Source organism: Streptomyces sp. NPDC000075 (assembly GCF_040301925.1).
Lineage (GTDB): Bacteria > Actinomycetota > Actinomycetes > Streptomycetales > Streptomycetaceae > Streptomyces > Streptomyces polychromogenes.
The window spans coordinates 57,232-113,404 of sequence record NZ_JBEPFL010000024.1 but is presented as its reverse complement, the minus strand read 5'-3'; the positions used below and the strand labels follow the sequence as shown (position 1 = coordinate 113,404).

General features: G+C 72.5%; 56 protein-coding genes, 1 pseudogene and 1 riboswitch (1 of these 58 cut by a window edge). Of the genes and pseudogenes, 35 read left to right on the top strand and 22 right to left on the bottom strand.

Annotation, left to right across the window (positions count from 1 at the left end; all coding sequences use genetic code 11):
* Window positions 1-544 carry the end of an aminotransferase class V-fold PLP-dependent enzyme gene (locus ABT403_RS25760; RefSeq protein WP_344153801.1) on the top strand. The gene continues 848 nt to the left of window position 1, outside the view, so the window shows 544 of its 1,392 coding nt (coding positions 849-1,392); its start codon lies beyond the left edge, outside the window; it ends in the stop codon at window positions 542-544.
* 111 nt (window positions 545-655) lie between these two features.
* Here the strand turns inward: ABT403_RS25760 and ABT403_RS25755 are convergent, their stop codons facing one another.
* Window positions 656-937 (bottom strand): Lrp/AsnC family transcriptional regulator, encoded by a 282-nt coding sequence (locus ABT403_RS25755; RefSeq protein WP_344153804.1) that lies wholly within the window; start codon window positions 935-937, stop codon window positions 656-658.
* The gene (locus ABT403_RS25750; protein ID WP_344153807.1) at window positions 934-1,656 is read right to left on the bottom strand and encodes a rhomboid family intramembrane serine protease; all 723 of its coding nucleotides are present in this window, start codon (window positions 1,654-1,656) and stop codon (window positions 934-936) included. Before ABT403_RS25750 ends, ABT403_RS25755 begins: the two co-directional genes overlap by 4 nt.
* A 125-nt stretch (window positions 1,657-1,781) precedes the next feature.
* Between ABT403_RS25750 and ABT403_RS25745 the strand changes: the two genes are divergently transcribed.
* The 7 genes from ABT403_RS25745 (at window position 1,782) to ABT403_RS25715 (ending at window position 10,116) form a co-directional block, all read left to right on the top strand.
* The gene (locus ABT403_RS25745; RefSeq protein ID WP_042813634.1) at window positions 1,782-2,024 is read left to right on the top strand and encodes a hypothetical protein; all 243 of its coding nucleotides are present in this window, start codon (window positions 1,782-1,784) and stop codon (window positions 2,022-2,024) included.
* Window positions 2,025-2,063: 39 nt separating this feature from the next.
* Entirely contained in the window at window positions 2,064-3,428 is a 1,365-nt protein-coding gene (locus tag ABT403_RS25740) for an NYN domain-containing protein (protein WP_344154822.1), read from the top strand.
* Between the two features lie 287 nt (window positions 3,429-3,715).
* The gene (locus ABT403_RS25735; RefSeq protein ID WP_344153813.1) at window positions 3,716-4,762 is read left to right on the top strand and encodes a C40 family peptidase; all 1,047 of its coding nucleotides are present in this window, start codon (window positions 3,716-3,718) and stop codon (window positions 4,760-4,762) included.
* A 238-nt stretch (window positions 4,763-5,000) separates the two neighbouring features.
* Window positions 5,001-6,056: a C40 family peptidase gene (locus ABT403_RS25730; protein ID WP_344153816.1), complete on the top strand. Its 1,056-nt coding sequence runs from the start codon at window positions 5,001-5,003 to the stop codon at window positions 6,054-6,056.
* A gap of 25 nt (window positions 6,057-6,081) precedes the next feature.
* The gene (locus ABT403_RS25725; protein WP_344153819.1) at window positions 6,082-7,200 is read left to right on the top strand and encodes a hypothetical protein; all 1,119 of its coding nucleotides are present in this window, start codon (window positions 6,082-6,084) and stop codon (window positions 7,198-7,200) included.
* A 21-nt stretch (window positions 7,201-7,221) separates the two neighbouring features.
* Window positions 7,222-8,364: a glycosyltransferase family 4 protein gene (locus tag ABT403_RS25720; protein WP_344153822.1), complete on the top strand. Its 1,143-nt coding sequence runs from the start codon at window positions 7,222-7,224 to the stop codon at window positions 8,362-8,364.
* Window positions 8,365-8,499: 135 nt separating this feature from the next.
* Window positions 8,500-10,116 carry a GMC oxidoreductase gene (locus tag ABT403_RS25715; RefSeq protein ID WP_344153825.1) on the top strand — a complete coding sequence of 539 codons (1,617 nt, stop codon included), beginning with the start codon at window positions 8,500-8,502 and terminating at the stop codon, window positions 10,114-10,116.
* Between the two features lie 19 nt (window positions 10,117-10,135).
* Here the strand turns inward: ABT403_RS25715 and ABT403_RS25710 are convergent, their stop codons facing one another.
* Window positions 10,136-11,932 (bottom strand): AMP-dependent synthetase/ligase, encoded by a 1,797-nt coding sequence (locus ABT403_RS25710; protein ID WP_344153828.1) that lies wholly within the window; start codon window positions 11,930-11,932, stop codon window positions 10,136-10,138.
* A gap of 253 nt (window positions 11,933-12,185) precedes the next feature.
* On the opposite strand from ABT403_RS25710, the gene ABT403_RS25705 reads away from it, so the two are divergent.
* From ABT403_RS25705 to ABT403_RS25670, 8 genes and pseudogenes are all read left to right on the top strand, one after another.
* A complete protein-coding gene (locus ABT403_RS25705) occupies window positions 12,186-12,968 on the top strand; it encodes a metallophosphoesterase family protein (protein WP_344153831.1) in 783 nt (260 codons plus the stop codon).
* 119 nt (window positions 12,969-13,087) lie between these two features.
* Window positions 13,088-13,531, top strand: a complete 444-nt coding sequence (locus ABT403_RS25700; protein ID WP_344153834.1) for an SRPBCC family protein — start codon at window positions 13,088-13,090, stop codon at window positions 13,529-13,531.
* Window positions 13,532-13,789: 258 nt separating this feature from the next.
* Window positions 13,790-14,938, top strand: coding sequence for an ArsA family ATPase (locus tag ABT403_RS25695; protein WP_344153837.1), 1,149 nt, complete (start codon window positions 13,790-13,792; stop codon window positions 14,936-14,938).
* 79 nt (window positions 14,939-15,017) lie between these two features.
* Window positions 15,018-15,527, top strand: coding sequence for a DUF5304 family protein (locus tag ABT403_RS25690; protein WP_344153840.1), 510 nt, complete (start codon window positions 15,018-15,020; stop codon window positions 15,525-15,527).
* A 62-nt stretch (window positions 15,528-15,589) separates the two neighbouring features.
* Entirely contained in the window at window positions 15,590-16,531 is a 942-nt protein-coding gene (locus ABT403_RS25685) for an ROK family glucokinase (protein WP_344153843.1), read from the top strand.
* Between the two features lie 99 nt (window positions 16,532-16,630).
* The gene (locus ABT403_RS25680) at window positions 16,631-17,437 is read left to right on the top strand and encodes an endonuclease/exonuclease/phosphatase family protein (RefSeq protein WP_344153845.1); all 807 of its coding nucleotides are present in this window, start codon (window positions 16,631-16,633) and stop codon (window positions 17,435-17,437) included.
* Window positions 17,438-18,042: 605 nt separating this feature from the next.
* A pseudogene (locus ABT403_RS25675) lies at window positions 18,043-18,246 on the top strand (tetratricopeptide repeat protein); the annotation flags it as partial.
* A gap of 1 nt (window position 18,247) precedes the next feature.
* On the top strand, window positions 18,248-18,775 hold the full coding sequence (locus ABT403_RS25670; protein ID WP_344153848.1) for an NUDIX domain-containing protein: 528 nt from the start codon (window positions 18,248-18,250) through the stop codon (window positions 18,773-18,775).
* Window positions 18,776-18,812: 37 nt separating this feature from the next.
* On the opposite strand, the gene ABT403_RS25665 is transcribed toward ABT403_RS25670, so the two are convergent.
* Together ABT403_RS25665 and ABT403_RS25660 are read right to left on the bottom strand one after the other, a co-directional pair.
* Window positions 18,813-19,070, bottom strand: coding sequence for a hypothetical protein (locus ABT403_RS25665; protein ID WP_344153851.1), 258 nt, complete (start codon window positions 19,068-19,070; stop codon window positions 18,813-18,815).
* Window positions 19,063-19,224 (bottom strand): hypothetical protein, encoded by a 162-nt coding sequence (locus ABT403_RS25660; RefSeq protein WP_344153854.1) that lies wholly within the window; start codon window positions 19,222-19,224, stop codon window positions 19,063-19,065. Before ABT403_RS25660 ends, ABT403_RS25665 begins: the two co-directional genes overlap by 8 nt.
* 159 nt (window positions 19,225-19,383) lie before the next feature.
* On the opposite strand from ABT403_RS25660, the gene ABT403_RS25655 reads away from it, so the two are divergent.
* From ABT403_RS25655 to ABT403_RS25645, 3 genes are all read left to right on the top strand, one after another.
* Window positions 19,384-19,704 (top strand): putative quinol monooxygenase, encoded by a 321-nt coding sequence (locus tag ABT403_RS25655; RefSeq protein WP_344153857.1) that lies wholly within the window; start codon window positions 19,384-19,386, stop codon window positions 19,702-19,704.
* Entirely contained in the window at window positions 19,701-20,939 is a 1,239-nt protein-coding gene (locus ABT403_RS25650) for a helix-turn-helix domain-containing protein (RefSeq protein ID WP_344153860.1), read from the top strand. Before ABT403_RS25655 ends, ABT403_RS25650 begins: the two co-directional genes overlap by 4 nt.
* A 331-nt stretch (window positions 20,940-21,270) precedes the next feature.
* Complete coding sequence (locus ABT403_RS25645; protein WP_344153863.1) at window positions 21,271-21,759, top strand: hypothetical protein; 489 nt, start codon at window positions 21,271-21,273, stop codon at window positions 21,757-21,759.
* Here ABT403_RS25645 and ABT403_RS25640 read toward each other — a convergent pair.
* The 3 genes from ABT403_RS25640 to ABT403_RS25630 form a co-directional block, all read right to left on the bottom strand.
* Window positions 21,733-22,542 carry an IS5 family transposase gene (locus tag ABT403_RS25640; protein ID WP_344153865.1) on the bottom strand — a complete coding sequence of 270 codons (810 nt, stop codon included), beginning with the start codon at window positions 22,540-22,542 and terminating at the stop codon, window positions 21,733-21,735. The genes ABT403_RS25645 and ABT403_RS25640 overlap by 27 nt on opposite strands.
* 763 nt (window positions 22,543-23,305) lie before the next feature.
* Entirely contained in the window at window positions 23,306-23,869 is a 564-nt protein-coding gene (locus ABT403_RS25635; protein ID WP_344153868.1) for a hypothetical protein, read from the bottom strand.
* Window positions 23,862-24,641, bottom strand: coding sequence for an alpha/beta hydrolase (locus tag ABT403_RS25630; RefSeq protein WP_344153871.1), 780 nt, complete (start codon window positions 24,639-24,641; stop codon window positions 23,862-23,864). The genes ABT403_RS25635 and ABT403_RS25630 overlap by 8 nt, the downstream gene beginning before the upstream one ends.
* A 210-nt stretch (window positions 24,642-24,851) precedes the next feature.
* Here ABT403_RS25630 and ABT403_RS25625 point away from each other — a divergent pair, with 210 nt between their 5' ends.
* From ABT403_RS25625 to ABT403_RS25605, 5 genes are all read left to right on the top strand, one after another.
* Complete coding sequence (locus ABT403_RS25625) at window positions 24,852-25,619, top strand: lysophospholipid acyltransferase family protein (RefSeq protein WP_344154825.1); 768 nt, start codon at window positions 24,852-24,854, stop codon at window positions 25,617-25,619.
* A 45-nt stretch (window positions 25,620-25,664) separates the two neighbouring features.
* Window positions 25,665-26,879 carry a MacS family sensor histidine kinase gene (macS, locus tag ABT403_RS25620; protein WP_344153874.1) on the top strand — a complete coding sequence of 405 codons (1,215 nt, stop codon included), beginning with the start codon at window positions 25,665-25,667 and terminating at the stop codon, window positions 26,877-26,879.
* Between the two features lie 74 nt (window positions 26,880-26,953).
* Window positions 26,954-27,598: a response regulator gene (locus tag ABT403_RS25615; RefSeq protein ID WP_344154828.1), complete on the top strand. Its 645-nt coding sequence runs from the start codon at window positions 26,954-26,956 to the stop codon at window positions 27,596-27,598.
* Window positions 27,599-27,806: 208 nt separating this feature from the next.
* Entirely contained in the window at window positions 27,807-28,838 is a 1,032-nt protein-coding gene (locus ABT403_RS25610) for a 6-phosphofructokinase (protein WP_344154831.1), read from the top strand.
* A gap of 136 nt (window positions 28,839-28,974) precedes the next feature.
* Entirely contained in the window at window positions 28,975-29,979 is a 1,005-nt protein-coding gene (locus tag ABT403_RS25605) for a 2-hydroxyacid dehydrogenase (RefSeq protein WP_344154834.1), read from the top strand.
* 76 nt (window positions 29,980-30,055) lie between these two features.
* Here ABT403_RS25605 and ABT403_RS25600 read toward each other — a convergent pair whose 3' ends face one another.
* Entirely contained in the window at window positions 30,056-31,957 is a 1,902-nt protein-coding gene (locus tag ABT403_RS25600) for an anthranilate synthase family protein (RefSeq protein WP_344153877.1), read from the bottom strand.
* Between the two features lie 330 nt (window positions 31,958-32,287).
* On the opposite strand from ABT403_RS25600, the gene ABT403_RS25595 reads away from it, so the two are divergent.
* Both ABT403_RS25595 and ABT403_RS25590 read left to right on the top strand, forming a co-directional pair.
* A complete protein-coding gene (locus ABT403_RS25595) occupies window positions 32,288-33,652 on the top strand; it encodes a class II 3-deoxy-7-phosphoheptulonate synthase (protein WP_389617500.1) in 1,365 nt (454 codons plus the stop codon).
* 147 nt (window positions 33,653-33,799) lie between these two features.
* The gene (locus ABT403_RS25590; protein WP_344153883.1) at window positions 33,800-34,054 is read left to right on the top strand and encodes a (2Fe-2S)-binding protein; all 255 of its coding nucleotides are present in this window, start codon (window positions 33,800-33,802) and stop codon (window positions 34,052-34,054) included.
* Between the two features lie 16 nt (window positions 34,055-34,070).
* On the opposite strand, the gene bfr is transcribed toward ABT403_RS25590, so the two are convergent.
* Complete coding sequence (gene bfr, locus ABT403_RS25585; protein WP_037926968.1) at window positions 34,071-34,547, bottom strand: bacterioferritin; 477 nt, start codon at window positions 34,545-34,547, stop codon at window positions 34,071-34,073.
* 172 nt (window positions 34,548-34,719) lie between these two features.
* Here bfr and ABT403_RS25580 point away from each other — a divergent pair, with 172 nt between their 5' ends.
* Entirely contained in the window at window positions 34,720-35,352 is a 633-nt protein-coding gene (locus tag ABT403_RS25580) for a sulfite oxidase-like oxidoreductase (protein ID WP_344153895.1), read from the top strand.
* Between the two features lie 7 nt (window positions 35,353-35,359).
* On the opposite strand, the gene ABT403_RS25575 is transcribed toward ABT403_RS25580, so the two are convergent.
* The 7 genes from ABT403_RS25575 to thiO form a co-directional block, all read right to left on the bottom strand.
* Complete coding sequence (locus tag ABT403_RS25575) at window positions 35,360-35,911, bottom strand: DUF4396 domain-containing protein (protein ID WP_344153898.1); 552 nt, start codon at window positions 35,909-35,911, stop codon at window positions 35,360-35,362.
* Between the two features lie 103 nt (window positions 35,912-36,014).
* Window positions 36,015-36,875 (bottom strand): deoxyribonuclease IV, encoded by an 861-nt coding sequence (locus tag ABT403_RS25570; RefSeq protein ID WP_344153901.1) that lies wholly within the window; start codon window positions 36,873-36,875, stop codon window positions 36,015-36,017.
* A gap of 6 nt (window positions 36,876-36,881) precedes the next feature.
* Window positions 36,882-38,798: a Stk1 family PASTA domain-containing Ser/Thr kinase gene (pknB, locus tag ABT403_RS25565; RefSeq protein WP_344153904.1), complete on the bottom strand. Its 1,917-nt coding sequence runs from the start codon at window positions 38,796-38,798 to the stop codon at window positions 36,882-36,884.
* Between the two features lie 739 nt (window positions 38,799-39,537).
* The gene (locus tag ABT403_RS25560) at window positions 39,538-40,116 is read right to left on the bottom strand and encodes an HD domain-containing protein (RefSeq protein WP_344153907.1); all 579 of its coding nucleotides are present in this window, start codon (window positions 40,114-40,116) and stop codon (window positions 39,538-39,540) included.
* Between the two features lie 1,078 nt (window positions 40,117-41,194).
* Complete coding sequence (locus ABT403_RS25555) at window positions 41,195-41,989, bottom strand: thiazole synthase (RefSeq protein WP_344153910.1); 795 nt, start codon at window positions 41,987-41,989, stop codon at window positions 41,195-41,197.
* Window positions 41,990-41,994: 5 nt separating this feature from the next.
* Window positions 41,995-42,195: a sulfur carrier protein ThiS gene (thiS, locus tag ABT403_RS25550; RefSeq protein WP_344153913.1), complete on the bottom strand. Its 201-nt coding sequence runs from the start codon at window positions 42,193-42,195 to the stop codon at window positions 41,995-41,997.
* The gene (gene thiO / locus ABT403_RS25545) at window positions 42,192-43,388 is read right to left on the bottom strand and encodes a glycine oxidase ThiO (protein WP_344153916.1); all 1,197 of its coding nucleotides are present in this window, start codon (window positions 43,386-43,388) and stop codon (window positions 42,192-42,194) included. The genes thiS and thiO overlap by 4 nt, the downstream gene beginning before the upstream one ends.
* Window positions 43,386-43,498: riboswitch (TPP riboswitch) on the bottom strand. It overlaps the preceding gene by 3 nt.
* 102 nt (window positions 43,499-43,600) lie before the next feature.
* On the opposite strand from thiO, the gene ABT403_RS25540 reads away from it, so the two are divergent.
* From ABT403_RS25540 to ABT403_RS25520, 5 genes are all read left to right on the top strand, one after another.
* The gene (locus ABT403_RS25540) at window positions 43,601-44,821 is read left to right on the top strand and encodes an NAD(P)/FAD-dependent oxidoreductase (RefSeq protein ID WP_425580129.1); all 1,221 of its coding nucleotides are present in this window, start codon (window positions 43,601-43,603) and stop codon (window positions 44,819-44,821) included.
* A 139-nt stretch (window positions 44,822-44,960) separates the two neighbouring features.
* Entirely contained in the window at window positions 44,961-45,326 is a 366-nt protein-coding gene (locus ABT403_RS25535) for an Rv2175c family DNA-binding protein (protein ID WP_042803199.1), read from the top strand.
* Between the two features lie 75 nt (window positions 45,327-45,401).
* Complete coding sequence (thiE, locus tag ABT403_RS25530) at window positions 45,402-46,040, top strand: thiamine phosphate synthase (RefSeq protein ID WP_344153922.1); 639 nt, start codon at window positions 45,402-45,404, stop codon at window positions 46,038-46,040.
* A gap of 139 nt (window positions 46,041-46,179) precedes the next feature.
* Window positions 46,180-47,094, top strand: a complete 915-nt coding sequence (gene metF, locus ABT403_RS25525) for a methylenetetrahydrofolate reductase [NAD(P)H] (RefSeq protein WP_344153925.1) — start codon at window positions 46,180-46,182, stop codon at window positions 47,092-47,094.
* 52 nt (window positions 47,095-47,146) lie between these two features.
* A complete protein-coding gene (locus ABT403_RS25520) occupies window positions 47,147-48,031 on the top strand; it encodes a hypothetical protein (RefSeq protein ID WP_344153928.1) in 885 nt (294 codons plus the stop codon).
* Window positions 48,032-48,104: 73 nt separating this feature from the next.
* Here ABT403_RS25520 and ABT403_RS25515 read toward each other — a convergent pair whose 3' ends face one another.
* From ABT403_RS25515 to ABT403_RS25495, 5 genes are all read right to left on the bottom strand, one after another.
* On the bottom strand, window positions 48,105-49,538 hold the full coding sequence (locus ABT403_RS25515; protein ID WP_344153931.1) for a phytoene desaturase family protein: 1,434 nt from the start codon (window positions 49,536-49,538) through the stop codon (window positions 48,105-48,107).
* Window positions 49,539-49,589: 51 nt separating this feature from the next.
* Complete coding sequence (locus ABT403_RS25510; RefSeq protein ID WP_344153934.1) at window positions 49,590-50,204, bottom strand: DUF4126 domain-containing protein; 615 nt, start codon at window positions 50,202-50,204, stop codon at window positions 49,590-49,592.
* A 124-nt stretch (window positions 50,205-50,328) separates the two neighbouring features.
* On the bottom strand, window positions 50,329-50,730 hold the full coding sequence (locus ABT403_RS25505; protein WP_344153937.1) for an SCO2097 family morphological protein: 402 nt from the start codon (window positions 50,728-50,730) through the stop codon (window positions 50,329-50,331).
* A 288-nt stretch (window positions 50,731-51,018) separates the two neighbouring features.
* Complete coding sequence (locus ABT403_RS25500) at window positions 51,019-51,777, bottom strand: methyltransferase (protein WP_344153940.1); 759 nt, start codon at window positions 51,775-51,777, stop codon at window positions 51,019-51,021.
* A 76-nt stretch (window positions 51,778-51,853) separates the two neighbouring features.
* The gene (locus tag ABT403_RS25495) at window positions 51,854-52,336 is read right to left on the bottom strand and encodes an SAV_6107 family HEPN domain-containing protein (protein ID WP_344153943.1); all 483 of its coding nucleotides are present in this window, start codon (window positions 52,334-52,336) and stop codon (window positions 51,854-51,856) included.
* 196 nt (window positions 52,337-52,532) lie between these two features.
* Between ABT403_RS25495 and ABT403_RS25490 the strand changes: the two genes are divergently transcribed.
* Genes ABT403_RS25490 through ABT403_RS25480 form a run of 3 tightly spaced genes read left to right on the top strand, consistent with a single transcriptional unit; the run spans window position 52,533 to window position 56,054 of the window.
* Window positions 52,533-53,348, top strand: a complete 816-nt coding sequence (locus tag ABT403_RS25490; protein ID WP_344153945.1) for an ATP-binding cassette domain-containing protein — start codon at window positions 52,533-52,535, stop codon at window positions 53,346-53,348.
* Window positions 53,320-55,398, top strand: coding sequence for a YhgE/Pip family protein (locus tag ABT403_RS25485; protein WP_344153950.1), 2,079 nt, complete (start codon window positions 53,320-53,322; stop codon window positions 55,396-55,398). The genes ABT403_RS25490 and ABT403_RS25485 overlap by 29 nt, the downstream gene beginning before the upstream one ends.
* A 29-nt stretch (window positions 55,399-55,427) precedes the next feature.
* On the top strand, window positions 55,428-56,054 hold the full coding sequence (locus tag ABT403_RS25480; RefSeq protein WP_344153953.1) for a TetR/AcrR family transcriptional regulator: 627 nt from the start codon (window positions 55,428-55,430) through the stop codon (window positions 56,052-56,054).
* Window positions 56,055-56,173 lie beyond the last annotated feature (119 nt).

Here is a 56,173-nt window from a genome sequence, read left to right as displayed (position 1 = left end):
GTGGCACACCACGGCCGCCCGCCACGAGGCCGGCTCCCCGAACGTCATCGGCGTCTACTCCATCGCCTCCGCCTGCCGGGCGCTGAACGAGGCCGGGTTCGAGAGCCTCGTCGCCCGCGAGCGGCACCTCATCGCGAAGGTCCGCGAGGGCCTGGCGGAGGTCCCGGCGGTGCGGGTGCTGTCCCTGTTCGGCGACGACGCCCCGCGCGTCGGCGTCATCTCGTTCGTGGTCGACGGCTGGAACAGCTCGCACTTCGCTGCGGCGCTGTCGGCGGAGTACGGGATCGGGGTGCGTGACGGCCTGTTCTGCGCCCACCCGCTGGTCCGCACCCTGCTCGGCAGCGAGCCGCAGGCCCAGGGCGAGTGCGGGGCGCCCGAGGCGGCGCCGGGGGAGCGGTCGCTGAACGCGATCCGCGTCAGCTTCGGGGCGGGGACCCCGGACGAGCACGTGGAGCGCTTCGTGCGGGCCGTCAGGGAACTCGTCGCGGACGGCGCGAAGTGGCAGTACCGCACGGAGGACGGCCGCTGCGTCCCGGCGGTCTGATCTCTCCCCGCCCCGCCCTTTCTCCGTTTCTCCCCCAGCTACCGCTGGGAGGTGCCCCCACCTCAATCGCCGGCGGGGCTGATGTCAGCCCCGCCGGCGATCGAGGCGCACCTACGCGTCCAGGCCGATGGCGAAGGCGGCTTCCAGGTCGTGCTGGGAGTAGGTGCGGAACGCGACGTGGGTGTCCGTGGCCTCGACGCCCGGGATCTTGCTGATCCGGCCGGGGATGACGTCCGCCAGGTTCTCGTGACGGGCGACGCGGACCAGCGCGATCAGGTCGTACGTACCGGTGACGGAGTAGACCTCGCTGACGCTGTCCAGCTGGGCGATGGACTCGGCGATCTCGGGGATCCGGTCCACGCTGGTCTTGATGAGCACGATCGCGGTGATCACGGTTGGCTGTCTCCCTCGCCGGCAGTCACTGGTCGCCTCACTCTAGTCGTACGGCGATATCGCGCCCACGCGTAGCAGAAGCCCAGGGAGAACCCCACGACGTGGGCGAGATACGCCACTCCCGGCCCGCTCGCCGCCCGGTGCGCGGCCAGCCACTGGAGCCCGAACCAGAACATCAGCACGATCCACGCCGGGAACCGCAGCGGCAGGAACAGCAGGAACGGGAACAGGCTCGTCACCCGCGCCCGCGGGAACAGGCACAGGAACGCGCCGAGCGCCGCCGAGATCGCGCCGGACGCCCCGACCAGGGTCTGGTCCGAGGAGGCGTGGGCCGCCGCGTAGACCGCCAGGGCCACGTAGCCGGTGCAGAGGTAGAAGACGAGGAACGCCGGCCGCCCCATCCGCTCCTCCGTCATGGCGCCGAAGACGTAGAGGAAGAGCATGTTCCCGAGCAGGTGCAGCCAGCTGCCGTGGACGAAGAGCGCCGTGAGCGGGGTCAGCAGCGGGCGCGCGGCCCCCGAGAAGAGTTCGTCGGGGACCACTCCCCAGTGCCGGAAGTAGGCCGTGCCCGTCGCCAGCAGCCGCTCGCCCGTCCCGTAGGAGGGGTTCAGGCCGGAGGCCGGGCTCGTCAGGAACGCCGCGCAGCAGCCGGCGATCAGCGCGTACGTGACCACGGGGCCCCGGGCGGCCGCCCGCACGGCCCGCCACTTTACGATCATGCGACAGAGCATGACGCAGGCGGAGCCCCCTGAGGGTGGTGCCAGGCCGTAGGGTTACGTGCTGCGGTCCGCCGACCGCCGCGTAAGGCTTTAATTGAACGAGCGACGAAGGAGAGAGCGGCCTGATGACGACGGTTCCCCTGCCGACCGACACCACCCGGTGGCGCTGCACCCTGTGCGGCAACCTCACGAGGTTCGATGTCACCCGATCGTCGAAGGTCGTGGAGTACGTCCACCTCGACCTCGCCGGGGAGCCCAAGGTCGAGGAGCGCGAGGTGGTCAGTGAGACCATCGAGTCGGTCCGCTGCCGCTGGTGCAACGCGGTGGACCAGATCGAGCTCGTCGACAGGCCGGGCACCGACTCCTGACGGAGCCGGGCCCACAGTAGATCACGGTAGGGGTGACGGATTGTGGAGCCAGCAAGCGGCGCCGGGCCGGCCGACGCTGCCCGCGACGCCGCGGAGGTCCTCGACCGCCCGCTGCCGGAAGGCGTGCGGCGCCGGGTCGTCGCGCTCGTCTCGGACGCCTTCGGCGGCCTGACGGTCGCCGACCTCCCCGCGCAGCTGCGCCAGTACGCCCGGTTCACCCCGACCCGGCGCGCCAAGTTCGCGGGCAACGCGATGGCCTCGGCGGTGGAGAGCGACGGGGTCTTCCGCAGCCGGGTCGCGGAGAAGGTGCGCGAGGCACAGCCGGAACTGGCCGGGGCGCTGGAGTCCGGCGCCCCGCCGGCCGCCGCGGACCCGCTGGACGTGGCGGCCGCCGCGTACGTGCTGCGTCCGGCCGGCTGGGTCAAGCTGGTGGCCGCCGCGGGCGAGGAGGCGCAGCGCGCGGACGCCGAGCGGGTCGGTGACGAGAACCGGCGCGAGCTGGAACGGCTGCGCGAGGAACTGGCGCAGCTGCGCGACGCCCAGCGCAGCGGAGGCGAGCAGGTGCGGGCCGAGCTGGACGCCGTCCGCAAGGAAGCGGAATCGCTTCAGCGCAAGCTGCGCAGCGCTCTGAGCGACGTCAAGCGGGGCGAGGCGGCCCTGCGCAAGCTCACCGGCGAGGTCGACGGGATCCGCGGTGAGGCGGCCGCGCAGGTGGCCGCCGCCGAGAGCGAGTCGCGGCGGCTGAAGTCCCGGCTGGCGGAGGCGGAGTCCGCGCTGGAGACCGCGCGCCGGGCCACCCGCGAGGGGCGCAGCGTCGAGGACATGCGGCTGCGGCTGCTGCTGGACACCGTGCTCGACGCGGCGGCGGGGCTGCGCCGCGAGCTGGCGCTGCCGCCGGTGTCGACGCGGCCGGCGGACACGGTGGAGGCCGTGGAGCCGGGCCGGATGACCCCGAAGGACATCGCGGCGCGCGCGCTGTCGGAGACCGACCCGGCGCTGCTGGACCAGCTGTTGGCGCTGCCGCAGGCGCATCTGGTGGTCGACGGCTACAACGTGACGAAGACCGGCTATCCGACGATGCCGCTGGAGAAGCAGCGGCTGCGGCTGCTGGGCGGGCTGTCGATGCTGGCCGCGCAGACCGGTGCCGAGATGACGTGCGTCTTCGACGGGGCGGAACTGGCGGCGCCGGTGCTGCTCGCCCCGCCGCGCGGGGTGCGGGTGCTGTTCTCCAAGGCCGGGGTGACGGCGGACGAGCTGATCCGCCAGCTGGTGCGCGCCGAGCCGCCGGGCCGTCCGGTGGTCGTGGTCTCCACCGACCGCGAGGTGGCCGACGGGGTGGCGAAGGCGGGGGCCCGGCCGGTGGCCTCGGCACTGCTGCTCAAGCGGCTCGCGCGCGTTTCGTAGCACTGTGCGGGGCTTGCGCCTGATGTAACGGCTGTACGGGATGCCCGAATTGATGGTGCGTGTGGGAGACGCACCGTCAAGGCGGCGGCACGCAGCGTGGGCCCCGGGTAAAGAAGCCGGAAGGGCGGCGGATTTTTACGTTCCGGGATTTGAACTGATCACAGACGGGTCACTAGGGTCGGCTCAAACCTCCGTTCGGCAGGTCACTCATTCGAGTGTGCGCGGAGGCGCCGCCGGGCATGCCCGTGTCCGTTCCCGGCGGCTCCAGGATGAAGGAGCTCGCTTTCGTGGCGTCCCACCGTCGACCCAAGCCGCCGACCCGCACCCGCGTCAGCGTCCTCACCGCCATCGCCACCGCGGCCGTCGCCCTCTCCGCCCAGTCCGCCTCGGCCGCACCGGACAAGCCGAACAAGGACGAGGTCAAGACCAAGGTCGACGCCCTCTACGAGGAGTCCGAGCAGGCCACCGAGCAGTACAACGGGGCCAAGGACCGCCAGGACAAGCTGGAGAAGGAGATCGGCTACCTCCAGGACCAGGTGGCCCGCGGCCAGGCCGACCTCAACGACCTGCGCAACACGCTCGGTTCGATGGCCACCGCCCAGTACCGCGGCGGCGGCATCGACCCGTCCGTGGCCCTGCTGCTCTCCGGAGACCCGCAGAACTACCTCGAGAGCTCCGCCACGCTCCAGCAGTTGAGCGGCCGCCAGGTCGAGGCGATATCCAAGATCCAGGCCAAGCAGCGGGAACTCGCCCAGCAGCGCGCGGACGCCACCGGCAAGCTCGCCGACCTCGACGCCGTCCGCAAGGAGCTCGCCGAGAAGAAGGCCACCGCCCAGAGCAAGCTCGCCGACGCCCAGGCCCTCCTCAACTCGCTGACCGCCGAAGAACGCGGCCAGCTCAAGAGCGACGCGGCCAAGGACGGCGAGGCCTCCGCCAAGGCCGCGGGCGGCGGCACGGGCGCCAAGCCGGGCGCCGCGAAGGGCTCGGGACGGGCCGGCGCCGCCCTCGCCGCCGCCATCACCCAGGAGGGCGACGCCTACCACATGGGCGACACCGGCCCCAACTCCTGGGACTGCTCCGGCTTGACGCAGTGGGCCTACGCCCAGGCCGGCGTCAGCATCAGCCGCACCACCTACACCCAGGTCAACGACGGCACGCGCATCGGCCGCAGCGAGCTCCAGCCCGGCGACCTCGTCTTCTTCTACAGCGACCTGCACCACGTCGGGCTCTACGCGGGCAACGGCCAGGTCTTCCACGCCTCCAACCCCACCGGCGGCGTCCGCTACGAGGCCATGAGCAACATGCCCTTCCAGTTCGGCGTCCGCGTCGGCTGACCCTCCCGCCCCCGCGGGGACGCGCCGTACACCGCCCATCCGGGCGAATTGCGCGGACCCGCCCTGACCCCGCGCCCCGCCCATGACCTGCGTCAGAGGCGGGGCGCCGGCGTACCGGCCCGCCGGCGGTCGTTGGCCGCCGCGTCGCCGCGCGGTTACTGTCTGCCAGCGCGGAACCCGGCACACGGCCGTCCACGGGGGCGGACCCGGGCCCCGCAGCGGAAGGGAGCGGTGCCACGTGGGGTCCCATCGCCGGCCGGCAAGCGGCGGTCCAGAGCGGAACGCCAAGGTCACCGTCCTCACCGCCGCCGCGGCCACCGCCGCCGTGGCCATGACGGGCGCACCCGCCCTCGCCGCCCCGGCCCTGCCGCAGGAACCCGCCACGAGCTCCCGCGCCCAGGTCGACCGGCTCTTCGAGGAGGCCGAGCAGGCCACCGAGAAGTTCAACAAGGCCGGCGAGAAGGCCGACGCGCTGCGCGCCGAGATCAGCCGCGCCCAGGACGCCGTCGCCCGCGCCCAGGACCGCGTCAACACCATGCGCGGCGTCCTCGGCACCTTCGCCGGCGCCCAGTACCGCTCCGGCGGCCTCGACCCCACCGTCGAGCTGATGCTCTCCGAGGACCCCGGCGCCTACCTCGACAAGGCCGCCGTCCTCGACCGGCTGAGCGGCCGCCAGGCCAAGCAGCTCGCCGAACTGCGCGAGGAACAGCGCCGGATCGGCCAGCAGCGCCAGGACGCCTCCCGCAAGCTCGCCGAACTGGAGGCGCTGCGCACCGAGGTGGCCACCCAGAAGCGGGCCGTCACCTCGAAGCTCGCCGAGGCCCGCCGGCTCCTCAACGACATGCCCTCCGGCGAACGCGCCGACTTCGAACGGGCCTCGCGCTCCGGCGGCCGCGGCGACGTCCTCCCGGACCTCCCCGACCTGCCCGCCGGCGGCGGCCACGCCTCCGGCCGGGGCATGGCCGCCGTGATGGCCGCCCGGGCGGCGCTCGGCAAACCGTACGTGTGGGGCTCCACCGGCCCCTCCGGCTTCGACTGCTCCGGGCTGATGGTGTGGTCCTACCGCCAGGCCGGGGTCTCCCTGCCCCGCACCTCCCAGGCACAGCGCCACGCCGGCCGGCAGGTGCCGCTCTCGCAGGCCCAGCCCGGCGACCTGGTCACGTACCGCTCGGACGCCAGCCACGTCGGCATGTACGTCGGCAACGGCCAGGTGATCCACGCCCCCTACCCCGGCGCCCGGGTCCGCTACGACCCCGTCGGGATGATGCCGGTGTCCTCGGTCACCCGGCCCTGACACCCGCCGTGCGTACGATCGGCGGATGGATCCCGTCCGCCGTGCCCTCCTGCGCCTGCTCGTGCCGGCCCTGTGCGCGCCCGTGGCGGGATGCTCGGCGCCCGCCCCGCCCGTCGACGCGCAGGTGCGGCAGGCCGTCGCCGACTGGGCGGCGGCCCCGCCCGGGCGGCTCTCCGGGATCCCGCTGGAGGGCTGGTCCTACGAGGTCACCTCGGTCCGCAGCCAGGGCGCACGCGCCGTCGCGCACGCCGACCTGCGCTACCGGCTCGCCGGCTACGACACCGCCCCCGCCGGGTCGGCCCGCGAGCTGACGCTGGCCCGCAGCGGGGACGGTACGACCTGGCGGGTCACCGCCGACCGGCCCGCGGAAGGGGCCCCGCCGCAGCTGTGGGACCAGCCGGACCCCGTCGCCGTCGTCCGGGGGGCGCACTCCCTCGTCCTCGGCGTCCGCCAGAGCCCCCAGACCCTCGCGGAGATCGCCGCCGAGGCCGACCGGGCCGTCCCCGCCGCGAGCGCCGCCTGGCCGGGGCCCTGGCCGCGCCGGGTGGTGGTGCTGGTCCCCGCCACCCTGGACGCGATGGCCGCGCTGCTGGGCCGCCCGGCCGCCACCTACCGGGGCATGGGGGCCGTCACCACGGGAGCCACCGGCGGCGGCCCCGCACCGGCCGACCGGGTGGTTGTCAACCCGGAGGGGTACGCACAGCTGTCGCAGGCCGGCCGGCAGATCGTCCTCACCCACGAGACCACCCACGTCGCCACCCGGACCGCCACCACCGCCCGGACCCCGCAGTGGCTCTCCGAGGGCTTCGCGGACTGGGCGGCGTACCGGAACGGCCCCCTGGGCCCGGCGGAGGCCGCCCCCACCCTCGCCCGGGCCGTCCGCCTCGGCGACCTCCCGCCCGCCCTCCCGCAGGACGCGGCCTTCGCCTTCGGCGGCGACCAGGACGCCATGGCCCGCGCCTACGAGGGCGCCTGGCTCGCCTGCCGGCTCATCGCCGCGCGCTGGGGGGACGCGGCCCTGGTCCGGCTCTACGAACTCGCCGGCCGCGAACCCCTGCCCACCGCCGTCGACCGGGCCCTGGGCACGGACCTGGCCGCCCTGACGAAGGCCTGGCAGGAGGCGCTGCGCGAAGACCTCGGCTAGCGGTCCGGTACGTTGGCGGGGATGCACAAGACGCTGATCGTGACCAACGACTTCCCGCCGCGCCCGGGCGGCATCCAGGCCTTCCTGCACAACATGGCGCTGCGGCTGGACCCCGAGCGGGTCGTCGTCTACGCCTCCACCTGGAAGCACGGCGCGGAAGGCCGCGAGGCCACCGCCGCCTTCGACGCCGAGCAGCCCTTCACCGTGGTCCGCGACCGCACCACGATGCTGCTGCCGACACCCCGCGTGACCCGGCGGGCGGTCTCCCTGCTGCGCGAACACGGCTGCGAGTCGGTGTGGTTCGGGGCGGCCGCCCCGCTCGGCCTGATGGGCCCGGCGCTGCGCCGGGCGGGCGCGCGGCGGCTGGTCGCGACCACCCACGGGCACGAGGCAGGCTGGGCGCAGCTGCCGGCCGCCCGGCAGCTGCTGCGGCGGATCGGCGAGGGCACGGACACCCTCACCTACCTCGGCGAGTACACGCGCTCGCGGATCGCCTCGGCGGTGACGGACCGGGCGGCGGCGCGGATGGTCCAGCTTCCGCCGGGCGTCGACGAGAAGACCTTCCACCCCGGCTCCGGCGGAGCCGAGGTCCGGGCCCGGCTCGGGCTCAGCGACCGGCCGGTGGTGGTCTGCGTCTCGCGGCTGGTGCCGCGCAAGGGACAGGACACGCTGATCGAGGCGCTGCCGGCGATCCTGGCGCGGGTGCCGGACGCGGCGCTGCTGATCGTGGGCGGCGGCCCGTACGAGGCGGACCTGCGGGCGCTGGCGGCCGCGAAGGGGGTCGCGGACGCGGTGGTCTTCACGGGCGCCGTCCCGTGGGCGGAGCTGCCGGCCCACTACGGGGCGGGCGACGTGTTCGCGATGCCGTGCCGGACCCGGCGGGGCGGGCTGGACGTGGAGGGCCTCGGCATCGTCTACCTGGAGGCCTCGGCGACCGGCCTGCCGGTGGTCGCGGGCGACTCGGGCGGGGCGCCGGACGCCGTGCTCGACGGTGAGACGGGGTGGGTGGTGCGCGGCGGCGACCCGGCCGCCGCCGCGGACCGCATCGTCCCGCTCCTCCAGGACCCGGCCCTGCGGGCGCGCATGGGCGAGGCGGGCCGGGCGTGGGTCGAGGAGAAGTGGCGCTGGGACCTCCTGGCGGAGCGGCTGCGCGACCTGCTGTAGCCCCGGCGGTAGCCGGGGGAGGAAGGGCGGGTAGGGGACCTAGCCCCCCGCCGCCGAAGCCACGGCTGACTGTCACTCAGAAACAAGGCACCCCGCCTTATGGCCGCTTCAGCGGAATCCGCTCATCATGCGCCCATGAACCCCAACCTGACGCGCCGTCAACTCGGCCTCGCCGCCCTCCGCACCGCCGCGGCCCTCGGCCTCACCCGCATCGGCCTCACCACCGCCACCGCCGCCGAGGCCCCGCCCGCCGCCCGCTACGCGCCCGCCATCGTCGTCGGATCCGGCTACGGGTCCGCCGTCGCCGCGCTCAGACTCGGGCAGGCCGGCGTCCGTACCGTCGTCCTGGAGATGGGCCGGCTCTGGGACACCCCCGGCCCCGACGGCAAGGTCTTCCCCTCCACCTCCGCCCCCGACCAGCGGTCCATGTGGTTCCGCACCCGCACCGAGGCCCCCCTCGCCACCTTCCTCTGGCTCGACGTCGTCAACCGCGACATCAGCCCCTACCCCGGCGTCCTCGACCGCGTGAACTACGGGGACATGTCCGTCTACGTCGGCCGCGGCGTCGGCGGCGGCTCCCTCGTCAACGGCGGCATGGCCCCCACACCCCGCCGCTCCTACTTCTCCGAGGTACTGCCCCAGGTCGACGCCGACGAGATGTACGGCACCTACTACCCCCGCGCCCGCGCCATGCTCGGCGTCAACAGCATCGACCCCGACTGGTTCGAGTCCACCGAGTGGTACCGCTTCGCCCGGATCTCCCGCAAGCACGCCCAGAACACCGGCCTGAAGACCACCTTCGTGCCCAACGTCTACGACTTCGGGTACATGCGGCGCGAAGCCGCCGGCACCGCCACCAGGTCAGCCCTCGCCGGCGAGGTCATCTACGGCAACAACCACGGCAAGAAGAGCGTCGACAAGACCTACCTCGCCGCCGCCCTCGGCACCGGCAACGTCACCATCGAGACCATGCAGCGCGTGGTCGCCGTACGCCAGGACCCCGCCGGAGGCTACGTCCTGACCGTGCGGACCAGCGACGTCACCGGCAAGGTCACCCAGGTCCGCGAACTCGGCTGCGACCGGCTCTTCCTCGGCGCCGGCAGCCTCGGCACCACCGAGATCCTGCTGCGCGCCCGCGAGACCGGCGCCCTGCCCGCGCTGAGCGACCGGGTCGGGCGGAACTGGGGCACCAACGGCAACATCATGACCGCCCGTGCCAACCACCTGTGGGACACGGTCGGCGCCAACCAGGCCACCATGCCCGCCCTGGGCATCGACGACTGGGACAACGCGGCCAACCCGGTCTTCGCGGAGATCGCCCCGCTCCCCATGGGCATCGAGCACTGGATCTCGATGTACCTGGCCATCACGAAGAACCCGGAGCGCGGCCACTTCACCTACGACGCCGCCACCGACTCGGCGCGGCTCCAGTGGACCCGGGACCAGAACGCCCCGTCGGTCGCGGCGGCCAAGAACCTCTTCGACCGCGTCAACCTCAGGAACTTCACCATGTACCGCTACGACCTGTTCGGCGAGAACAAGGCCTTCGCGGACACCTTCACCTACCACCCGCTCGGCGGCTGCGTCCTCGGCGAGGCCACGGACGGCTACGGCCGGGTCAAGGGGTACCGCGGGCTCTACGTCACCGACGGCTCGCTCGTCCCCGGCTCGCTCGGCGTGAACCCGTTCGTGACGATCACGGCCCTCGCCGAGCGGAACATGGAGCGGATCCTCGCCGAGGACCCGCGCTAAGAGCTCACGAGCTAAGAGCTCACGAGCGGTACAGGGCCTCGATCTCGTCCGCGAAGTCCTTCGCCACCACGTTGCGCTTGAGCTTCAGCGACGGCGTGATGTGGCCCGACTCCTCCGTGAACTGGGAGGGGAGGATGCGGAACTTCCGCACCGACTCCGCCTTGGAGACCGCCGCGTTGCCGTCGTCCACGGCCTTCTGGACGGCGGCCATCAGGTCCGCGTCCTCGCGCAGGTCCGCCGCCGTGGACCCGGCCGGCTTGCCGTTCTCCGCTGCCCACCGGCCGAGGAACTCCTCGTCGATGGTGACCAGCGCCGCCACGAACGGCTTGCCGTCGCCGACCACCATGCACTCGGCGACCAGCGCGTGGGCCCGGATCCGGTCCTCGATCACGGCGGGGGCGACGTTCTTGCCGCCCGCCGTGACGATGAGCTCCTTCTTGCGGCCGGTGATCTTCAGGTAGCCGTCCTCGTCGAGGGTGCCGACGTCACCGGTGTGGAACCAGCCGTCGGACATCGCCTCGGCGGTGGCCGCCTCGTTCTTCCAGTACTCCTTGAAGACGTGCTCACCGTGCACCAGCACCTCGCCGTCGTCGGCGATGCGCAGCACGGAGCCCGGCAGCGGCTGCCCGACCGTGCCGATCTTCTGCTTGTCCCAGGGCAGGAACGCCGTGGCCGCGCAGGTCTCCGTCAGGCCGTAGCCCTCCAGGACCGTGAAGCCGATGCCGCGGAAGAAGTGGCCGAGCCGCTCGCCCAGCGGGGCGCCGCCGGAGATCGCGTACTCGCCGCGGCCGCCGAGGACGGCGTGCAGCTTGCTGTAGACCAGCTTGGAGAAGATCTTGTGCTTGAGCTTCAGGCCGAAGGACGGGCCCGAGGGCAGGTCCAGTGCCCGGCTGTACGCGATCGCGGTCTCGGCGGCGGCGTCGAAGATCCGGCCCTTGCCGTCGGCCTGCGCCTTCGCGCGCGCCGAGTTGTAGACCTTCTCGAAGACGCGCGGCACGCCCAGGATCAGCGTGGGCCGGAAGGACTGGAGCTCGTCGGTGAGGTTCTTGATGTCCGGTACGCAGCCCAGCCGGATCGGCGCCAGGACCGCCGCCACCTCCACCAGGCGGCCGAAGACGTGCGCGGCCGGGAGGAACAGCAGCACCGAGCACTCGCCGGTGCGGAAGAGCGGCTTCAGCCGCTCCACGACGTTGCCGCACTCGGCGAAGAAGTTGCGGTGGGTCAGCACGCAGCCCTTGGGGCGGCCGGTGGTGCCCGAGGTGTAGACGATGGTGGCCGGGTCGTCCGCGTTCGCGAGCGAGCTGCGGGCGTCCACGTCCGCGTCCGGGACCTGCGCGCCGGCGGTCTTGAGGGCGCCGAAGGCGTCCTGCTCGATCTCCCAGACCTCGCGCAGCTCCGGCAGCCGGTCGCGCAGGGCCTCCACGCTCGCGCTGTGCCCCGGGCTCTCGACGATGGCCGCGACGGCGCCGGAGTCCCCGAGGATCCACTGGATCTGCTCCGGGGAGCTGGTCTCGTACACGGGCACGGTGACCGCGCCCGCGCTCCAGATCGCGAAGTCGAACAGGACCCACTCGTAGCGGGTGCGGGAGATCAGCGCGACCCGGTCGCCGGGCTGGATGCCCGCCGCGATCAGGCCCTTGGCGGCGGCCCGGACCTCGGCGAGGAACTCGGTGGCGGTCACGTCCTGCCAGCGGCCGTCGACCTTGCGGCTCATGACGGCGGTGTCTGGGTGCTGGGCGGCGTTGCGGCGGATGAGATCCGTCAGGTTCCCGTCCGACGGGACCTCGTACAGGGCCGGAAGGCTGAACTCGCGCAAGACTGCTGCTCCTCTGGGCGCCATCGCCACCGTGTGGACCGACCGGACGTTACCCACCGGTAGTGGGTTCCGGATAGAGGTAACCGGCCAGATGTTCCGTGCGTCACATTCTGGACTTCGCCGTGCATCGCAACCGCCGTCACAGCGCTGCCGACAGTAGTCGACCGGCTCCAGGACTCGGAAGTAACCGCAGGTCCGGCCGCCTGCGAGCCCCGCTCTACCCGCCGGGCACCGGCACCCCTAGGGTTGCGGCATGGGTACCGGCAAGAGGCGTACACGGGTCCACGTCGTCAGCGACGTCCACGGCAACACCGAGGCGCTCGCCCGCGCCGGCGACGGCGCCGACGCCCTCGTCTGCCTCGGTGACCTGGTCCTCTTCCTCGACTACGCCGACCACTCGCGCGGCATCTTCCCCGACCTGTTCGGCGTGGAGAACGCCCACCGCATCGTCGAACTGCGCACCGCGCGCCGCTTCGCCGAAGCGCGCGAATTCGGCCGCCGGCTGTGGGACGGCCTCGACAGGGAACGGATGATCGAGCAGGCGGTGCGACGCCAGTACGCGCAGATGTTCGCCGCCTTCCCCCGCCCTACGTACGCCACCTACGGCAACGTCGACATCCCCGGCCTCTGGCAGGAGTACGCCGGCCCCGGCACCACCGTCCTCGACGGGCAGCGGGTGGAGCTCGGCGGCCGCGTCTTCGGCTTCGTCGGCGGCGGACTGCCCTCGCCCATGCGCACCCCCTACGAGGTGGACGAGGACGAGTACGCGGCCAAGGTGGAGGCCCTCGGCGAGGTCGACGTGCTCTGCTCGCACATCCCGCCGGAGGTGCCCGAGCTCTGCTACGACACGGTCGCCCGCCGCTTCGAACGCGGCAGCACCGCCCTGCTCGCCGCGATCCGCCGCACCCGGCCCCGGTACGCCCTCTTCGGACACGTCCACCAGCCCCTGGCCCGGCGGATGCGGATCGCGTCCACCGAGTGCGTGAACGTCGGCCACTTCGCGGCGACGGGACGGCCGTGGGCCCTGGAGTGGTGACCACGCCCCCCGGCGCCGGGGCCCCGCAGTATCGGCGCCCATACGCGCGGTAGCCTTCACGCGGCGGCCGGAGGCCCCCGCACCCTTGCCGAACACTCTCCCCCGGAGGAGCGACCGCGATGGCGGAACACACCAGCTCGAGCATCACGATCGAGGCCTCGCCGGCCGCGGTCATGGCCGTCATCGCCGACTTCGCCCGCTACCCCGAGTGGACGGGCGAGGTGAAGGAGGCCGAGGTGCTGTCCACCGACGCCGAGGGCCGCGCCGAGAAGGTCCGGCTGCTGCTGGACGCCGGTGCGATCAAGGACGACCACACGCTGGCCTACAGCTGGAAGGGCCAGGACGAGGTCAGCTGGACCCTCCACAAGTCCCAGATGCTGCGCCAGCTGGACGGCTCCTACCGGCTCGCCCCGCTGGCCGGCGGGGCGCACACGGAGGTCACCTACCAGCTGACCGTCGACGTCAAGATCCCGATGCTCGGCATGATCAAGCGCAAGGCCGAGAAGGTCATCATCGACCGCGCCCTGGCGGGCCTGAAGAAGCGGGTCGAATCGGCCGCCTGAGCCACGCCCGGGCGGGGCGCCCTGGGGGCTCCGCCCCCAGACCCCCGCGCCTCAAACGCCGGCGGGGCTGATTTCAGCCCGCGCGGCGATTGAGCGCACCGGGCGCGGAGCGCACGGAACGGGTCCGGGCGGAGCCCGGGGAACGGTGGAAGGGCGGGTAGGGGACCAGCCCCGCGCAGCGGGACCCCCGGACCGGGGGCTGGGCCACCGCGGGCGTAGCGTTCGGGCAGGACGATCTACGACCCGGAGCACCGCACCATGCCGCACACCCTGCTGATCACCGGCCCCGGAGGGTCCGGCCGGACCACCGTCGCCGCCGCCACCGCGCTCGCCGCGGCCCGCGCCGGGCAGCGTGTGCTCCTGCTCTGCGGTGACGGCGACCCCTGGGCCGGCGCCCCCACCCCCGACGGCCTCCGCCTCGCCCGCATCGACTCCGGCGAGGAGTTCCGCACCGAACTCGCCGCCCTCCAGGAACGCGGCGCGACCCTCCTCGGCATGCTCGGCGGCACCCCCCTCGGCGCCGAGGAACTCACCGAGCTCCCCGGCGCCGAACAGTTCGCCCTCCTGCGCGGCCTGCGCCGCGCCGCCACCGCACCCGCCACCGACCTCGTCGTCGTGGACATGCCCCCGCTGCACCAGGCCCTGACGACCCTCGCCCTCCCCGCCCAGCTGCGCCGCTACCTCGCCCGCCTGCTGCCCGCGGAACGCCAGGCCGCCCGCGCCCTGCGCCCCGTACTGGCCCAGCTCGCCGGGGTCCCCATGCCCGCCCGCTGGCTCTACGAGACCGCCGCCCGCTGGGACGAGGAGCTCGCCGCCGTCCAGGCCGTCGTCGAGGCCCCCACCACCCGGGTCCGCCTCGTCGCCGAACCCGGACCCGCCGCCGACGCCGCCCTGCGCTCCGGGACGCTCGGCCTCGCCCTGTACCAGCTGCCCGTCCACGACCTGGTCGCCAACCGCCTCGTCCCCCGGGACTCCGCCGACCCCTGGCTCGCCGGGCTCGCCGCCCAGCAGGCCGAGTACCTCACGCGCTGGGGCCGGGAACGGCCCGTCGTCCCGCTCGGGCACCTCGGCCGCGACCCCGAGGACCCCGGCGAGCTCGCCGCCACCGAAGGCATGGCACCGAGCCCCGCCCCCGCCCCCGGGGACCGCCCCGGCTGGGCCGTCGAGGACCGGCTCGCCGAGGACGGGGTGCTGGTCTGGGCGGTCCCGCTGCCCCGCGCCCGCAAGAGCGAGCTCGACCTCATCCGGCGCGGCGACGAGCTGCTCCTCGCGGTGGGCCCCTACCGCAGGACCGTTTCCCTCCCCTCCGCCCTGCGCCGCTGCACCGTCTCCGGCGCCGCCCTCACCGACGGAGTGCTCCGCGTCCGCTTCACCCCCGACCCGCAGCTGTGGCCCCGCGCGCGCTGAGACGCGTACGCGGCGGCGTACCCCCGTTCGGGTAACGTCGGAGGTAGCCCCTACCGCAGCCGCCTCAGGAGAGTCCGCCATGAGCGAGGCCACCGACCGCCCCACCGACGACGACGCCTGGGCGAAGGCCTGCGCCGAGGACCTCGCCGCCGAACAGGAGCGCCGCCGGGCCGAAGAGGAGCGCCGGGCCGAACGGGAGCGCCGGGCCGAACGGGAGCAGGGCACCGCGGCGGACGCCGCCACCGGAACCGCCGCCGAGGAGCTGTTCAAGCTCTTCGGGGCCGTCGCCGACAAGGTCTCCGCCCTCAACAACCCGGAGCTCGCCGCAGCCGCCCAGGGCGCCGTACGCCAGTTCGTCAACCAGGCCAAGACCGCCGCCAAGCCCGTCATCGAACGCAACCCGGAGGTCTTCGGCCACCTCGCGGCCGCCGGATCCGAGCTGCTCGCCGCCTACCGCTCGGCCGTCGAAGGCCACGAACGCCGCTGGGTCCGCGAGGAGCCCCCGGCCCCCCGCAAGCACTCCGAGGGCGACGACGACCACGGCGACGGCCCCGACGAGGGCCCGGCCCAGCGGATCGATCTCGACTGATCCTCCGCCCGGCTCGGGTACGGTTGGCCGTGGCGGGGCTTGACCGGAAAACCGAGGGACTAATGGGACTCACCATCGGCGTCGACATCGGCGGCACGAAGATCGCGGCCGGCGTGGTCGACGAAGAGGGCACCATCCTTGAGACGTACAAGGTGCCCACCCCGCCGACCGCGGACGGCGTGACGGAGGCGATCTGCGCCGCCGTCTCCGAGGTCAGCAGCAACCACACCATCGAAGCCGTCGGCATCGGCGCCGCCGGCTACGTGGACGACAAGCGCGCGACCGTCCTCTTCGCACCGAACATCAACTGGCGCCACGAGCCCCTCAAGGACAAGGTCGAGCAGCGCATTGGCCTGCCCGTCGTCGTCGAGAACGACGCCAACTGCGCCGCCTGGGGCGAATACCGCTTCGGCGCCGGCCAGGGCCACGAGGACGTCATCTGCATCACCCTCGGCACCGGCCTGGGCGGCGGCATCATCATCGGCAACAAGCTGCGCCGCGGGCGCTTCGGCGTCGCCGCCGAGTTCGGGCACATCCGCGTCGTCCCCGACGGCCTGCTGTGCGGCTGCGGCAGCCAGGGCTGCTGGGAGCAGTACGCCTCCGGCCGCGCGCTCGTCCGCTACGCCAAGCAGCGCGCCAACGCCACCCCCGAGAACGCGGCGGTCCTCCTCTCGCTCGGCGACGGGACCCCCGACGGCATCGAGGGCAAGCACATCAGCGAGGCCGCGCGGGCCGGCGACCTGGTCGCCGTCGACGCCTTCCGCGAACTGGCCCGCTGGGCCGGCGCGGGCCTGGCCGACCTGGCCTCCCTCTTCGACCCGTCGGCGTTCATCGTCGGCGGCGGCGTCTCCGACGAGGGCGACCTCGTCCTCGACCCGATCCGCAAGTCCTTCAAGCGCTGGCTGGTCGGCGGCGCCTGGCGGCCGCACGCCCAGGTACTGGCCGCCCAGCTCGGCGGCAAGGCCGGGCTCGTCGGCGCCGCCGACCTGGCCCGCCAGGGCTGACCCGGCCCGGCCCGCCGGGCCGACCCGCCCTCGGGCACGGCTCGAGCCGCCCGCCGCGCCCTCTGTGGGAGCGGCGGGCGGCTGCGTATCTTGCGGTGCATGGTGCCTGACACGTTGCCCCAGCCCCAGCCCCAGCCGCAGCCCCAGCCGCTTTCCGACGCCCACGCGGTGCCCGGCGCACTGCCCGGGTCCACCACCGAGCCGGACGGCTCCGCCGTGATCCGGGTCCTCAGCTACAACATCCGCTCGCTGCGCGACGACGAGGAGGCCCTGGCCCGGGTGATCCGGGCCTGCGCCCCGGACCTGGTCTTCGTCCAGGAGGCCCCCAGGTTCTTCCGCTGGCGCAAGCACGCGGCCCGGCTGGCCGCCAAGAGCGACCTGGTCGTCCTGGGCGGGGGAGCGACGGCGGCCGGACCGCTGCTGCTGTGCTCGCTACGGGCCTTCGTGGAACGGACCGAGGACGTCCTGCTCCCCCTCACCCCCGGCCTGCACCGGCGCGGCTTCGCGACGGCGGTCGTCCGCTTCGGGGCGGCGCGGCTGGGGGTCGTCAGCGCGCACCTGTCGCTGGACCCGACCGAGCGCGCCGCCCAGGCCGGCCTCCTCCTGGAGCGGGTCGAGGCCCTGGACACCCCGTACGCGATCGCCGCCGCCGACGTCAACGAAAGCCCGGGCGGCCCGGCCTTCACCCGCCTGTCGGACGCCCTCCAGGACTGCTGGACGGCCGCCCCCTGGGGCGGCGCCCACACCTTCCCGTCGGCAGCCCCGTCCCGCCGCATCGACGCGGTGTTCGCCTCCCGGGGCGTGGAGGTCCTCGCCTGCGGAGTCCCGACGGGCCTCCCGGCACCCGACCTCCGCACGGCCACGGACCACCTCCCGGTCCTGGCAGCGGTCCGCCTGAGGGCGTAGCCACGCCTCGCGGCGCGGGCCCGCTTTTGCCCCCGCGAGGAGCCGGGGGCGGGCCGGTGACTGCCCACCCGCCTCCCCGGGTGCGGGGCGGTGGGTGGGGGCGGGGTCCCGGTGGGCGGTGACGGTAGAGCGGACCGGAGCCGGGGGAGGGCGGCACTTGGGCCGGGCGTTCTCAGGGAGGGTTGGGGGTTTCCCGTCAGTCTCATCGTCCTTCCGCGTCGGGCCGCCCTGTCAAGGGCGCTCCTTCGTCGCGTCGCTTCGCGATGTCGCTGCGCTCCACCCTTGACAGACCGTCCCGCCGCGAAATGCCGAAGACTGCCGGGAACCCCCCAAAGGAACGGGACGGACGTTCCTTGGACATGCGGCGGAATCAGCGATGAGCCGAGCAGACCGGGACACGGCAGACCAGGCATCCGGCCCCCGACCGGCAAAGCCGGAGCCGGGGGCCACCCCACGCGTCAGATCGCTACGCGCTTCGCCCGTCTCGGCGTCCGGCGACCGTCCGGGGCCGATACCCGCACGAAATGCCAACCACGCAGGCATCCCGGGCCACCCCACGCGTCAGATCGCTACGCGCTTCTCACCTTCCGGCGGCCGTCCGCCGCCTGGGCGACAGCCTCGCCGCCCAGGCCCGCGCCGACGAGGCCGTCGCCGCCTGGACCCAGGCCCTGGTCCTCATGGGGGGTATGACCTCCGACCGCACCCGAAAAGCGATCACCTCGATCCGCTCCACCCTCGCCATCTACCAACGCCGCCTCGTCCCCGGCGCCGCCGATCTTGCCCGCCGAGCGCGGGAAGCCCTCGCCTAACATGCCCAACAACCCGCCTGACGAAGGGAACACCGTGGCTCAGCAGACCGACGACCGCTCCCAAGCCCTCAAGCCGGCGCTCGCATCGATGACCCTGCTGGTCGCGGCCGTCATCGTCCACGACAAGGCCACCAACCGCGTCGTCCTCCTCCAGCGCAGCGACAAAGCCAAGTTCGCCCAGGGAATGTGGGACCTCCCGGTAGGCAAGAGCGAACCGGGCGAGCCCATCACCGAAACCGCAGTCCGAGAGCTCTACGAGGAGACGGGCCTCACCGTGAAGCCCGAGTCCCTCAAGGTCGCCCACATCATCCACGGAGCCTGGGGCGTCGAAGCCCCCAACGGCTTCCTCACCGTCGTCTTCGCCGCCAACGAATGGACCGGCGAACCCGAAAACCGCGAACCCCGCAAGCACTCCCAGGTCCGCTGGATCGACGCCGACGCCATCCCCGACGCCTTCGTGAACACCACATCAAGCGCTCTTCGCCAGTACTTGAACGCCGGTCCGGAGGTCTCGCTGAACGGGTGGTGAACCGCCGAGGTTGGATGCGGCATAGAGCGTCAGAGTGCTACGCGCTGCCCAGGGTTCGGCGTTTGGCGGTCGTCTGGGGCTGGTCGTAGGCGGGGACGATGTTTTCGACGGCGGTGGTGAACTCTCGGCCGGATGCGCCCCGGATGTAGGCGAGTTCTCTCCAACACTCGTAGGTGTGGCAGTCGGAGACGTTCTCGTTGACCACGGCCATCAGCACCCCCTCGGCGCCGGAGGCGATATCGCGGACACGGCGACGCAGGAGGCGGTGGGGGACGTACTCGTACTGCTCACTCATCGCGGGCCTCCTCGCAGCTGTCGAGGAAGCGCTCCCAACCGGCCTGCGCGCGGTCGAGAAGGTCAGAGCTGGGTTCGATGGTGGCCGCCACGCGATGTGCCGCCTCGCTTTGGTGCCTGATATCGGGGCGTGGATCGATGTGGGACTGACGCATGAACGCGTCTCCTTTGCGCAGCCGGGTATGCCACCCGGTCACCTTGGGTAGCAGGGCGACTACGAGGTTACTCGCAGAGTTTCTGCGAGTCCAGGAATTCTGCTACTCGCAGGAATGCTGCGTATTTGCGAGACTGTCCGCGACTCGAAAGGAGCACATGTGAGCGAGGGATTCGGTCTGGTGGTGCGCTTCGCGCTGCACGACCTGGAAGCCGCGAGGGCGTTCGACGAGCTGTGTGCGACCACCCTGGAAGGCATCAAGAGAAGCGAGCCGGGGACGCTGACCTACGTGGTGCACGTGCCGGTGGGCGAGCCGCTGGTCCGTGTGTTCTATGAGCTGTACGCGGACCGCGCCGCGTTCGATGCTCACGAGGCGCAACCGCACACCAAGTACTTCCTCGCTGAGCGGGAGCAGTACCTTGCCGGTGTCGAGGTCACGTTCCTCGATGCGGTCAGCGGAAAGGTGGCAACAGGCCTGTGAGTTTCGAGGAGCGGCGCGCCTTCGGCGCACGAGTGGCCGATCTGCGCAAGCAGAAGGGCATGACGCAGGGGGATCTCGCGGCGGCCATCGGGCGTACCGCGAGCTGGCTGTCCCAGGTCGAACGGGGCATTCAACCGGTGAACCGCCTGGACGTGCTGCGGCTTCTCGCCGATGGCCTCGGCGTGTCGCTCCAGGTCCTCCAGCCCGACGCTCCGCCTCCGGCGGAGCCCGGAGCGATGGCAGAGCTGGAGACGAACAACCTTGACCAGGCTCGTCTGGTCCTCTCCGGTCACGCCGCACTCGATGCGCTCCTCAACCCGAGCACGACCTTCCGGCCCGGCGCGCTCCCGGGCCTGCGCGCGGCCGTGGACAGGATCTGGGAGCTCGCGCACCGCTCCCAGTTCGCCGAACTGAGCGCGGCCATCGGCCCGCTGGTCCCCAGGCTGGAACTCGCCTGCCGTACGTCAGCGCCGGAGCAGCGGCCAGACCTACACGCTCTGCTGGCCAAGACGTATCAAGCCCTCGCGGCGGCCTTCGTCCGCCAGAACGAAGCCGATGCCGCATGGGTCGCGGCGGACCGGTCGATCCGCGAGGCGGAACTGGCAGGGGATCCGCTCGCTGTGTTCGCCGGGACTTACCGGCTGTGCCACGCCTTCGTGCGCCTCAAGCATCTTGACCAGGCCGAGCACGCCGCCGCCACGGCGGTCAGCATCCTCCAGCGGCACATCGAGACCAACGAGCCCACATCCGAGCACCTTTCCGTCCTCGGATCCCTTCATCTGATGCTGGCACTCGTACACGCCCGCGCGGGCGAAAGATCGTCCGCACGCCGGCAGATCGATGAGGCCCGGAGCATCGGCCGACGACTGGGCGAGGACCGCAACGACTTCAACCTCGAATTCGGTCCTACGAACGTGGAGATCCACGCCATTTCCACTGCCGTCGACCTCGGTGACGCAGGTGAGGCTCTCGATATCGCCAAGGGCCTCCGGGCCGACGGCTTGTCATCCGAGCGGCAAGCGCGCCTGCTGATGGACGTTGGCCGGGCACACATCCAGCGCCGCCAGTACGCGGACGCTCTGGACTGCCTCCTACGGGCCGAAGCCCTCGCACCCGAGATGATCCACACACACGCGGCATCCCGAGTGGCCGTGAAAGACCTGGTCCTTGTGGCAGGCCGGTCGGCCTCAGACGAACTCCGAGCCCTGGCCGAACGCACTGACAGCCTCGCCTGAACGATCATCCATCCAGGTGCTGGCCGCGGACCTCCGGCTGGTCGCTGCCGCTACGTTCCGCGCATCAGACGCGGGTACCAGCCCATGACGGCGGACGGTCGCCGAGTAACGAGGAGCGCGTAGCGATCTGTCGCGCCCGCTTACCCCGGATGCTTCCCTGATTGGCATTTCGTGCAGGTAGCGGCCCCAGGCGGGCTGCGGACGCTGAGAACTCGTTGTCTTATCGAACGGGGTTGTTGAGTTTCTGCTGGTGGGAGTGGGGTTCGCTCTGGCGAGGCAGGCATGCACCGTTGGTGTTGGCTGTTGATCGCGGGGGTGTGGGAGGGCGTCGGTGCTGGGTTTGCTGGAGGCGAGGGAGTCGGCTGCGCGGGAGGTGATCGAGCGGCTGAGGGAGGAGGCTGACCGGGTCCTGGCCGAACTCGGGGAGGCGGAAGCGGGTCTGGAACGGCTGGTCATCGCGCGTGAGACGGTGGCGGAGGTTTTGGGTGGACCGGCCGCTCAGATGGGGGAGACAGCCGGGTCGTATGCGGATGCCGGTCCGATGGGGGTCATGGTGGTGCCTCACCGTCGTGAGGGTCTTTCGGCACGGGTGCTTCCCGAGGAGTACCAGCGTCTGTTTGCCGTGCTGGTGGCCGGGGCGGCCGGTGGTCCGATGCGGGCCAGGGATCTGACCGTGGCCCTGGGCCGGGAGGCAATGCCCGCGAAGATCGAGTGTGTCCGCTCGATGGCGAAGCGGCTGGTGGCCCGGGGGTGGGCGGTGGCTGATCAGGGGTTGTTCACCGTGGCCGCCGGTTCAGGGGCAGGATCGGCGCTCGTGTGAGTGCGGCCGGCCGCGGGCGAGGCGGCGTCCCATGATCATGGTCATGGACCACATCACCATCGCCTCGTGGGTGTCGGGCAGGCGTTCGTAGTCGCGGACCAGGCGGCGGCGGTGCATCAACCAGGCCAGTGTCCGCTCGACGACCCACCGGCGGGGCAACACCACGAATCCCTTCTGGCCCTCGCTGCGCCGGACGATGGTCAGCGTGAGACGGAGTGTGTCGCTGGCCCAGGCCACGAGCCGGCCTGCGTAACCAGCGTCCGCCCAGACCACAGCGGTCTTGCGGTGCAGGTCCCGCAGTTGTTGCAGCAAGGGCGAGGCGGCGTCGCGGTCCTGGACGGAGGCCGAGGTGACGTGCACGACCAGGAGCAGACCGGTGCAGTCCACGGCCAGGTGGCGCTTGCGGCCGCCTACTTTCTTGCCCTGGTCCCATCCGCGTGATGCGGCGCCGACGGTGTCGGCGGCCCGCAAGGACTGGGAGTCGATGACCGCGGCCGTCGGCTCGGTGTCCCGGCCCTCCACCACCCGGACGCGGGCTCGCAGCCTGTGGTGGAACTCGGCGATCAGGCCCTGGTGGCGCCATCGGCGGAAGAACGCGTAGACGGCTGTCCAGGCAGGGAAGTCGGCCGGGACGGCCCGCCACTTCACACCGTTGTCGAGGAGGTAGCGAACCGCGTCAAGCATGATCCGGTGGCAGTAGCCCTCCGGCTGCCCGCCCCGGCCCTCCAGCCATGCCGGCACCGGTAGCAGCGGGCGGATCACCGCCCACTCGGCGTCGGTCATGTCCGACGGATAGCGCCGGACCCGCACGCCGTGATCGGCGGCGTTTCCATACGTGTGCGCGATGCAGTCACACGATAGGGATCCGGCGTTGGACGCGGCGAGCTCGGACGCGCAAAGCTGTGGCAACAGGGTCTCCTGGAACAGCCCGTTTGGATTCGCACCCACGAGCTTCCAAGAGGCCCTGCCTTCATGCCACAGCCAGCAGAACATCACCCGCACCAGAAGCCCGTTCGAACCAAAACACCCGCACGATCGATACGACAACGGGTTCTGAGACGGGAGGAGCGCGTAGCGATCTGGTGCGTGGGGCGGCCCCAGGCTCCGGCTTCGGCGGTCGGGGGCCGGATGTTTGGTCTGCCGTGTCCCGACGGCCCGGCTGGTCGCTGATCCCGCCGCATGGCCAAGGAACGTCCGTCCCGTTCCTTTGGGGGGTTCCCGGCAGTCTTCGGCTTTTCGTGGCGGGTCGGGCTGTCAAGAGTGGAGCGCAGCGACATCGCGTAGCGACGCGACGAAGGAGCGCTCTTGACTGACCGGCCCGACGCGGAAGGACGATGAGACTGGCGGGAAACCCCCAACCCTCCCTGAGAACCCTTGGCTCAGACCCCGCCTGCCCCCGGCGCCGGCCGTCTTCTCGATTTCGTCCGGCCAAGGCCCCGCCGAGCCGCCGACCCCGGCCGGTCGGGGAGGCGGGTGGGCAGCCACCGGCCCGCCCCCGACCCCTCGCGGGGGAGATGGCGGGCCCCCGCCGTGCTGCCCCCGGCTCCTACACCACCGCCCCGCGGCCCGGGTCGTCATCGTCGTCGTTCGTGTCGCCCGACATGCGGGCCACCAGGGTGGCGAATCCGCCGAGGAAGCCGCCGATGCCCAGGGTGGTCAGCCACCAGGTCATGTCCCACTGGAGCAGCACCGCCAGCAACAGCAGGACCGGTCCGCCGACCACGGCCAGCCAGGCGAACTTCGCCGTCGTGTCCGCCGGCGGGAGCTCCGGCTCCGGCGGGACGAAGTGGCCCTCGTCGGAGGCCTCGCCCGCCGGGTCCTCGTCCTTCGGCTCGGCCGGTGAGTGGTCGCGGGGGCCGAGGCCGACGCCCGGGGCGAAGACCACCGAGCTGCCCAGCGCCGTCGGGGCCGTCGGGGACGCCGGCGGTGCGGCGGCCGGCGGCTCCGGCTGGACGTCCTCCTCCGGCAGCATCAGGTTCTCGATCGGCCGGAACGGGCGCGCCCCCGGCGGGTCCGGCGGCTCCTGCCCGTACCCGGCGACGATCGCGGCCCAGGCCGCCTCCTCGTCCAGTGGGGGCACGCCCCCGGAGGACTCCTCGTGCTCAGCCACCGCTGGCCGCCCCCTCCCTGCCGACGCTCTCCGCGAGCCGCCCGACGAACGCAAAGCTGTCCGCGAAGATCCGCTCCGCGTCATGGTCCAACGTCGCCACGTGGTAACTCTGTTCCAGCAGGGTCTCGGTGACGTCCGTGGACGACACCCGCGCCAGGATCCGCTCGGAGTCCGCCGGCGGGACCACGTGGTCCTGGGGGCTGTGGAGCAGCAGGACCGGCTGCGTGACCTGCGGCAGCTCGGTGTCCACGAGCTGGAAGAACTTCCGCAGCGAGTGCGCGGCCTTCGTCGGGACCCGGTCGTAGCCGACCTCCGCCGAGCCGGGCTTGGCGATGTCGCTGGCGATGCCGGCCGTCGACCGGATGAAGTGCTTGGCCACCGGAAGGGCGACGGCCAGGGGGTCGTGCACCTTGTTGGCCGGGTTGACGAGCACGATGCCGCGGATCGCGTCCCCGTGCTTGGCGGCCAGCCGCAGGGTCAGCGCGCCGCCCATCGAGAGCCCGAACACGAACACCTGCGTGCAGCGCTCCAGCAGCTCCCGCAGCGCCCGGTCCACCTCGGCGTACCAGTCCTGCCAGCCGGTGAGCTGCATGTCCTGCCAGCGCGTGCCGTGTCCCGGCAGCAGCGGCAGCGAGACCGTCAGTCCGTGTTCGGCCAGGTACTCGGCCCAGGGGCGCAGCGACTGCGGGGAACCGGTGAAGCCGTGGCAGAGGAGCACGCCCACTTCTCCGCCCTCGTGGCGGAACGGCTCTGCTCCAGGGAGGACGGGCACCACAGTCTCCTAGTGGGTGAAGGGTTCGACGATGACGAGACGACGACGCGCGCGCGGGCGTACGCGTACGTACGGGTGCGTCGCGCTGTGTGACTTCACCGTACGCGACCGGGATGACACCGACCAGGGTCGTCGGGCGCTCTCGGTGGAGCTAGGGGTTATGGTCTGATCGACAGACACAGGAAGGCTTTCGAGTTGATCTACGGCGCAATGAAGTTCTCCATCGGCGGGTCCCTGAAGCTCGCCTTCAGGCCGTGGGTGGAGGGCCTCGAGAACATTCCCGCGGAGGGGCCGGCGATCCTCGCGAGCAACCACCTGTCCTTCTCCGACTCCTTCTTCCTGCCGGCCGTGCTGGACCGGAAGGTGACCTTCATCGCGAAGGCCGAGTACTTCACCTCCCCCGGGGTCAAGGGCAAGCTGACCGCGGCCTTCTTCAAGGGCGTCGGCCAGCTTCCGGTGGACCGTTCCGGTGCGCGTGGTGCGGGTGAGGCCGCGATCAAGAGCGGTATCGAGGTCATCGAGCGCGGAGAGCTGTTCGGTATTTACCCCGAGGGGACCCGTTCACCCGACGGCCGTCTCTACCGGGGCAAGCCCGGCGGTCTGGCCCGGGTGGCGCTGGCCACCGGTGCCCCCGTGATCCCGGTGGCGATGATCGACACCGAGAAGATCCAGCCGCCCGGCAAGGTGGTCCCGAAGCTGATGCGTCCGGGCATCCGGATCGGCAAGCCGCTGGACTTCAGCCGCTACCAGGGGATGGACGGGGACCGTTTCATCCTCCGCTCGGTGACCGACGAGGTCATGTACGAGATCATGAAGCTGTCCGGCCAGGAGTACGTGGACATCTACGCGACGGCCGCCAAGCGGCAGATCGCGGACGCCGAGAAGGCCGCCAAGGACGCCGCCAAGTCCGACAAGGACGCCGAGAAGGCGGCCAAGTCCGACAAGGACGCGGCCAAGGGCGACAAGGGCGCGGAGTAGTCCCCGCGGGCGGCCGGTGCCGTCCGCGCGGCGGGGGTGGGGGAGATGGCGCCGAAGCGCGAGCGCGTCGTACGCATGTCGGTCGAGCAGCCGCTCTGGCGGGCGCTGACCGCGTACCGGCTGCTCACCATGGTCTACGCGGTGCTGCTGTTCGCCTCCGCGTACAAGGACTTCGTCCGCCCCTGGGTGGCGGTCGGCTACCTGGCCGTCCTCGTCGTCTGGACGCTGGCCACCCACCGGCGGGTGGGCGGTGCGGCCGGCTGTACCCGGGGGTTCCTGGCCGCCGACCTCACGGTCGCCCTCGCCGGCATCGCCCTCACCCCGCTGGCCGACACCCATGCCCGCATCGCGGGGGGCGGTCCCACGCTCCCCAGCATCTGGACGGCGGGCTCGGTCCTCGCCTTCGCCCTCAAGGGCGGCTGGCGCTGGGCGGGTGTCGCCTCGACCTTCGTGGCCGTCGCCAACATCGCCATCCACGGCGGCGACCCCACCCGGGACACCCTGCACAACGTGCTGCTGGTCTGGGTCGCCTCCATCGCCCTCGGCTACGTCGTCGAGGTCGCCCGGGCCAGTGAGGCCACCCTCGCCCGCGCCCTGGAGATCGAGGCCGCAACCCGTGAGCGGGAACGCCTCGCCCGCGACATCCACGACGGGGTCCTCCAGGTCCTCGCCATGGTCCAGCGGCGGGGCACCGAGCTGGGCGGAGAGGCCGCCGAGCTCGGCCGGATGGCCGGGGAGCAGGAGGTGGCCCTGCGCACGCTGGTCTCCAGCGGGCTGGTCCGCCCCTCCCGGGTCTCGCGCGACGAGTCGCTGGGAGCGCTGGTGGACACGTACGAGGTGGAGGAGCCGGGCGGGGACGAGGGCGAGCTGGACCTGCGCTCGCTGCTGGCCCCGTACGCCGGCTCCCGGGTGAGCTTCGCCGAGCCGGGCAGTCCGGTGCCGCTTCCCGTGCCCGCCGCGCGGGAGCTGGCGGCGGCCGTGGGCGCCGCCCTGGACAACGTGCGCAAGCACGCCGGGGAGGGGGCCAGCGCCTGGATCCTGGTCGAGGACTGGGGCGACGAGGTGATCGTGACCGTACGGGACGACGGGCCAGGCATCCCGGCCGGCCGGCTCGACCAGGCGGAGGGCGAGGGGCGGATGGGCGTGGCCCTGTCCATCCGCGGCCGGCTGCGCGATCTCGGCGGCAGCGCCGAGCTGGTGTCCGTCCCCGGGCAGGGCACCGAAGTGGAACTGAAAGTACCGAGGGGGAGGACCCAGTGAACGACAGCGGCAGTGGCAGTGGCAGCGGCAGTGGCAGCGGCAGCGGTGGCGGCGAGCTCCACGAAATCAAGGTGATGGTCGTCGACGACCATCCGATGTGGCGGGACGCGGTCGCCCGCGACCTGGCCGCCGCCGGGTTCGACGTGGTCGCGACGGCCGGGGACGGCCCCGAGGCGGTGCGCCGGGCCCGCGCGGCCGGCCCGCGGGTGCTGGTGCTGGACCTCAACCTGCCCGGCATGCCCGGGGTGCAGGTCTGCAAGGAGCTGGTCGGCGCCGATCCCTCGCTGCGCGTGCTGGTCCTGTCGGCGAGCGGGGAGCACGCGGACGTGCTGGAGGCGGTGAAGTCCGGGGCCACCGGTTACCTGATGAAGTCGGCCGGGGCCCAGGAGCTGATCGACGCGGTCCGCCGGACCGCCGTCGGCGACCCGGTGTTCACTCCGGGCCTGGCCGGGCTGGTGCTCGGCGAGTACCGGCGCCTGGCCACCGACCCGCTGCCGGCCGCCGCCGACGAGCCGAAGGCCCCGCAGCTGACCGACCGGGAGACCGAGGTGCTGCGGCTGGTGGCCAAGGGGCTGTCGTACAAGCAGATCGCCGAGCGGCTGGTGATCTCGCACCGCACGGTGCAGAACCACGTCCAGAACACCCTGGGCAAGCTCCAGCTGCACAACCGGGTGGAGCTCGTCCGGTACGCGATAGAGCGCGGGCTCGACGACGCGTAGGCATGACGCGTAGGGGCGACGCATAGAGATGACGCGCAGGGATGACGCGTAAGGGGGACGCGCAAGGCCGCACCGGTCGTACTTACTTCCCCTTACGAGTGAACGCGCGTACGCAACGCCCCGTAATTCCACCGGAATTGACCACTCCACGCCCCTCGCTGTGACCTGGGTCACCACTAGCGTGACCGTCATGGCGAAGGGAGATTCCATGAAGGTCGGAGTGCTCACGGGCGGCGGCGACTGCCCCGGGCTCAACGCGGTGATCAGGGGCGTCGTCCGCAAGGGCGTCCAGGAGTACGGATACGGGTTCGTCGGGTTCAAGGACGGCTGGCGCGGGCCGGTCGAGGGCGACACCGTCCCGCTGGACATCCCCGCCGTCCGCGGGATCCTGCCGCGCGGCGGCACCATCCTCGGTTCCTCGCGCACCAACCCGTTCAAGACGGAGAACGGCGTCCGCGCTATCAAGGACAACCTCGCCAAGGCCGAGGTCGACGCGCTCATCGCGATCGGCGGCGAGGACACCCTGGGCGTGGCCGCCCGGCTGTACGAGGAGTACGGCATCCCCTGCGTCGGCGTGCCCAAGACCATCGACAACGACCTGTCGGCCACCGACTACACCTTCGGCTTCGACACGGCCGTCGGCATCGCCACCGAGGCCATCGACCGGCTGCACACCACGGCCGAGTCCCACATGCGGGTGCTGGTCGTCGAGGTGATGGGCCGGCACGCCGGCTGGATCGCCCTGCACTCGGGGCTGGCGGGCGGGGCGAACGTCATCCTCATCCCCGAGCAGCGCTTCGACGTGGACCAGGTCTGCGCCTGGGTGGCCTCCCGCTTCAAGGCGAGCTACGCGCCGATCGTCGTCGTGGCCGAGGGGGCCATGCCGAAGGACGGCGACCTGGTGCTCAAGGACGCCGTCTCCCGGGACTCCTTCGGGCACGTCCGGCTGTCGGGCGTGGGGGAGTGGCTGGCCAAGGAGATCGAGGCGCGGACCGGCAAGGAGGCCCGTACGACGGTCCTCGGGCACATCCAGCGCGGCGGCACCCCGAGCGCCTTCGACCGCTGGCTGGCCACCCGTTTCGGGCTGCACGCGATCGACGCGGTGCGCGACGGGGACTTCGGGAAGATGGTCGCGCTGAAGGGGACGGACATCGTGCGCGTGCCGATCGCCGACGCGACGGCGAGGCTGAAGACGGTGGACCCGGCGCTGTACGAGGAGGCCGGGGTCTTCTTCGGCTGAACCCCGCTGAACCGCCGCCGAACCCCCGCTGAACCGCCACCGATCCGCCGCTGAGCCTCTGCGGGGGGTCGCACCACGGGCCGTATCGTGACGAAAGCGATGGAACGGCCCGTGGTCCGACCTTTCGGGAGTGAGCGTGGAGATCCTGGCCTTCGGAGTGACCGCCGACGAGGAGCCGCTCCTGGAGCGGGCCTTCGCGGTGGAGGGGCGCCACGAGGTCCGCTGCCTGGACGTCTTCCTCACCGAGGACACCGCGCCGATCGCCGCCGGGTACGAGGTGGTCTCCTCCAGCGTCAACGCCGAACTGGGCGGCCGCGTCCTGAACGTACTGGCGGCGGGCGGGACGAAGCTGATCGCCCAGCGGTCCACCGGCTTCAACAACATCGACCTCGACGCGGCCCGGCGGCTCGGGCTGACCGTCAGCCGGGTCTCGTACTACTCCCCCCACTCGGTCGCCGAGTTCGCCTGGACCCTGGCCCTGGCCGTGAACCGGCGCATCGTCCGGGCCTCGAACCGCACCCGCGACTTCGACTTCCGGCTGAACGGGCTGATGGGCCGCGACATGCGGGGGCGGACGGCGGGGGTGCTCGGCACCGGGAAGATCGGCGAGGCCTTCACGCGGATCGCGCACGGGTTCGGGATGCGGCTGCTGGGGTGGGACGTGGCGGCGAACCCGGCGTGCGTGGAGCTGGGCATGACGTACGTGGAGAAGGAGGAGCTGTTCGCCGCCGCGGACCTGATCAGCCTGCACGTGCCGCTGCTGGACGCCACCCGTCACCTCGTCGACGCGGGCGCGCTGGCGATGATGAAGGACGACGCGATCCTGGTGAACTCCAGCCGGGGCGGGCTGATCGACACGGAGGCGCTGGTCGGGGAGTTGCGGGCGGGGCGGTTCGCGGGGGTCGGGCTGGACGTGTACGAGGCGGAGGCGGGGGTGTTCTTCCTGGACAAGTCCCTGGAGGCGGTCCCGGACGACACGCTCGCGCGGCTGGTCACGTTCCCGAACGTCGTCGTCACGTCCCACCAGGCGTACTACACGCACGACGCGGTGGGGCAGATCATCGAGGCGACGGTCCGGAACGTGGCGGACTACCTCGCGGGGCGCCGTTCCGAGAACACGCTGGTCCCCGGCCCGGCCTGACCGGCCTAACCGGCCCTGCGGGGCCGCCCCCGTAGGGCCGCCCCCGCAGGGCTGCCCCCGCAGGGCCGGCCCCCGGCTACGCGCCCCGCCCCGCCGGGACCAAGGTGCGCAGGAGGTCGGAGAGCAGGCGCGCCCCGCGCAGGGTGAGCACCGACTCCGGGTGGAACTGGACTCCCGCGAAGCCCCGCGCCGCGCAGCGGACCGCGTGGACCTCGTCCGTGAGCGGGTCACGGGAGACCTCCACCCCGTGCGCCACCAGCTCCGCCTCCGCCTCCGCGTCACAGGCGGCGGTGTACGTGTTGTAGAAGCCGACGACCTCCGGCACGCCGAAGAGGTCGATCCGCACCTGCGCCCCCTGCGCCGGCTCCGCCTTGCGGACCAGGGGGAGGCCGATCTCCGCCGCCAGCAGCTCGTGCCCCAGGCAGACCCCCAGCAGCCCGCCCCGGTGCGAGGCGAGCAGCTCGCCCGCCAGCCCGCGCAGCATCCGCATCTTCGGGTCCGACCCGTCGGCGGGGTCGCCCGGGCCGGGGCCCAGGACGATCGGGCCGTCCCAGGCCAGCGCCTCCTCCCGCAGCCCCGGCGCGTCGTAGCGGCGTACCGTCACCGCCAGCCCCGCCGCCCGCAGCACATGCGCCAGCATCGCGGTGAAGGTGTCCTCCCCGTCCACCACCAGCGCGTGCCCCTCCACCGCGGGCATCCGCTCCTGCATCCGCAGCCAGAACGGCGCCAGGTCCGCCCGCCGCGAGGCCAGCGCCGCCTGGACCCGGGGGTCGTCCGCCAGCCGGGCGCCGCCGGAGGCGTCCGGCCGGGGCGCGGCGTCGCGCACGCCCAGGGCGGCCAGGACCCCGGCGGCCTTGGCGTGGGTCTCCGCCACCTCGCCGCGCGGGTCCGAGTGGCGGACCAGGGTGGCGCCGACCGGCACCCGCAGCGTCCCGTCCGGGGCGATGTCGGCGGTGCGGATCAGGATCGGGGAGTCCAGGGTCTGGGCACCGGACGCCTCCACGCCCAGGAGGGCGAGCGCGCCCGCGTAGTAGCCGCGGCCCCCGTGCTCGTACCGTTCGATCACGCGGCAGGCGTTCTGCACCGGCGAGCCCGTCACCGTCGCCGCGAACATCGTCTCCCGCAGCACCTCGCGGACGTCCAGCGAGGAGCGGCCGCGCAGCTCGTACTCGGTGTGCGCGAGGTGGGCCATCTCGCGCAGGCGGGGGCCGACGACGGTGCCGCCCATGTCACCGACCGTGCACATCATCTTCAGTTCCTCGTCGACCACCATCGACAGCTCCTCGGTCTCCTTGCGGTCGCCGAGGAAGGCGAGGAGGGAGTCGGCCGTGGGGCCGCCGGCGGGGTAGCGGTAGGTGCCGCTGATCGGGTTCATGACGACGGTGCCGCCCGTCATGCGGACGTGCACCTCGGGGCTGGCCCCGACCAGGGTGCGGTCCGGGGTGTGGACCACGTACGTCCAGTACGCGCCCCGCTCGCCCTCCAGCAGTCGGCGGAACAGGGCCAGGGCGTCGGCGCGGCCGAAGCCGTCGATCCGGCCCCCGTAGGTCCGCCGGATCACGAAGTTCGCGCCCTCGCCGCGGCCGATCTCGTCGCGGATCACCCGTTCGACGGTGGCCGCGTACTCCTCGTCGCCGACGTCGAAGCGGCCGTCCTCGACCCGTACGGAGTGGCCGGGCAGGGCGGCCAGGGCTTCGGCGAGCGGGATCTCGTACGCCTCCTCGGCGGCCAGCACGCTCAGCGGCGTGCCGTCGTCGCGGACGTCGAACCCGCGCTCGCGGATCTGCCGGAACGGGACCAGCGCGAGGGTGGGCAGCTCGCGAACGGGCAGGTCGGCCAGGCGTTCGGCCTCGTGGACCGGGCCGAGGAGCACCTCGACGGTGTCGTGGTCCCGGCCCGGGGTGCGCCGGCGCAGCAGCGCGAAGGGCGGGGCGGTGTCGTCCAGGAGCCGGGTGAGGGAGAAGTCGGACTGGGGCATGGGGCGGGCGTCCTTCCGGTGGGATGTCGGGAGGAGGGACGGCCGGCGCCTGCCTGAGCACGCGGAAGGCCGCCCCTCGGGGCGGCCTTCGCTTCGCTCGTGTCAGTGGGTACGCACGAGGGGTGGGCCGCCGGGAGCGGACCACCACCAGTTCTGGACGGAGAGCGCGTACATGGGAGGCACCCTAGCCCACGAGGGCCCGTGCCCGCCGCATCCCACCTTTTCCGCCACGTGAACCTTGAATTGCGTTCATCCGGGCCCGGTGGACCTTCGAACGACACCGTCTCACCAGGTGGTCGTCCGGCCGGACACGGTGAATGACGCCGTAATGTGTACGAGGTGACCGTGAACGCTGAAACCCACGCCCTCGCCGCCAAGGCGACCTGGCGAGACCTTCCCGCGGCGCAGCAGCCTTCGTACCCCGATGCCGAGGCCCTGCGCGCTGTCGTCGCGGACCTCGAGTCGTATCCTCCGCTCGTCTTCGCGGGCGAGTGCGACCAGCTGCGCGCCCGTCTGGGAGCCGTCGCCAAGGGCGAGGCGTTCCTGCTGCAGGGCGGCGACTGCGCCGAGGCCTTCGACGCCGTCTCCGCCGACCACATCCGCGCCAAGCTGAAGACCCTGCTCCAGATGAGCGCCGTCCTGACGTACGCGGCCTCCGTGCCCGTCGTGAAGGTCGGCCGCATCGCGGGCCAGTACTCCAAGCCGCGCTCGAAGGACACCGAGACCCGCGACGGCGTGACCCTGCCGACCTACCGCGGCGACTCCGTCAACGGCTTCGCCTTCACCGAAGAGGCCCGTGTCCCGGACCCGGAGCGCCTGAAGCGCATGTACCACGCGTCGGCCTCGACGCTGAACCTGGTGCGCGCCTTCACCACCGGTGGCTACGCCGACCTGCGCCAGGTGCACGCCTGGAACCAGGACTTCGTGAAGTCCTCCCCGTCCGGGCAGCGCTACGAGCAGCTCGCGCGGGAGATCGACAACGCCCTGAACTTCATGAAGGCCTGTGGCACCGACCCGGCCGAGTTCAAGGCGGTGGAGTTCTACGCCTCGCACGAGGCCCTGCTGCTGGACTACGAGGGCGCCCTCACCCGTACGGACTCCCGTACCGGCAAGCTGTACGACACCTCCGGCCACATGGTCTGGATCGGTGAGCGCACCCGGCAGCTCGACCACGCGCACATCGAGTTCTGCTCGCAGATCGCCAACCCGATCGGCATCAAGCTCGGCCCGACCACCACGGTGGACGAGGCGCTGACCTACATCGACCGCCTGGACCCGGAGCGCGAGCCGGGCCGGCTGACCTTCGTCGTCCGCATGGGCGCCGACAAGGTCCGCGACAAGCTCCCCGAGCTGGTCGAGAAGGTCACCGCGTCCGGTGCGACCGTCGCCTGGGTCACCGACCCGATGCACGGCAACACCTTCGAGGCGGCCTCCGGCCACAAGACGCGCCGTTTCGACGACGTCCTGGACGAGGTCAAGGGCTTCTTCGAGGTCCACAAGGCCCTCGGCACCCACCCGGGCGGCATCCACGTCGAGCTCACGGGTGACGACGTCACCGAGTGCGTGGGCGGCGGCGACGAGATCTTCGTCGACGACCTGCACCAGCGCTACGAGACGGCCTGCGACCCGCGCCTCAACCGCAGCCAGTCCCTGGACCTGGCGTTCCTGGTGGCGGAGATGTACCGCGACCAGTGAGTGGCACACAGTGAGGATGGGGCGCGGATCGATGTGATCCGCGCCCCATCCGCGTCTCCGGGCCTTTTAGGCAACCCTAACTTTGGGTACGGTTAGGTAAGCCTCACCGCACCGGGGATGGCTGCAAGAACCATTCCGCTCAGGGAGGTGAACCGCGTGTACGTCTGCTCTTGCTTCGGGATCACCGACAAGCAGGTCAAGGAACACGCGGCCGCCGGGGCCTGCACCCCCCGCCAGATCGCCTCGGTCACCAAGGCCGGCACCGACTGCGGCTCCTGCGTGCGGACCATCCAGGGCCTGCTGGGCCGCGGTGCGTGCCCGCGCCGGGAACTGCTGGAGAAGGGCGAGGCGACGGCCGTCCTGGCCGCCGACCCGGCACCGCGGCTGGCCGAAGCCGCCTGAGGACGGGTCCTCGTCCTCAGCTCGGCTGCTCGATGAGCTGCGCGATGTAGAGCGCCTCACCGAGGGACTCGATCAGCTCCAGCTGGGTGTCGAGGTAGTCGATGTGGTGCTCCTCGTCCTCCAGGATCTCCTCGAAGAGGCGCGCGGACGTGATGTCGCCCTTGCCGCGCATGACCTCGATCCCGCGCTTGAGGCGGTCGATCGCCTCGACCTCGACCTGCCGGTCCGCCTGGAACATCTCGGTGATCGTCTGCCCCACGCGCACGTGGAAGAGGCGCTGGTAATTGGGCAGCCCGTCGAGCATCAGGATGCGCTCGGTGAGCTTGTCCGCGTGCTTCATCTCGTCGATGGACTCTTCACGCGTGTACTTGGCGAGCTTCGTCCAGCCCTTGTTGTCCTGGATGCGGTAGTGCAGCCAGTACTGGTTGATGGCCGTGAGCTCGCCGGTCAGCTGCTCGTTCAGAAACTCGAGGACCTCGGGGTCGCCCTGCATCGCAGAGGCTCCTTCCAAGCAATGTCAGCTAGGTGACTGGGCAGTGCGCGCATCTTTGCACCGCCGTAGGGGGCCGTCCAGTAAGTGCCTCCTTAGTGGGAGTTACCGGGACTTGCCCCTTTCGGCTCGTACCTGGTCGTGACCACCCCGCCACGTCTGTCACCATGGAGGCATGGGTCAGCCGGAAAGCCGGGAATCTCCGGGAGCAGAGCAGCTGGAGCTGCCTCCGGGGCAGCGGTTGCAGAGGGGCTGGCCCGTCACCCACTACGGTCCCGTGCCCAAGTTCAAGCCGGAGCGCTGGGAGTTCCGCGTCTTCGGCGCGACGGCCGACGGCGAGAAGCACTGCTGGAACCACGAGGAGTTCACGGCGCTGCCGTTCAACTCGGTGGTGGCCGACCTGCACTGCGTCACCAAGTTCAGCATGCAGGGCGCCGAATGGGGCGGCGTGCTGGCCCGCGAGATCCTCGCCCTGGCCCCGCCGGCCCCGCAGGTCACGCACGTGATGGTGTGGGCCGAGTACGGCTTCAGCTCCAACCTGCGGCTGGCGGACTTCGCCTCGGACCGGACCGTCTTCGCCACCCACATGGGCGGCGAGCCGCTGACGGCCGAACACGGCTTCCCGCTGCGCCTGGTGGTCCCGCACCTGTACGCCTGGAAGGGCCCCAAGTGGGTCCGCGGCATCGAGTACATGACCGCCGACCGCCGCGGCTTCTGGGAGGAGCGCGGCTACCACAACATCGGCGACCCCTGGCGCGAGCAGCGCTACTCGTACCAGGAGGGGCCGGGCGACGGTCCGGAGCTCTGACCGCTCCTCAGTGGTGGTACCGGTGGACGACGGCGTGGCCCTTGCCGCGGCCGATCATCCACTTGTTGACCGGGGTGGTCACGACGAAGGCCAGCGCCAGCGAGATCGCCAGGGCGGTCCAGAACAGCGCCTCGGAGAGGTGGGCGTCCATGGCGCCCGGCCACACCGCGATGACGCCGTTGTCGATCAGCTCCATGACGGCGATCGAAAGGGTGTCGGCGGCGAGCGCCACCCGGACGGCCGAACGGAAGTCCACGCCGGCGGTCAGGATCCCGCGCAGGGTGAGGGCGTAGCCGAAGAAGAACGCGAGGACGATCGCCAGCACCATCGTCGGGAGGTTCCCCCACCCCAGGGCGGTGCCGACGATCATGCCGAGCACCTCGCCGATGGCGCAGCCGGTGAGGCAGTGCAGCGTGGCCTTGGCCGCCATCCCCCAGCCGACGGGCCCGACGCCGTGGGTGTGGGTGTGGCCTTGGTGCTGCTCGTGCTGGTCGTGCCCGTGCTGGTCGTGGTGTTCGTGGTGTTGGTGGTGCTCGTGGTGTGAGTGTGGCTGCTCCATGGCTACGACCCCTTGAAGGTCCGGCGGAACGCCGGATGACGGTCCCGCCGACTGGTGGAACCGTATACCCCCCAGGGGTATTCCTCAAGGAATTTCGGAGCGGTCAGTGCAGGTCGCGGAGCTCCTTGAGCAGGGCGACGTCCGCCGCATGGCCCTCCTTGCCGCCCGGGGTCTCGATGACCAGCGGTACGCCGTCCATCTCCGGGTGCGAGAACAGCTCGGCGAAGGCCTCCCGGCCGATGTGGCCCTGGCCGATGTTGGCGTGCCGGTCCTTGTGGGCGCCGACGCCCTCCTTGGAGTCGTTGGCGTGGATCAGCTTGAGCCGGCCCGCGCCGACCGTGTCCACCAGCAGGTCCAGCGTCTGCTTGGTGCCGCCCGGCTCGGCCAGGTCGTGGCCCGCCGCGAAGATGTGGCAGGTGTCCAGGCAGATGCCCAGCTTCTCGTGGTGGTCGAGGGCCTCGAAGTACGGGCCGAAGTCCCAGGTCCGCGAGCACAGCGAGGAACCCTGCCCGGCCGTCGACTCCAGCAGCAGGAAGGGGTCGTCCTCGTGCGTCAGCTCGTCCAGCAGCGGCAGCATGTGCTGCCTGACCTGCGCGTACGCAGCCTCGCGCGGGCGGCCCCCGGTCGCCGAACCGGTGTGCACGACCACCCCGAGCGCGCCGATCTCCCGGGCCCGGCGCAGCGAGTGCCGCAGGGACTCCACCGACTTCTCGACGGTCGCCTCGGTGTGGGAGCCGAAGTTGATCAGGTACGGGGCGTGCACGTACGCCGGGATCGACTCCTCGGCGCACCGCGCGCGGAACAGCTCGTCCTGCGCCGGGTTCCCGGTCGGGGTGGCCCAGCCGCGCGGGTTGGCGACCAAGACCTGGACGGCCTCGGCGCCCATCTCACGGGCGTAGGTCAGGCCCACCGAGGCGAGCCCGCCGGCGACGGGCACGTGCCCGCCCACGGGATTGCGTGACAACGGTGCTCAGAGCCCCTTGGTCTTGATGGTGATCGTGCTGCCCTCGGGGACGCTCTGTCCGGCGGGCACCGACTGGGTGTCCACCGTGCTGCTGAAGGAGAGGAACGGGCGCTCCACCTTCACCTTGAAGCCCAGGGCCTCCAGGGTCTTGCGGGCCACGTCCACGTCCTGACCGGCCACGTTCGGGACCGGGACGGGCCGCGGACCCTTGGAGAGGGTCAGGGTGACGGTGTCCCCGGCGGCCGCCTGGGCGCCGGCGCCGACCGACTGGTTGGCGACCGTCCCGGCCGGTGAGGGGGCGTTGACCTGGTCGGGGGCCGTCGCCACCTTCAGGCCGAGGGCCTCCAGCGCGGCGCGCGCCTGGTCGGCCGGCTGGCCGGTGACGTTCGGGACGGGGACCGGGCGGCCCTTGCTGACCTGGAGGGCGACGGCGGTGTCGGGAGCCCGCTTCTGGCCGCCGGCCGGGTCGGTGGAGATTACCGAGCCCTGGGCCACGTCCTGGCTGAAGGCCTGGGTGACGATGCCGGGCGCCAGCCCCGCCTTCGTCAGCTCCGCCTTGGCGTCCTCCAGCGGCCGCCCCTTGAGGTCGGGCACGCTGACGACCTCGGGGCCGCGGGAGACGGTGAGGGTCACCGCGCCGTTGCCCTTGATCCGCTTGCCGCCGGCGGGGTCGGAGTTCATGACCGTCCCGCGCTCGAAGGCCTCGCTGAACTTCCGGTCCACCTTCTTGATGCCGAGCCCGGCGGCGGAGAGTTCCGCCCTGGCCTGCTCCTCCGTCTTGCCGAGGAGGTTGGGGACCTTGGTGAACTGCCCGGAGTTGATGTACCAGACGCCGGCGCCGATGCCCAGCGCGAGCAGGATCCCGGCGACGACGAGGAACATGCCGCGGCGCGGTCTGCGGGGGGCCGGGGGCGTCTGGGGAGCCGGTACGTACGGCCGTTCCAGGCGGGAGGTGTGGTGCAGGACGGGCTCTTGTGCACCGGGCCCCGCCAGCGGGCGGGGGATCACGCCGGTGCGGTCCTCGGCGGAGGACCGTTCGGCGGCCCGCGCCTGCGGCGGAACGGCGTCCAGCGCGGCCTCGCCGAGACGCGCCCGCGCCTCGCGGGTCATGCCCAGCAGGGCGGCGGCGTCGGCGGGGCGCAGGCCGGGGGTGCGGGCGGTGGCGCCGGCGACGAGCTCGTCGAGGGCGGCGGGCAGCCCCGGGACGGCGGCCGACGGGGGCGGGACGTCCTCGTTGAGGTGCTGGAACAGCACCTGGGCGGGGGTGCCGCCGGTGTGCGGCTTGGAGCCGGTGAGCATCTCGTACAGCACCACGCCGCAGGCGTAGACGTCCACGCGGGCGTCGTAGACCCCGTCCTCGATCTGCTCGGGGGCGAGGTAGGAGACGGTGCCGAGGACGGACCCGGTGGTCTGGGTGGCGGCGTCCACGGAGCGGACCAGGCCGAAGTCCGCGACCTTGACCCGGCCGTCGTCGCCGATCAGGACGTTCTCGGGCTTGATGTCCCGGTGGACGAAACCGGCGCGGTGGGCGGTGCCGAGGGCGGCGAGGACCGGTTCGAGGATGTCGAGCGCGGCCCGCGGCTGGAGCGCGCCGCGCTCGCGCAGGACGTCGCGCAGGGTGCAGCCGGAGACGTACTCCATGGCGAGGTACGTGTAGGGGCCGTCGGTCCCCTGGTCGAAGACCGCGACCACGTTGGGGTGCGCGAGGCGCGCCACGGACTTCGCCTCGCGGATGAAACGGTCGACGAAGGCCGCGTCGGAGGCCAGGTCCGGGTGCATGATCTTGAGCGCGAGCACGCGGTCGAGACGGGTGTCGAGCGCCCGGTAGACCGTCGCCATGCCGCCTGCGGCGATACGGGCGTCGACGCGGTAGCGGCCGTCGAGCATGCGCCCGACGAGGGGGTCATCCAGGGTCGTATCCACCCGGCGATTCTACGAGGGGTCCCACCACCCCCGGCCGGGGTGTCCACGCCTTGCAGCGCAGCCGTGACATGAGACTCACGGCGGGGGGCGCCATCGCCCCCGCGAGGGGTGGGGGGCGTGGGCTCGCGGCGGGGGCCCGCCATCGCCCCCTCGACGGGCCGGGGGCGGGCCGGTGGCTGCCCACCCGCCTCCCCGGCTGCGGGTGGGTGGGTTGGGGGGGGGTACACCGCCGGGCGGCGACCGGGCGGCTGCGCGGGACCCACGGATCGGGGTCTGACCCTGGCGGTCTCAGAGCCGGTCTGGGGGTTTCCCGTCAGTCCCACTGTCCTTCCGGTTCGGGCCGCCCTGTCAAGGGCGCTCCTTCGTCGCGTCGCTTCGCGATCGCCTTCGGCGACCCTTGACAGCACGACCCGCCCCGGAAAGACAAGGACTGCCGGGAAGCCCCCAGAAGAACGGCACGGTCCAGAGTCAGACAATCGGCTCCCTCAGCGACCAGCCGGGGTGGTCGGGGGTCGGCAGACCGGGCATCCGGGCCCTCCGGCTGTGATCGGCGCCCCCGCCCGCGCCAGATCGCTACGCGCTCCTCCCGTCCCAGCGTCCGCCGCCCGCCTGGGGGCCGCTGCCTGCAGGAAAGGACGACGGGATCGTCCTCCGGGGCCGGTGGGCGCGACAGATCGCTACGCGCTCCTGTGTCCTCGGCGGCCGTCGGCCGTCCGGGGTTGATCAGATCGTCAGGGGATCAGGATTGCTCGCCCATGGCTTGGCGGAGCCAGTCCAGGGTGCCCTGGGCGAGGAGTTCATCGGCGAGGCGCTGGGCGGTTTCGGTGGTCAGTCGGCCGCGGCTGTTGTCGATCCAGCGTTGTGCGCTCGCGTAGCCCTGGGCCTTGTATTCGATGCCTTGGAGCATGCACTCCAACTTGTCGGCGTCCCGGGCGCAGATCGATTCAGGTGTCTCCTTGGCCTCGTACTCCGCGACGAGGTCTTGGATGGTCGAGGCGAGGAGGTCGGGCATGCCAGCCGTCTGGTCGGCTGTGATCGCGGCGGGGTCGGCGGACGCGGAGTACTTCTTGCCCAGGTGGTTCACATCGCCGCTGCGCGTTTCCTGCGTGTCGTGCCAGACGGCCAGAAAGGCCGCACGTGCCGGGTCGGCTCCTTCCAGTTTGGCGATCACGGAGGCGATCAGAGATGTGCGCCAGGAGTGCTCGGCCACGCTCTCGGGGTTGTTGACGCCGGCCATCCACCAGCCCGTGCGGCGTGCGTTCTTGAGGGTGCCGGCCTCGTAGAGGAAGTGGGCCACCGCGGACAGGTCATCAGCCACGTCTGTCTCCTTCTCATGCCTCAGCGAGGCGGATCGCGTACCGAATGCCTTCGAGCTCGCGACGCGCTCTGGTCGAGGGCTCGGTGCCGTCCAACAGCACCTCCCTGCCCTCGAATTCTTCGCCACGTACCCGTACCGACGGTCACTTCGACCGGCACGGTGACGTGCCTACGCTCGGATGTGCAGTGACAAGCAGGGCACTCAGCGTAGCGATAGGGAGGCCGTCTTGAACGCGGCAGGGGAAGGCGCAACCGACGGAGAGATTCCACTCTCCTGGCCGGAGCCGACGGGTGGTTCCGCTCCCAGCCCGGCGCTTCTCGCCTGGGCACGCGCAGGCTGGGAGCGCTTCGTCGATTCCATGGAGGAGGACCTCGATGAGTGAGTGTTACGAGTACATCCCGCACCGGCTCCGGTCGCGAGTTCACCACGGCCGTCGCCAACGTCCACCCCGCCTATGACCAGCCCGAGAAAGCCGCCGGCCGCCGAGAACACGGGAGCGCGTAGCGATCTGGGGCGCCCACCGGCCCCGGGGGACGATTCCGTCGTCCTGTCCTGCAGGTATCAGCCCCAGACGGGGGCGGACGCTGGGACGGGAGGAGCGCGTAGCGATCTGGGGCGCCCACCGGCCCCGGTGAGGATGGATGGCGGCCCGGATGCCCGGTCTGCCCGCCCCCGACGACCCCGAAGGGTCGCTGAGGGAGCCGGATGTCTCAGGTACGTCCGTCCCGTTCCTTTGGGGGTTTCCCGGCAGTCTTCGTTTTTCCGTGGCGGGACGGTCTGTCAGGAGTGGAGCGCAGCGACATCGCGTAGCGACGCGACGAAGGAGCGCTCTTGACTGACCGGCCCGACGCGGAAGGACGATGAGACTGACGGGAAAGCCCCAGCACATCTCTGAGACCGCTGGCCGAGGTCCCGACCCTCCCCGGTACCGGTCCGCTGTCCCGTCCCCGCCCGGCGGGAGGCTGGTACCCCACCCGCCCGCACCCGGGGAGGCGGGTGGGCGGATGCCGGCCCGCCCCGGCCCCTCGAGGGGGAGATGGCGGGCCCCCGCCGCGAGCCCCGTACCCGCCCGCCCCCCTCAGAACGCCGGGCGTTCCGGGTCCAGGGTGGCGCGGCCCTCCGGCGGGGACGAGGCTTCCGCGAAGCGGCGTTGGGGGATGCGGCCCGCGCGGTGGGCCAGGCGGCCCGCCGTGACGGCGTCGCGCATGGCCGCCGCCATGAGCACCGGGTCCTGGGCGCGGGTCACCGCCGAGGCCAGCATGACGCCCGCGCAGCCCAGCTCCATCGCCAGGGCGGCGTCCGAGGCCGTGCCCGCTCCGGCGTCCAGGATCACCGGGACCCCGGCCCGCTCCACGATCAGCTCGAAGTTGTGCGGGTTGCGGATGCCCATGCCGGAGCCGATGGGGGAGCCCAGGGGCATGATCGCCGCGCAGCCCACGTCCTCCAGCTTGCGGGCCAGCACCGGGTCGTCGTTGGTGTAGGGGAGGACCGTGAAGCCCTCGTCGACCAGGACCTCCGCCGCGTCGAGCAGTTCGGCCCCGTCCGGCAGGAGGGTCCGCTCGTCCGCGACCACCTCCAGCTTGATCCAGTCCGTGCCCAGCGCCTCCCGGGCCAGCCGGGCCGTCAGTACGGCCTCGCCGGCGGTGAAGCAGCCCGCGGTGTTCGGGAGGACCGCGATGCCGAGCCCGGAGAGCACGGACAGGACCGAGCCGTGGACCGTCGGGTCCAGGCGGCGCATCGCCACCGTGGTCAGCTCGGTGCCGGAGGCGATCAGGGCGTTTTCGAGGATCTCCAGGCTCGGGGCCCCGCCCGTGCCCATGATCAGGCGGGAGGAGAAGGTCCGGCCCCCCAGGGTGAACAGGTCGTCGGCCATCGCGCTCAGCCTCCCTGGACGGCGGTGAGGACCTCGACCCGGTCGCCGTCGCCGACGGAGGTCAGGGACCACTGGCCGCGGGGGACGACGGTCTCGTTGAGGGCGGCGGCGACGCCCGACGGCGCCGTGGTCAGGGTGGCGACCACCGCGTCGAGGGTGGTGCCGGCCGCGACCTCGCGCGGCTCGCCGTTGACGGAGATGGTCATGCGAAGGACTCCTGACGCGTGGAGGAGAAGCGGCGGGGGGTGAAGGGGCGGGCGATCTCCGGCACGGCGCCGGTGGTCAGCAGCTCCGCCATCACGTCACCGGTGAGCGGGGTCAGCAGCACCCCGTTGCGGTAGTGGCCGGTGGCCAGGTGCAGGCCGGGCAGGTCGGTCGGGCCGAGCAGCGGCGCGTTGTCGGGGGAGCACGGGCGCAGCCCGGCCCGGGTCTCGACCAGCGGCAGCTCGGTGATGCCGGGGACCAGCTCGTGGGCGTCGCGCAGCAGCTCGTAGACCCCGCCGGCGGTGACGGTGGTGTCCCAGCCGAGCTCCTCGCTGGTGGCGCCGACGACGAGCTCGCCGTTCTCGCGCGGTACGAGGTAGACGTGGCTGCCGCGCACCACGGCCCGTACGGTCCGGGACAGGAACGGGGCGTAGGCGGGCGGGACGGCGAGGCGCAGCACCTGGCCCTTGACGGGCCGGACGGGCGGGGCCACTCCGGCCGGTACGCCTTCCAGCCGGCCGCTGAGCGAGCCCGCGGCCAGGACGACCTGGTCGGCGCGCAGCTCCGTACCGTCGTCGAGCAGGGCGCCGCGGGCCTGGTCGGCGGTGACGAGGAGCTGGCGCGCGGCCGCCCGGTGGATGCTCACCCCGGCCCGTTCGCAGGCGGCCAGCAGGGCGGCCGCGAGCCGGCGCGGGTCCACCTGGTGGTCCCCGTCGACGCGCAGTCCGCCGCGTACCCCGGGGGCCAGCATCGGCTCCAGGCGGCGGCACTCGCGGCCGGTGAGCCATTCGGACTCCAGGCCGCAGCGGCGCTGGAGGGCGTGCAGTTCCCGCAGGTGGAGGCGGTCGTCGGCGTCGAGGGCGACGGCCAGGGTGCCGCAGGCGCGGTAGCCGAGGTCCATGCCGCCGCTGGCCTCGGTGAGCTCGGCGGCGAACTCCGGGTAGCGGGCGGCGGAGGCGACGTTGAGCCCCAGCAGGGTCTCCTCGCCGTAGTGCAGCTCGGTGACGGCGGCGAGCATGCCGGCCGCGACCCGGGCGGCGCCGCCGCCGGGGTCGGGGTCGGTGAGCGCGGTGCGCAGCCCGCGCCGGGCCGCCCGCCAGGCGGTGACCAGGCCGATGATCCCGCCACCGATGACGAGGACGTCAGCGCCCCGGTGGTCGGACCGGTGGTCGGATCCCTTGTCGGATGCGTGCATGGGCGTCCAGCCCCTCCCTTCGCCGGCATGACCCGGATCAGGTTCGTACGGTCGGAGGCCGGCCAGCCTCCCTCTCAGCCCGGTGCGCCCGGACTCCCGCGATAGGTACGGTGGCCAGCGTAACCCCGGGGCCGGTGCCGGGTAAGGCTGCCTCCCCGCGGCCGTCCCGACCCGGCTTTCCTGACGGGGCGTCAGGTGGCTAGGCTGGCCGTGTGAGTGAGCAGACGGAACAGACGAACCCCGGTGTCGTGATCGTCGGCGCCGGAATGGCCGGGGTGCAGACCGCGGTGGCCCTGCGGGAACAGGGCTGGACGGGTCCCGTGACCCTGCTGGGCGCCGAACCCCACCAGCCCTACGACCGGCCCCCGCTGTCCAAGGCGGTGCTGCTCGGCAAGGCCGAGGACTCGGCCTTCGACGTGGACTTCGAGGGCCTCGGCATCACCCTGCGCCTGGGGACCGAGGTCACCGGCCTGCGCGCCGCCGACCACGAGCTGGACACCGAGGCCGGCCCGGTCCCGTACGAGGTCCTCGTGCTGGCCACCGGAGCCACCCCCCTGACCCTGCCCGGCACCGACGGCGTCCCCGGCGTCCACCTGCTGCGCACCCTCGACGACGCCGCCCGGCTGCGCCCCGTGCTGACCGCGGCCCCCGACACCGTCGTCGTCGGGGCCGGCTGGATCGGCGCCGAGTTCGCCACCGCCGCCCGCGAGGCCGGCTGCGCCGTCACCGTCGTCGAGGCCGCCGACCGGGTCCTGGCCGGGGCCCTGCCCGCCGAGGTCGCCGCCCCCATGGCCCGCTGGTACGAAGGCGCCGGCGCGACCCTGCTCACCGGCGCCCGGGTGGCCGGGATCGAGGAGGGCCGGGTGCTCCTCGCCGACGGCCGCGAGCTGCCCGCCGGGGCCGTCGTCGTCGGCGTCGGCGCCCGCCCGGCCACCGACTGGCTCGACGGCAGCGGCGTCGAGCGGGGCCCCGACGGCTCCGTCACCGCCGACGCCCACCTGCGCACCTCCCTGCCCGGGGTGTACGCCGTCGGCGACTGCTCCTCCTTCCCCTCGGCCCGCTACGGGACCCGGCTGCTGGTCCACCACTGGGACAACGCCCTCCAGGGCCCCCGCGCGGTCGCCGCGAACATCGTGGCGGGGGAGCCCGTCCGGGCCTACGACCCCGTGCCGTACTTCTGGTCCGAGCAGTTCGGCCGCTTCGTCCAGTACGCGGGCCACCACGGCGGCGCCGACACCCTGCTGTGGCGCGGCGACCCGGACGGCGACGGCTGGTCCGTGTGCTGGCTGCGCGAGGGCGCCCTCGTCGCCGTGCTGGCCGTGGGCCGCCCCCGGGACCTGGCCCAGGGGCGCAAGCTGATCGAGGCGGGCACCCCCGTGGACCCGGCCAAGGTCGCCGACCCGGCCGTCCCGCTGAAGTCGGCCGCCGCCTGACACACCCCCCACGGCGGGGGCCGTGACCGGCCACGGCCCCCGCTCCGGGCGGATCCGCGTCCAGGGGAACGGACCCGGACGGACCCGGACGGACGGGGCCGGGTACCGACGGCTCCGCCGAGGTGGCAGGCTTGGGTCCGTGACCGAGATTGACGCAAAGATCGATGCCCTCGTCCCCTCCTGGCTGTACCTCCCCGACATCGCGGAGATGCTCGACATCGAGGTGACCCGGGTCCGCCAGATGGTCAAGGAAGGGCAGCTGATCGCCGTACGCCGGGGCGAGAACCGCGCCCTGCAGGTTCCGGCCCAGTTCATCGACGGCGACAAGGTCGTCAAGGGGCTCGTCGGCCTGCTGACCGTACTGCGCGACGACCGCTTCTCCGACGAGGAGATGCTGGAATGGCTCTTCACCGAGGACCCCTCCCTGCCCGGGACCCCCGTGCAGGCGCTGCGCGAGAACCGCGGCACGGAGGTGAAGCGCCGCGCCCAGGCGCTCGCCCTCTGAGCCGCTGATCCACGGATGGGGGCGGGCCGGGTAACCTCGGCCCGCCCGCATTCCACCATCCCAGGGGGTACTCCCATGCAGCAGCTGTCCGACGCCCGGCTCTACCTGTGCACGGACGCCCGCAAGCGGCAGGGTGACCTCCCCGAGTTCCTCGACGCCGTGCTGGCCGGCGGCGTCGACATCGTCCAGCTCCGTGACAAGGGCATGGAGGCGGGCGAGGAGCTCGAACACCTCCGGGTGTTCGCCGAGGCCGCGCGCCGCCACGGCAAGCTCCTCGCCGTCAACGACCGCGCCGACGTCGCGCACGCCATCGGCTCCGACGTGCTGCACCTCGGCCAGGGCGACATCCCCGTCCCCGCCGCCCGCGCCATCCTCGGCCCGGACCTCCTGATCGGGCGCTCCTGCCACGCCGAGTCCGAGGTGGACGCCGCCGTCGCCGAGCCCGGCGTGGACTACTTCTGCACCGGCCCCTGCTGGCCCACCCCCACCAAGCCCGGCCGCCACGCCCCCGGCCTGGGCCTGGTCCGGTACGCGGCCTCCCTGGAGCAGGACCGCCCCTGGTTCGCCATCGGCGGCATCGACGCGGGCAACCTGGAGGAGGTCCTCGACGCCGGGGCCACCCGCGTGGTGGTCGTCCGCGCGATCACCGAGGCCCCGGACCCCGGCGCGGCCGCCGCCGACCTGGCCAAGCGCGTCCGCGCCCGCCTCGCGTAACGGGTCCCGGGGCCGGCCGGCCCGCCCGGCGCTCGCGAACCGTTCGAGCCCGGCTGGAGCCGGCTCCCAGGTGTCCAAAAATCTGTCCAAGGGATGGACAACGCTTCGGCGTCCGCCGGGGCGCGTCTAACCTGCCCGTATGGCCCTTGGTACCGCTTCCACCTGGTCGGACCGTGCACACACGGTCCGCGACCTCCTCGCGTCCGGAGCCTCGTATTCCTTCGAGTTCTGGGCTCCCAAGACCGAGAAGGGCGAGCGCAACCTCTGGAACGCGCTCCGCCGGATCGAGGCGGTCTCCCCGAGTTTCGTCTCCGTCACCTACGGTGCCGGTGGCTCCACCCGGGGCGGCACCGTCCGCGCCACCGAGCAGATCGCCGCCGACACCACGCTGACCCCCGTCGCGCACCTCACCGCCGTGGACCACTCCATCGCCGAGCTGCGCCACGTGATCGGCCAGTTCGCCGACGCCGGCATCCGCAACATGCTCGCGCTGCGCGGGGACCCGCCGGGCGACCCCATGGGCCCCTGGGTCAAGCACCCCGAGGGCGTGGACTACGCGGCCGACCTCGTGCGCCTGCTGAAGGAGTCCGGCGACTTCTGCGTCGGCGTCGCGGCCTTCCCCGAGATGCATCCCCGGTCGGAGGACTGGGATTCGGACATCCGGCACTTCGTGGACAAGTGTCGTGCCGGGGCGGACTACGCCATCACCCAGATGTTCTTCGATCCCGAGAATTATCTGCGGCTGCGCGACAGCGTCCAGAAGGCGGGCTGTGAGACCCCGATCATCCCCGAGGTCATGCCTGTTGTGGGTATCAAGCAGCTCGACCGACTGCCCCAGCTGAGCAACGCGGTCTTCCCTGACGCCGTGAAAGACCGCATGCTCGCCGTCAAGGACGATCCGGCCGCTGTACGCTCCATTGGCATCGAGTTCGCCACGGAGTTCTGCGCGCGGCTGCTGTCCGAAGGTGTTCCGGGACTGCACTTCATCACGCTGAACAATTCCACGGCGACTCTCGAAATCTACGAGAACCTGGGCCTGCACCAGCGGGCCTGACCGGCCGTCTCCCGTCTCCCGCGCGGTACGGCCGTACCGAGAGGGGCCTTGCATGGGAATGACGGTCCTCTACATCGCGTTCGGTTTCGTCGCGTTGTGGCTGCTTGCCGAGGTCCTGATGCAGTACAAGGCCCGGCTGCGCTGGCGCCTGCTCGCCTTCGCCGGGTTCCTCGGCGTCGTGGCCGGGGTCGTGCTGCCGTCGGTGCTGGTCATCGCCGTGGGCGCGGCCGCCTTCGCCGTCGGCCAGACCCTGGTGACGCTCTCCTTCCGCAAGGGCTTCGTCGCCGGCTGGGCCCTGCGCAAGGGCAAGGGGGCCGAGCCCGTGCGCAAGGAGGGACAGAGCAGACGCCGCCGCTCCGGGGGCGGCGCGCCGCGTCCGGAGCCCGCGCTGGAGGTGACCGGGCTGGAGTACGGCTCCCAGGGCCCGGCCGGCCCGCGCGACGCCGACGCCGACCACGACGACCGCGACGTCTTCACCCCGCAGCCGGTACCCGAGGAGACCGGCTCCTACGGGATACAGAGCTTCGCCCCCCAGCAGCCCGACGCCACCGCCGCCTTCGCCTCCCCGTTCGCCGCGGCCGGGCAGGACGGCGGACAGCACGCCGCCTACTACGACCCGGGCCAGGGCGCCCAGGGCGGCTACGACTACGGCACCGGCTACCCGGCGGACGGCCAGCAGGTCTACGCCGCCTACTCGGACCCGTACATCGGCACCGGCGGAGCGGTCTCCCCGGGCCAGCCGTACGACTACCCCCAGTACGACCCCGCGCAGCAGCAGTACTCCATGGACACCCCGCCCGGCGGGGTCTGGGTCCCGCAGCAGCGCGCCACCGAGGCGGCCCCACAGCCCTACCCGGGGCAGGACCCGCAGCAGCAGCAGCCGCCGCAGGGGTACCCGTACCAGGGCAACGGCGAGTACGGGCAGTACCGCCACTGAGGTGAACGAGGGGAGGGCCCGGCTCGTACGAGCCGGGCCCTCCCCTTTGCCGTGCCCTCGGGCGCCCGGAGGGTCACTGCGAGCCGCGGAACTCCGAACCCTCGACGATCAGACCCGCCACCAGGGCGCCCGTCATCCCCGCGTGCGCCAGCCCGCCGCCGGGGTGCGCCCAGCCGCCCGCGAGGTAGAGCCCGGGCAGTCCCGTCGCGTTGGCCGGGTACAGCAGACGGCCGCCGTCGCCCGGCAGGGCCGGGGCGGGCACCGAACCGCCGAGGGCGCCCGTGGCCGCCTCCACGTGCGCGGGGGTGCGCACCTCCTGCCACAGCAGCCGCTTGCGCAGGTCGGGAACGGCCCGCGCGGCGAGGTCCAGCAGCTTCTCCGGGTCCGGCACGGCCGCCCCGCCGGCGGGGCCGCACACGGCGCTGACGGTGACGGCCTCGTGGTCCGCGTCGGGCCGGGTGGCCGGGTCGTCCGGGCGCAGCACCGTGACCAGCTGGACGGCGGCGGAGCCGGGGGAGTGCACCAGCGTGCGGTGGACGGCGTCCTCGGGGCGGCCGCCGCGCAGGGCGAGCAGCAGGGTCAGCCGGCCGGGCACCGAGTCGCCCCGGGCGGGCACGCTGCCGCGCGGCCAGGACACGGAGCCGGCCGGGAGCTGCCTGGGGTCGATCCCGCAGACGACGGAGTCGGCGGCCGCCTCGGTGCCGTCGGCCAGCCGGACCCCGGCCGCCCGGCCGTCGTGGCTCAGGACGGCCTTCACCGGCGCCCCGAAGACGAACTCCACCTTGCGCTCCAGGCAGCGCTCGTACACGGCGGTGGCCAGCTCGCGCAGGCCGCCCCGGACGTACCAGGTGCCGAAGGTCTGCTCCATGTACGGCAGGGCCGCCGCCGCGGCGGGCGCGGAGTCGGGGTCGAGCCCGTACGCCAGGACCCGTCCGCGCAGCAGTTCCCCGAGGCCGCCGCCCAGTTCGCGCCGGGCCACCTCGGCCAGGGTCGGCTGGCGGCGGCGCAGCAGGCCGCTGCCGCGCAGCGCCGGGTAGGGGTCGCGGCCGAGGACCTGCCAGTCGGGGCGCAGCGGCTCCTCCAGCAGGGGGCGGCGGGTGGCGTCCCAGGTGTCGCGGGCGCGGCCCAGCAGGTCGTTCCAGCGCTCGCCGGCGCCCGCGCCGAAGGTCTCGTCGAGGGCGGCGGCGACCCCGCCCCGGGATGTGCCGGGGAGGGTGACGGCGGCGTGGTCGAGGACGTGCCGGACGGCCGGGTCCACCTGGACCATCTCGACGAGGTCCTCCAGCGGCCGCTTGCCGGTCTTCACGAACAGGTCGCGGTAGACGGCGGGCAGGTGCAGCAGCCCCGGGCCGGTGTCGAAGGCGAAGCCGTCGCGCTCGTACCGGCCGAGCGCGCCGCCGTAGGTCGAGCCGCGCTCGTAGACCGTCACCTGGTGGCCCGCCACGGCCAGCCGGGCCGCCGTCGCCATCGCGCCCATGCCGGCGCCGATCACCGCAATTCTTGCCATGGCGCTGAGCCTATCGAGCGAACGCGGGGCCCATCGAGCGAGGTCAGCGGGTCAGTGCGGGGGCGCCCCACGGACCGCCGCCATCCGTTTCTCCTCGCGGCGCTGGGCCCGGCGCCGCCGGAAGCGGCGGATGCGGCTCCAGAGGAAGGCCAGTATGGCGAGGCCGAGGGCGAGCAGGACGGCGGCGATGATCGCCGCCGCGGCCGGGTGGAATATGGCGAAGGTGACGATGGCGCCCACGCCGAGGTCCTCGGCGAAGCTCAGCAGGATGTTGCTGACGGGTTCGGGGGAGGTGTTGACGGCCATTCGGGTGCCGGCTTTGACGAGATGGCTGGCCAGCGCGGTGGAGCCGCCGAGGGCCCCGGCGGCGATGTCGGGCAGCGAACCGCTCTGCCCGGCCAGCAGGGCGCCGACCACGGCTCCGGAGAGGGGGCGGATCACGGTGTGGACGGAGTCCCAGACCGAGTCCACGTACGGGATCTTGTCCGCGACCGCCTCGCACAGGAACAGCACGCCCGCCACCACGAGCACGTCGGTGCGCTGGAGGGAGGCCGGGACCTCGTCGGTCAGGCCGGTCGCGCCGAAGACGCCGAGCAGGAGGACCACGGCGTAGGCGTTGATCCCGCTGGCCCAGCCGCTGGTGAAGACCAGGGGGAGCACACTCACACGGGCATCATGCCGTAGCGGGGGAGGACCGTGGGAGTCAGGGTGGGGGAATCGGCGACGGAAAACGGTGAGGGACGGCCGCCGTCGCGCGGCCGTCCCTCACCGGACGGAATGGGTGCGGGGACTACTGCCCCTGTTCGTCCCGGCGGCGCTGCCACCGTTCTTCGATCTTGGTCATCATCGACCGACGCTGCCGGTTGCGGCCGTGGGCCGAACCGCCTGCGCTTCCGGAGACGGGCTGCTCGCCGGGCTTGGGTGCCTTGCGCCAACCGGTGACCACGAGGACCGTACAGGCCAGCATGACGAGGAATCCCACCACGCTGATCCAGAGCACTTCCTGCCAGATCACACCGGTCATGAGGAGCGCGATACCCACCACAATGCCTGCGACTGCCTGGTAAACCCGTCGCCGGGTGTACGTGCGCAGTCCACTGCCCTCAAGCGCTGTCGCGAACTTGGGGTCTTCGGCGTACAGCGCTCGCTCCATCTGCTCGAGCATTCGCTGCTCGTGCTCCGAGAGCGGCACGGGAGTCCTCCTCATCCGTCGGTCGCGGGGGGTAGCGACCAGGGGTCCCCTTCAGGATAGGCGGGGAATCGCCCCCGTGATACCCGCCCTCTACGCCACATTCTGCAAATCGCTGAGCGAGAAACCACTGCGTGGACAACTGCGTGAAACGTACCGTCACCAGCGCGGTCACTGAGGCGCTTATTCCCCAATGAGCGGTCCGCCATGCCGAGCGGTGTACCGATCATACGGGTCACGGCGCGGGAACGGAGGGGTCTCGCGCAGGTCACCCGGGAGCGGGCCCGCAGATCAGGCGTGCTTCTCGCCCAGGACGTGCAGCTGCGTGGCCACCGCGTGGAAGGCGGGCAGCTCGGCGGCGGCCTCCTCCAGTCGCAGCAGCGCCTCCACCGCGCCCGGCTCGGTGTCCACCAGGACGCCGGGCACCAGGTCGGCGAAGACCCGTACGCCGTGCACGGCGCCGACCTCCAGGCCGGCCCCGCCGACCAGCTCCGCCAGCTGCTCGGCGGTGAAGCGGCGCGGCACCGGGTCGCCGGAGCCCCAGCGCCCCGCCGGGTCGGTGAGGGCGGTGCGGGCCTCGGTGAAGTGCCCGGCGAGCGCCCGCGCGAGGACGGCCCCGCCGACGCCGGCGCCGAGCAGGCTGAGGACGCCGCCGGGGCGCAGCGCGGCGACGGCGTTGGCGACGCCCTCGGCCGGGTCGTCCACGTACTCCAGCACGCCGTGGCAGAGCACCACGTCGTACGCGTCCCGCTCGACGACGTCCAGCAGGCCCTGGGCGTCGCCCTGGACCCCGCGCACCAGGTCGGCGACGCCCTCCTCGGCGACCCGGCGCTCCAGCCCGAACAGCGCGTTCGGGCTGGGGTCGACCACGGTCACCCGGTGGCCCAGCCGGGCGAGGGGCACGGCGAACTTGCCGGTGCCCCCGCCGGTGTCGAGGACGTCCAGGACATCCCGCCCGGTCGCCTTCACCCGGCGGTCGAGGGCCTCCTGGAGGACCTCCCACACCACGGCGGTGCGGAGGGAGGCACGGGGGCGGGAAGTGTCCGACACGGCTGATGGCTCCTCGGCGGGGTGAGTGCGGGATGCGGTGCGTGTCCCACCCTATTGCCTCGGCCGACCGCGCAGCTCATCCCGCGTCCGGACGCTCCGGACGAGGCTGCGGGAGGGGCTGTGCCGGGGGCTGGAGCGCGAGCATCCGTTCCACCAGGCGCAGGAACATCCCGGCCTCCCGTACGAGGTCGTCCGCCTGCCGGCTGCTCGCCGCGTCCGGTATCCCCGCCTCGGCCCGGGCCCGGCGGGCGGCGCCGGAGGCGAAGAGGGCGCTCCACTCGGTCAGCTCCGGCGCTATCTCCGGCAGCACCTCCCACGCGCTGCGGATCCGGGGCCGCCGCCTCGGGTTGACCGGCTCGGGCCTGCCGCGCGCGGCGAGTACCGCCGCGGCGGCGCGCAGGGCGGCCAGGTGGGCGGTGGCGTACCGCTCGTTGGGCCGGGGCAGCAGGGCCGCCTCGGCCAGGCCGCAACGGGCCTTGGCGAGCAGGTCCAGGGCGGCCGGCGGCGCGGCGGCCCTGCGCGGGACGGGGTGGACAGGGGACGGGGACGGTGTGGCCATGACGAACCTCCTGTCGTTGCGTGGTGCTCGGCGGTGCCGGGTGGTGCGTGTCCGTGCGTGGATCCATCGTGACGGCCCCCACTGACAATCGCCCTGACCTGCTCTTTCTCCCCCAAAGTCCCCCTCTTGCGGCGACCTTGGTCCCGAACCTGCTAGTTTTTGAACTGACCGGTCAGTTCAAAAGAAGGGGGAGGGCGTGGACAGCCCGCACGGCGCCGCCGTCAAGGCCGAGGGCTTCGGACTCAAGGGCCCGCGCGGCTGGGTCTTCCGGGACATCGCGGTCGACGCGGCGCCCGGCTCGCTCATCGCGGTCGAAGGCCCCTCCGGCAGCGGCCGCACCTGCCTGCTCCTCGCCCTCACCGGGCGGATGAAGCCCACCGAGGGCCATGCCGAGATCGGCCGCCACCGGCTGCCGAAGAAGATGGCCGCGGTCCGCCGGACCACCGCCCTCGGCCCGGTCCCCGGCGTCAACGACCTCGACCAGGCCCTCACCGTCGCCGAGCAGCTCCACGAGGGCGCCATGCTCCAGCGGCGCTACGACGCCCCCGTGCGCGCCCTGCTGCGCCGGCGCGGCGCGCACGCCCCGGCCCCGGCCCGGGTGCGGATCGAGCAGGCCCTGGCCGCCGTCGGGCTCGACCCGGCCACCCTGCCGAAGGGCATGCGCACCTCCGTCAGGGACCTGGAACGGCTGGAGGCCATCCGGCTGTCCGTGGCCATCGCCCTGCTGGGCGGCCCCCGGCTGCTGGCCCTCGACGACCTCGACCTCAAGCTCTCGGACGCCGAACGCGCCGAGGCGTGGACCCTGCTCCGCTCGGTCGCCGCCCGGGGGACCACGGTCCTCGCGGTGTGCAGCGAGGCCCCCGAGGACGCGACGGTCGTCCGCACGGGCCCCCGGCCGAAAACCGAAGCAGACCAGACCGAAGCAGACGAAGCCGCCGCAGTCGAAACCGCGGGCGAAGACGGAGACACGAAGGGGGCGGACGATGCGCTCGCCGAAACTGGCCGCGCTTGAGCTGAAGCGGTTCGGGCGGGGGAAGCTCCCCCGGGCCGCCCTCGTCGCGCTGCTCCTGCTGCCGCTGCTCTACGGAGCCCTGTACCTCTGGTCGTTCTGGGACCCGTACAAGCGCCTCGACCAGGTCCCCGTCGCCCTCGTCAACGCCGACAAGGGCGCCACCGTGAACGGTGAGCACCTCGACGTCGGCGGTGAGCTGACGAAGAACCTGCGCGAGCGCAAGACCTTCGACTGGCGCATGGTCAGCGCCGACGAGGCGGCCAAGGGGCTGGAGGACGGCACGTACTTCCTCTCCCTGACCATGCCCGCCGACTTCAGCGAGAAGATCGCCTCCAGCGGCGGCGCCGACCCCACCACCGGGGCCCTCCAGGTCCGCACGAACGACGCCAACAACTACATCGTCGGCTCGATCTCGCGCACCGTCTTCTCCGAGGTCCGCTCGGCCGCCTCCACCAAGGCCTCCCGCAGGTTCCTCGACAAGATCTTCGTCTCCTTCTCCGACCTCCACGACAAGACCGCCGAGGCCGCCGACGGCGCCGACAAGCTCAAGGACGGCGCGGGCAAGGCCCAGCAGGGAGCCAAGGACCTCGCCGACGGCCTCGACACGGCCAAGGAGAAGTCCGGGGAGCTCACGGGCGGCCTGAACAAGCTGAACGAGGCCGCGGGCAAGCTGGAGACCGGCTCCCGGCAGGTCGCCGAGGGCACCCAGAAGGTAGCCGACCTGGCAAACGGCGCCGCCGAGAAGGCCCGCCCGTTCGTCAAGGACCCCAAGAACCTCGCGGACACCGCCAAGCTGGTCGGCGACACCGCCCACGTCGTCAACCTGCACCTCGCCAAGTTCGCCGAGAAGGCCCCCGCCGCGGCCGCCCTCACCAAGCGGGTGGCCGACCGCACCGACGGCTTCTACACGAAGTACTGCTCCGCCCAGCCGGCCCCGGCCTTCTGCGCCGACGCGAAGACCGCCAGGGACGACGCGGCCCAGGCCGCCCTGCTCAGCGGTGACGTCAACACCGTCCTCGGCAACTCCAAGGGCGACATCACCAAGCTCCAGGGCCAGCTGACCGACCTGGAGAACAAGGCCCGCGAACTCGCCGACAAGGCCCCCGGCCTCGCCGGTGACCTCAACGCCGCCGTGGCCAAGGCCAACGCCCTCAACGACGGCGCCCACCAGGTCGCCGACGGCATGGTCAAGCTCCACAGCGGCATCGGCACCGCCGCCGGCGGCTCCGGCAAGCTCGGCGAGGGCGTCGGCAAGCTCGGCGACGGCGCCCAGAAGCTCAACGGAGGCATGTTCAAGCTGGTCGACGGCACCGGCACGCTCGCCGGCGGCCTCCACGACGGCGCGGGCAAGATCCCGGACTACGACCAGCGGCAGCGCGACGCCCGTACGCAGGTCATGGCCGACCCGGTCCAGCTCGCCAGCGACCCCCTGCACAAGGCGCCCAACTACGGCACCGGCTTCGCGCCCTACTTCATCCCGCTCTCCCTCTGGGTGGGCGCGATGGTCGCCTACATGCTGATCGCCCCCATGAACAAGCGGGCCCTGGCCGCCGGCGCCTCGTCCTGGCGGATCGCCTTCGCGGGCTGGCTGCCCGTGGTCGGCCTCGGCGCCGCGCAGGTCGGCGCGCTGATGTCCGTACTGCACTGGGGCCTCGGCCTGGAGATGGCCCACCCGGCCCTGACCGTCGCGTTCCTGGTCCTGGTCACCGCCTGCTTCGCGGCGATCATCCAGTGGCTCAACGCCAAGTTCGGCGCCGCCGGACGCATCCTGGTCCTCGCCGTCCTGATGCTCCAGCTGACCTCGGCGGGCGGCACCTACCCCGTCCAGACCAGCCCCGGCTTCTTCAACGCCATCCACCCGTACCTGCCGATGTCGTACATCGTCGCGAGCCTGCGCCGCCTGATCACCGGCGGCGACCTCACGCCGGTGTGGCAGGGCTGCGCGGTCCTCGTGGCCTTCACCGCCGGGGCCCTGGCCCTCACCGCCCTCGCCGCGCGCGGCAAGCAGGTGTGGACGATGGACCGGCTGCACCCGGAACTGAGCCTGTAAGGGGCCGTTGACCTGTGAGAATCAGCGCCATGGAAAGCAGCAGCACCACCGCCGGCGGGGCCCGGCGGCAGGCCACGCGACAGAAGCTGTACGAGGCGGCCGTCACCCTCATCGCGGAGCAGGGTTTCTCCGCGACCACGGTCGACGAGATCGCCGAGCGGGCGGGCGTGGCGAAGGGCACCGTCTACTACAACTTCGCGAGCAAGACCGAACTCTTCGAGGAGCTCCTGCGGCACGGGGTGGGTCTGCTGACCGCCTCGCTGCGGGAGGCCGCCGACGGGACGGAGGCACGCGGCGGCACCCGGATCGAGGCCCTCGACGCGATGATCCGGGCGGGCCTGGTCTTCATCCACCGCTACCCCGCCTTCACCCAGCTCTACGTCGCCGAACTCTGGCGGACCAACCGCGCCTGGCAGGGCACCCTGATGGTGGTCCGGGGCCAGGCGGTGGCGGTCGTCGAGTCGGTGCTGCGGGAAGGGGTCGAGCGCGGCGAGCTCAGCGCCGAGATCGACGTGCCGCTGACGGCGGCGGCGCTGGTCGGGATGGTGCTGGTGGCCGCGCTGGACTGGCAGGCCTTCCAGAGCGAGCGGTCGCTGGACGACGTCCACTCGGCGCTGTCGCTGCTGCTGCGGGGGCGGGTCAGCGGGAGCCGGTGACCCGGTCGGCGGTGCCGCCCGGGGCGGGCGGCGGCGTAGAACTGAGTATCCGTACTCAGGTACACAGATGAGTACGCGTACGGATGGGCTCCCACCTGCGTAAACAGCAGACTGGGGGT

Bases quoted from the DNA above. Each gene is read 5' to 3' on its own strand.
- ABT403_RS25745 (WP_042813634.1), top strand. From the start codon at position 1,782: ATGACGACGGTTCCCCTGCCGACCGACACCACCCGGTGGCGCTGCACC.
- ABT403_RS25685 (WP_344153843.1), top strand. From the start codon at position 15,590: ATGGGACTCACCATCGGCGTCGACATCGGCGGCACGAAGATCGCGGCC.
- ABT403_RS25640 (WP_344153865.1), bottom strand. From the start codon at position 22,542: ATGACCGACGCCGAGTGGGCGGTGATCCGCCCGCTGCTACCGGTGCCG.
- ABT403_RS25705 (WP_344153831.1), top strand. From the start codon at position 12,186: ATGGGTACCGGCAAGAGGCGTACACGGGTCCACGTCGTCAGCGACGTC.
- ABT403_RS25520 (WP_344153928.1), top strand. From the start codon at position 47,147: ATGGGAATGACGGTCCTCTACATCGCGTTCGGTTTCGTCGCGTTGTGG.
- ABT403_RS25515 (WP_344153931.1), bottom strand. From the start codon at position 49,538: ATGGCAAGAATTGCGGTGATCGGCGCCGGCATGGGCGCGATGGCGACG.
- thiO (WP_344153916.1), bottom strand. From the start codon at position 43,388: ATGCACGCATCCGACAAGGGATCCGACCACCGGTCCGACCACCGGGGC.
- bfr (WP_037926968.1), bottom strand. From the start codon at position 34,547: ATGCAGGGCGACCCCGAGGTCCTCGAGTTTCTGAACGAGCAGCTGACC.
- ABT403_RS25480 (WP_344153953.1), top strand. From the start codon at position 55,428: ATGGAAAGCAGCAGCACCACCGCCGGCGGGGCCCGGCGGCAGGCCACG.
- ABT403_RS25610 (WP_344154831.1), top strand. From the start codon at position 27,807: ATGAAGGTCGGAGTGCTCACGGGCGGCGGCGACTGCCCCGGGCTCAAC.
- thiE (WP_344153922.1), top strand. From the start codon at position 45,402: ATGCAGCAGCTGTCCGACGCCCGGCTCTACCTGTGCACGGACGCCCGC.
- ABT403_RS25580 (WP_344153895.1), top strand. From the start codon at position 34,720: ATGGGTCAGCCGGAAAGCCGGGAATCTCCGGGAGCAGAGCAGCTGGAG.
- ABT403_RS25720 (WP_344153822.1), top strand. From the start codon at position 7,222: ATGCACAAGACGCTGATCGTGACCAACGACTTCCCGCCGCGCCCGGGC.
- ABT403_RS25670 (WP_344153848.1), top strand. From the start codon at position 18,248: ATGCCCAACAACCCGCCTGACGAAGGGAACACCGTGGCTCAGCAGACC.
- ABT403_RS25665 (WP_344153851.1), bottom strand. From the start codon at position 19,070: ATGAGTGAGCAGTACGAGTACGTCCCCCACCGCCTCCTGCGTCGCCGT.
- ABT403_RS25750 (WP_344153807.1), bottom strand. From the start codon at position 1,656: ATGATCGTAAAGTGGCGGGCCGTGCGGGCGGCCGCCCGGGGCCCCGTG.
- ABT403_RS25700 (WP_344153834.1), top strand. From the start codon at position 13,088: ATGGCGGAACACACCAGCTCGAGCATCACGATCGAGGCCTCGCCGGCC.
- thiS (WP_344153913.1), bottom strand. From the start codon at position 42,195: ATGACCATCTCCGTCAACGGCGAGCCGCGCGAGGTCGCGGCCGGCACC.
- ABT403_RS25695 (WP_344153837.1), top strand. From the start codon at position 13,790: ATGCCGCACACCCTGCTGATCACCGGCCCCGGAGGGTCCGGCCGGACC.
- ABT403_RS25680 (WP_344153845.1), top strand. From the start codon at position 16,631: ATGGTGCCTGACACGTTGCCCCAGCCCCAGCCCCAGCCGCAGCCCCAG.
- ABT403_RS25725 (WP_344153819.1), top strand. From the start codon at position 6,082: ATGGATCCCGTCCGCCGTGCCCTCCTGCGCCTGCTCGTGCCGGCCCTG.
- ABT403_RS25615 (WP_344154828.1), top strand. From the start codon at position 26,954: ATGGTCGTCGACGACCATCCGATGTGGCGGGACGCGGTCGCCCGCGAC.
- metF (WP_344153925.1), top strand. From the start codon at position 46,180: ATGGCCCTTGGTACCGCTTCCACCTGGTCGGACCGTGCACACACGGTC.
- ABT403_RS25575 (WP_344153898.1), bottom strand. From the start codon at position 35,911: ATGGAGCAGCCACACTCACACCACGAGCACCACCAACACCACGAACAC.
- ABT403_RS25715 (WP_344153825.1), top strand. From the start codon at position 8,500: ATGAACCCCAACCTGACGCGCCGTCAACTCGGCCTCGCCGCCCTCCGC.
- ABT403_RS25485 (WP_344153950.1), top strand. From the start codon at position 53,320: ATGCGCTCGCCGAAACTGGCCGCGCTTGAGCTGAAGCGGTTCGGGCGG.
- ABT403_RS25555 (WP_344153910.1), bottom strand. From the start codon at position 41,989: ATGGCCGACGACCTGTTCACCCTGGGGGGCCGGACCTTCTCCTCCCGC.
- ABT403_RS25660 (WP_344153854.1), bottom strand. From the start codon at position 19,224: ATGCGTCAGTCCCACATCGATCCACGCCCCGATATCAGGCACCAAAGC.
- ABT403_RS25600 (WP_344153877.1), bottom strand. From the start codon at position 31,957: ATGCCCCAGTCCGACTTCTCCCTCACCCGGCTCCTGGACGACACCGCC.
- ABT403_RS25690 (WP_344153840.1), top strand. From the start codon at position 15,018: ATGAGCGAGGCCACCGACCGCCCCACCGACGACGACGCCTGGGCGAAG.
- ABT403_RS25495 (WP_344153943.1), bottom strand. From the start codon at position 52,336: ATGGCCACACCGTCCCCGTCCCCTGTCCACCCCGTCCCGCGCAGGGCC.
- ABT403_RS25625 (WP_344154825.1), top strand. From the start codon at position 24,852: ATGAAGTTCTCCATCGGCGGGTCCCTGAAGCTCGCCTTCAGGCCGTGG.
- macS (WP_344153874.1), top strand. From the start codon at position 25,665: ATGGCGCCGAAGCGCGAGCGCGTCGTACGCATGTCGGTCGAGCAGCCG.